The sequence below is a fragment of the Zunongwangia endophytica genome, assembly GCF_030409505.1.
Lineage (GTDB): Bacteria > Bacteroidota > Bacteroidia > Flavobacteriales > Flavobacteriaceae > Zunongwangia > Zunongwangia endophytica.
In genome coordinates this window covers 3675001-3732671 of the sequence record NZ_JAUFPZ010000002.1, presented here as the reverse complement: position 1 = coordinate 3732671, position 57671 = coordinate 3675001, and the positions used below count along the sequence as shown (strand labels likewise).

The following is a 57671-nucleotide window of genomic DNA, read 5'->3' as shown; positions in this document are numbered from 1 at the left end:
ACAAAAGCTAAGGGGTAACCAATAACTCCCGGTGTGAATTGAAAATTTTCCTTGCTGCTCAATCTCAATTAATTTTATAGCATACTACAAAAAAATAACCAATTCAACTTCGTGGATATTTTGTCATTCTAATTTTTACATTTGCATTATGAGCGAACCATTAGCAGAAAGACTTCGACCAAAGACATTAGGACAATATTTGAGTCAGACACACCTTATTGGCGAAAAAGGAGCTTTAAAACAACAAATACAAAGAGGGATAATCCCATCGATGATTTTTTGGGGCCCTCCTGGCGTTGGTAAAACTACATTAGCCAATATCATCGCTAATGAATCCGATCGTCCATTCTTCACCCTAAGTGCTATAAGTAGTGGTGTAAAAGATGTACGCGAAGTTATTCAGAAAGCTAAGAAAAGTGATGGTTTATTTACGACAAAAAGTCCGATACTTTTTATAGATGAAATTCATCGCTTCAGTAAATCTCAACAAGATTCGCTTCTTGGTGCCGTAGAAAAAGGCTGGGTTACTTTAATCGGTGCGACTACAGAAAACCCAAGTTTTGAAGTTATTTCAGCATTACTTTCCAGATGTCAGGTTTACGTACTAAAGCCTTTCTCTAAAGAAGATCTTATTGCATTGCTCAACAGAGCGATGAAAGAAGACAAAATAATAGCTTCAAAAAATATAAAGCTGAAAGAGACGGAAGCGCTGCTTAGGTTAAGTGGCGGTGATGCGAGAAAGTTGCTTAATATATTCGAGCTTTTAGTTAATTCTAGCGACGAAGGATCTGAGATTACTAATGATTTAGTGTTTGAAAAAGTACAGCAAAACACGGTGCTTTACGACAAAACTGGTGAGCAACATTACGACATCATTTCAGCATTTATAAAATCCATTAGGGGTAGCGATCCAAACGGAGCCGTTTATTGGTTAGCCAGAATGATTGAAGGTGGTGAAGATGTAAAATTTATTGCCAGAAGATTACTAATTCTGGCGAGCGAAGATATAGGAAATGCGAATCCAACAGCACTAGTAATCGCAAATAACACCTTCCAGGCAGTAACTACTATTGGTTATCCAGAAGCTCGAATAATCTTAAGCCAGTGCGTAACCTATTTAGCGACTTCGCCAAAAAGCAATGCCTCATATCAAGCTATTAACCAAGCATTGAGTTTAGTAAAGCAAACCGGAAATCTTTCTGTCCCGCTTAATATTCGCAACGCACCAACTAAATTAATGAAAGATTTAGGCTACGGTGAAAATTACAAATACGCACACAACTATGAAGGCAACTTTGTAAAAGCAGAATTTCTACCAGACGAGGTAAGAAATACTATTCTTTATGAACCTGGCAACAATCCCAGAGAAAACTCTCAACGTGAATTTCTTCGGAAAAGATGGTCTGGAAAATACAATTATTAATTCTGAAGTTTGTAAACGGTTTTGACAGTTTTATTGCTTTGGCGATCAAAAATTTCTACGACTAGGCTTCCGTTCTCTGCGAAATAGGCGATTCCCTGTTTAGTTAGAGAATTGTAAATAAAATTATCTGAACCTTCTGATTTTATAAGCATCGCAAAAGGCTCTGCCATTCCTTTCTGATAGAAACCAAATCCAGATTCGTTATTTTTAAGATGATAAATAGAATTATCATTTACATAAAACTTTTCTGAAGAGGTTGAAACAACAGGATCTTCAAGATCCATTTCGTTTTCTTCAGCCACTTCTACTTCTTTCTCCACAGTATTAGAAGCTTCAGACTTTGCCACAGTTGTTGTTTGTTTTGTAACTTCTTTTTTAGGAGCTTTCTCCACTATTGGATCGTCACTATAGGTGTAATCCAAATCTTCTAAAGATGTAAATGCATCCCTCAATGCTTCGTGATAGGCAGCTTTATAATTTTTCTCTCTACTTCTCCCCTCTTCCGACTCATAAACCACATTTCCGTAGCAATCTTTTAACTGAAGTAGCATTTTGGTCACAAATAAGCCTGAATTATTATGAACATCTGCTTCTAGAGCCAAACAATTATTAGACTGAAGTTCGGTTGGCTTTTCTGCGGCTTTCATCACAGTCGAAAATCCATATTTTTCCAACAAAAACTTCGTAAGTGCATTAAGCTGATATTGGTTGTTTTCCTTTAAGAATTCAAATTTCTCAGGAACAATCACATATTTATAATCATCTACGCTTTTTTGACCATAGATTACTGCTGTAAATAATATTGCAAATAAAACGGAAAGCTTTTTCATTATATTTTAATTTAATTCTCAGTTCAAAAATAAAAAAGTAACACTAATGTTCTTGTTATAAAAACTGATTAATCTTTTTTAAATTGTTTAATCCTATAACATCCTTGTAAACCGACTTATTATAATAATCAAAATAAATCGTCTGCAATCCAAATTCTGATGCTCCTACAATATCTGCTTCATAATTATCGCCTATCATTACCGATTTTGCAGGTAAAGCATTGGCTTTTTTAAGTGACATCTCGAAAATGGTAGGATGAGGCTTTTTTACCCCGGCTTCTTCAGAAGTAGTAACGGTATCAAAATAGTTTAAAATATTCGCATTCTTCATTTTTTTACGCTGAACTTCTTCAAATCCATTTGTGATAATATGAAGCGTATATTTTTCAGAAAGATAATCCAAAGCTGCTATTCCGCCTTCCAAAAGATGATTATATTCAGAAAGATAAAGGATATAATCATTGGAAAGTTTATCAATTGCTTCATCGGATACCTGATAAGATAAAGTTGCAAACGAGTCTTTTAATCTCCCGTAACGCAATTTCTCTTTAGAAACTAAGTTTTTGCGATAGTTCTCCCAATACTCAAAATTTATAGGTATATAAACTTCCAAAAATCGGGGAAGTTCTATCTCAATGTTATTCAGCTTAAATATATATTCGAAAGTGAGTGCTGAATTTTTATCAAAATCCCATAGGGTATGGTCTAAATCAAAAAACACATGCTCTATATTATTCAATTTCATGAATTTGTTTTAGTAATGAAAAATACCTGTTACTATTATAGTATTCTGAAAAATCTTCGTTTTTAAAAATCGTTCTAAAGGTTCCGCCTACGCTTTTCACCCTTTCATGAATTTTACCAATTTCTTTTTTTAATTCTTCGGAAGAAAACTTCTTTCCTACATTAGAATTGAAGATATAAGGATGAATTTGAAGCGGACTCGTGATCTCCATATTGATATCGTAAAATAAAAATGAAGAACACGTACCGGCTCTAAAACCTAAATCGTCTGGATATCCCATTGAATAATCATTCTCGAATTCTAATTCGGCTAACGTATTAAAATGATCGGGAATACCTAAATCGTAATTAGCGTTAAGAATATTTTCTAAAGGATAATGAATTATATTTTCGAGACGAAATTTTTCTACCCTCAAGGTTTTTAAAGTCTGAGAAGAATAATGTCCCAATAAAAGGCCAACTTTGGCATAATCTGAAACATATTTTATATTAGAGCGATAGGGAATTCTATTGTAATTAATGTTTCTGTCGTAAAGCGTAAAATCGGCAACCTTAAACATGAAGATGGTAGTTAACGAATGCTCTTTAATTAAACGAACAAGGTCATCAAACACATCGTAAGGATCTTTCTTTAGTTTCATCCATGATTTTACCCGATCTATAAATCTGTGGAAGTGCAGTTTCACAAGATCGTTCCCCCAGCCTACTACACTCCTGATAATTCCTTTATTATTGAATACAAAACCATGCTCTATTGCAAAAATAGTTTCTGCTCTAAAGTTGGTTGTATTGAAAACCATTTCTGGAAATTTCTCTTTTAGAACTTCTTTAAATTTGTATGCCCAAATATCTACAACCGGCGTTTTTAAAAAGCTTTCTTTATACGCCAAACTTTCAGAAACAGGAAATCGGCCCGCTTCGTCTTTTACGTGAGGGAGATATTCTTCGTATCGCGTGAGCAGATAAAAAGAAGCCGCAAAAATATCGAAGGGTAAATTGCTATTATCGCTTACTGGAAAAAAACAAACGGTATTTCCCCAAGGCTGTACTTTAATTTCCAGTTCCTCGAAACCATGTTCGAGTAAAATATCTGTATTCTGAATAAAAAATTCGTTACCAAGTGGTTGCTTTCCGTAGGACATCTTGAAGCCATCGTGTGCCACAAACTCCTCTATTTTGGAGGTGAACTTGATCTCTATCCCTAGCATGTTTGTACAAATATGCTTAAAAATATAGATGATTCTTGGAGTAACTTTTTGCGTGTAGACCAGTAGCATTAAGGGAAAATTTATAGAATCGCTTCGTCCGCAAAGCTAAAATAGGACATTTCAGTTACAATTAAGTGATCGAGTACTTTTATATCCAGACTTTCTGAAGCTGTCTTTAGTTTTTGCGTTAAGTTCTTATCGGCTGTACTAGGTTTTAGTGTTCCCGAGGGATGATTATGCGCTAAAATTATGGCGACCGCACCAAGTTCTAATGCTTTCTTCAAAGTAAGTCTAACATCTACTAAAGTACCGGTAATCCCGCCTTTACTTAATTGTAATTTATCAATCACTTTATTGGAATTATTTAAATAAATAATCCAAAATTCTTCATGAGGAAGTTCTCCAATAATAGGTTGCATCAGCTCGAAAACAGATCGACTAGAAGTGATCTTTACTCTTTCTAAAGCATTTTCTAAACGTCTTCTTCGACCAAGTTCTAAAGCGGCGATGATCGTAATTGCTTTAGCTTCGCCGATCCCATTGAATTTACAAAGCTGCCCGACAGACAGCTTCCCTAATTCACTAAGATTATTTTGAGTAGCCGCCAGAATACGCTTACTAAGCTCTACCGCGGTTTCCTTTCGGTTACCAGATCCTATTAAAATGGCGATTAATTCTGAATCACTTAAACTCAGCTTTCCTTTTCTAAGTAATTTTTCTCTTGGCCTATCATCTATTGCCCAGTTTTTGATACTAAAACGCTCTGTTTGATCTTCCATAGCGTTAAAATACAATACATTAGAAAATAAAGTAAGATTTTAACCAATTTTATAATTCGGTTACAAGCTGCTCCAAATCAATCCCTCCATAATTTCCACTACTCATAAAAAGTAATGCTGAATTATCGAAATTTGATTTTTTTAGATGATTTTTTAATTCCGAAGTTTCTGTAATTACTTCTAAATCATCTCGATCGAAAGCAGACTTTATAGCTTCAGTAGAAATAGGTGCTAATTTTTTATGCGCAACGGCTTCAGAAGAATAAAAAACAATAGCTTCATCTACCGCATCTAGAGATTTTTTATATTCAGTAATAAAATTTTCATTTAAGCTACTAAACGTATGCAATTCCAAACATGCCACTATAGTTTTATCTAAAAACTGATCTTTTACAGCATTCACACTAGCGGTCACTTTCGAAGGACTGTGCGCAAAATCTTTAAAAGCTACAAAATTTCCAGTTTCTTTAATTTTCTGAAGTCTTTTAGAAGCTCCTTTAAAACTAGCAATTGCTTCATAAAAATCTTCTTCATCTATACCCATGTGTTGGCAGATCCATTTTGCACCGGCAAGATTATTTAAATTGTGTTTACCAAAAATTTCTAATGGCATATCACCTTCTGGAGTAACCAAAACCGTTTCTCCATCTTCAATAAAATACTCGGGGGTTTTATACGCGTGCTTTCTTATAGGATTGGTGCTATTCTCCACGATGGTTTTCAAATCTGCATCCTCTTCGTTGTAAACCAGGATTCCACCATTTACAATCTTATCTACGAAAATACTAAACTGCTCCAAGTAATTCTCGTAAGTAGGAAATACGTTAATATGATCCCACGCAATACCGCTTAGTAAAGCAATATTGGGCTCGTATAAATGAAATTTTGGTCGGCGATCGATTGGTGAAGATAAGTACTCATCACCTTCGATAACTATAAAATCATTTTGATCATTCAGTTTAATCGTATTGTCCAGGCCGTCTAATTGAGCTCCTACCAAGTAATCTACTTCTCGATCGTGATAATGCATCACATGCAAGATCATACTCGTGATTGTGGTCTTACCGTGAGAACCACCAATTACTACGCGCGTTTTTGTTTTAGATTGTTCAAAAATAAACTCTGGGTAAGAATAAATTTTAACGCCTAATTCTTTAGCTTGTAGTAGCTCAGGATTATCTTCTCTAGCATGCATCCCTAAAACTACTGCATCTAAGTCTTTTGTAATTTTCTGCGGAAACCAACCAAACTTATCTGGAAGTAAACCATTTTGCTGAAGTGAAGATTTTGAAGGTTCAAATATAGCATCGTCACTACCTGAAATCTGAAATCCTTTATTATGAAGTGCTATAGCCAAAGCATGCATTGCACTACCTCCTATAGCTATAAAATGAATGTTCATCGAATCTATTTTCAGCAAATGTAATTATTGCTTTTTTAAACACGAAGTTCTACTTCACATATCCTGAATATCTTCTTTTAATTCTAAAGCTAATTTCGATTTACTATCATTTTTTAAAGATTTATTGATATAATAGAGCGCAGTAGACTTATCGTCTCTTTTTTCGGAAATCTGAGCAAGCTTTAAGTAAGCTTCCGCAGGTGTTTTTAGATCCAAATAATTAAATCCTTCTATATAGTTCTTCATCAAAAAATCTACTTCAGTTACCGGAACACCATAACGAAGTCCATCCTGAGCAAATTCAAAATAGAGATAATTACGTAATACCAAGGAAGGTTGAGCTTTCAATTTAGCAATACCATCTTTTATATATCTTTTGGCTTTTTGATTTTCATCCTTATAATTACAGACTGAAGCCATAGCTATGTAATAATCAAGCTTACTGAGATTTTTTAAACTTTTAGCATTTGCTAATCCTTTTTCTAAACTACCACCCAGAACAGCAGGAAGTTGTAAATATAATTCGGACAAAGCTCTCTTAGTTTCTACGTGATTGGGATCTAAAGATGCCGCTTTTTCGAAATGCTCTTTCACTTTGGGAATTAGAAAAGCAGCTTGAAATTTATTGATTTCGATAGCTTTCATGCCCATCGCTCCGCCAGCTTTAAAATGATATAGGGCAGAATTAGGTTTGCGTTCAATTAAACTTTCATAATATCCAATAGCATTATTCCATTCTTTAAGATGACTGGATATATCGCCTAAATAGAGTTTCCCTGCCTCAGTAAATTTGAAATTTTGATTAACATAAGTTCTTGCTTTTCCCAATTCATAATTTTGTATAAAATTTTCAGTTATTTTTATTTCGTGACTAGATTGCGCATCGGTTTTACAACTAAAAAGTACACAAAAAATGATTTTAAAAAGAGTTTTTACCTGCAAACGTTAATTTTTTTAAGATTATGCATTAGTATTTTAAGATTTCTTTGCAAATAGTTTTAACAGTTTTTCCTTATTAAGGGGAAAAATACTAATAATTCCTAAATATGGGCATTATTTCCATCTGCATGTTAAAAATTATTACAATATTTGCGCTATAAATATTTTATTTTTTAATTATAATTATTCGAATTTAACACCTAGCCTATGCAAAATTTTACTTTGAGGATTAGGGGAACTAAATTGTTCCTATTATCCTTTGTATTATTTATGGGAGGTTTGTCGATGCATGGCCAGCAAGCTGGTTGTCCAACAGCGGCAAATACCGACCAAAATCAGACTTTCTGTTACCTACAAACTGTAGGAGAAATAGAAACTGATGGAACTACAGTTTACAGAACTCAAGATTCTGAGAATCCTATTCCTAGTAATGAACTACTGGAAAATGGAGCAACTTACTTTGTAGGCAATGCCGATGGAGATTGCACTTCAAGAATAGCTGTTACAACAACAGTTAACTCAGCTCCCGCTCCAGTTTCTGGATACGGAACTACCTTTTCACCTACTCTTGGATCTTCAGCAGATTCTTTTGATGTGGATGATTTAATTTCGACTTTGGTAGACGACAACCCAGGAATGACTTTGGTTGTATTCGCAGATCAATATGATACCAATTCACTTCCAGGGAACACTACTTTAATTGCTGAAAATTCATATTGGGTAGGACAGACAGGTAATGTATGTCCTTCTGAAAGATTGGCTATTAGATACGATCCTATAATCGCAGAAGCTCCAACAGGAGATGCTCAGCAAACTTTTTGCCCGGAGGCAACAGTTGCAGATCTAGTAGCCAATGGCACTAGCGCAAATACTCAGGCAATTCGTTGGTACAGCACTGCGACTTCTAATCCTGCCTTGGATGATGACGTAATATTGGTAGATGGAGAAACTTATTATGCTACTCAGGTTATTAACAACGTGGGGTCTCCTTTACCTCCAACAGAGAGTGAAGATAGATTTGAAGTTACCGTAACTGTTATAGAGCCTGTTAATGCTGGTGATGACAATACCGCTGCATTATGTTCTATTGAAGCTGCTCTTGACTTATCAACTCTTATTTCTGTTGATGCTGATACAGATGGGACTTTCACACTAAATGGAACAGATCTTAATGGTCAATTTGATCCGTCAAATTATGCTGATGGAGATTATACTGTTATTTACTCCGTTGAAGATGAATGTACTTCTGACGAAGCTACCTTCACAATAACAGTAACTGAGCAACCAGACGCTCCAGTAATTGCTGATGTAGAATTTTGTGAAACAGATAATGCTACTGTAGCCGATCTAGGTACAGATGCAAATGTTTCTATTTATGATGATGCAGCTTTAACTACAGAACTTACTCCTTCAACTGTCCTACAAGATGGAACTTATTTCGCAGTTGCTAATGACGGATCTTGTACTTCTGAAACTACTGACTTCGAGGTTACAATTTCTGAGCAGCCAGATGCTCCTATCATTGCAAGCCAAACATTCTGTGAAAATGACAATGCTACAGTTGCTGATTTAGGAACTGATGCTACCGTTGCTGTATACGATGATGCAGCTTTAACAACCGAACTTGAGCCTACTACTCCACTAGCTACGGGAACCTATTATGCTGTTGCCACAAATGGTTCTTGTGTATCAGACGACACAGAATTTGACGTAACTATAACACCAGCAGCAACACCTGAAGCTGGAGATGACAATTCTTTCGATGTTTGTATTAATGATACTATCGAACTTACTGATTACCTAAGTAGTGATGCTATTACTACAGGTACTTTTGCAGGAAACGGCGTTTCTGGAACACAATTCTCTGTGTCTACAGCGGGTGATTATACTATTACTTATACTGTAAATAGCACTAACAGTTGTATTACTAGTGGATCTGATTCGGCTACTTTTACAATTACTGTAAATACGCCTGCTGATGCAAACGCTGGTGAGGATATGGATTTCGATGCTTGTGTTAATGAGTCTATCGATCTTGTAGCTTATCTTTCTGACGATGCCATCACTTCTGGGGAGTTCACTGGAGATGGAGTAACTGACGGAATGTTCATGGCTACTACTGCTGGAAACTACACTGTAACTTATACTATAGATGAAGATGATTCTTGTGTAAATGCAGGTACTTCTGATTCAGCTACCTTTACAATTACTGTAAATACGCCTGCTGATGCAAATGCTGGTGAGGATATGGATTTCGATGCTTGTGTTAATGAGTCTATCGATCTTGTAGCTTACCTTTCTGACGATGCCATCACTTCTGGGGAGTTCACTGGAGATGGAGTAACTGATGGAATGTTCATGGCTACTACTGCTGGAAACTACACTGTAACTTATACTATAGATGAAGATGATTCTTGTGTAAATGCAGGTACTTCTGATTCGGCTACTTTTACAATTACTGTAAATACGCCTGCTGATGCAAACGCTGGTGAGGATATGGATTTCGATGCTTGTGTTAATGAGTCTATCGATCTTGTAGCTTATCTTTCTGACGATGCCATCACTTCTGGGGAGTTCACTGGAGATGGAGTAACTGACGGAATGTTCATGGCTACTACTGCTGGAAACTACACTGTAACTTATACTATAGATGAAGATGATTCTTGTGTAAATGCAGGTACTTCTGATTCAGCTACCTTTACAATTACTGTAAATACGCCTGCTGATGCAAATGCTGGTGAGGATATGGATTTCGATGCTTGTGTTAATGAGTCTATCGATCTTGTAGCTTACCTTTCTGACGATGCCATCACTTCTGGGGAGTTCACTGGAGATGGAGTAACTGATGGAATGTTCATGGCTACTACTGCTGGAAACTACACTGTAACTTATACTATAGATGAAGATGATTCTTGTGTAAATGCAGGTACTTCTGATTCGGCTACTTTTACAATTACTGTAAATACGCTTGCTGATGCAAACGCTGGTGAGGATATAGAGTTTACATCTTGTGTAGACCAGACAATTGACTTATTTACTTACTTAAGTGAAGATGCGCTTACTTCTGGTGACTTCACTGGAGATGGAGTAACTGACGGAATGTTTACAGCAACAGAAGCTGGTGCTTACACAGTAACTTATACGGTTGATGAAGGTGATCCTTGTGTGAATACTGGTACTTCTGATTCAGCTAGTTTTACTATCAATGTGTTTAGCACAGACAGTATTGGTGAAATTCAAGACCAAACTTTTTGTTCAAACGTAGAAACTGATCTTTACAGTATTTTAGAAGACGGTGTAAATAACACAGGTACTTTTGAGGGATATGCAAATGGTTTATTCAACGAAACAACACCTGGTGACTACGAAATAACCTATTCATTAGATGAGACTGCCCCATGTGTTGATGGTCCACTTTCTACCACTTTTACGGTTACGGTTTTAGAAACAGTGACTGCAGGTGAGAATATGACTGTGGTTGTTTGTGCAAATGATGAAACCATTATTTTAGCAGACTATTTAAGCGCAGATGCTACGAACGGTGGTAATTTCACAAATGAAAACAACGCTACAGTTACGGAATTTGATCCAAGCGCAGCAGGTGACTTCATATTTACTTACACAGTAACAACTATTAATGAATGTGGTAATGAAAATGCTACTCTAACGATAACAGTAAATGAACTTCCGGATGCGCCTAGTGTAACAGATCTAAGCTTTTGTGCTATTGATGGTGCTACCGTAGCTGATTTGGCTGTTACTGGAAATGGTGTTACTTATTACTCAGAAGCTGAAGCTGAAGATGAGGATATGTTAGATGCTACTGATGTACTAACTTCTGGAACATATTATGCCACTCAAATGAATGCTTCTGGATGTGAATCTGAAACTGCTGCCATAAATGTAACAGTGAATGATCCAGAAACTCCAGTAATAGATGATAGTGATTTCCAAATTTGTGAATTTGACGAAAGAACTATCTCCTATCTTACTGATGGAATTACAAGCGGAGGGGAAATTACATGGTACGATTCTGAAGAAGGTGGACAAGCTTTAAGCGAAGGTTTACTTTTAGAGGATGGAATGACTTATTATGCTAGTACATTCGATAGTGCAACAGGTTGTGAAAGTGCAATCAGAAGAGCTTACACAGTAAACTTTACTGATTGTGAACTAATCTTCCAAGAAGGTATATCTCCAAATGGTGATGGTATGAACGACACTTTTGATATACAATATCTTGCAGATGAATATCCAAACTACGTAATTGAAATCTACAACAGATGGGGTAATATGGTGTACAAAGGAAATACCAGTACGCCAAACTGGGATGGTACATCTACAGAATCTTCAGTCGGAGATAATGTACTACCTGTAGGAGTATACTTCTATGTGATTGAATTCAATGACGGTGCAACTCCTGCTAAACAAGGAAGAGTATACTTAAGCAGATAATTAGGATAAACTAGAAAGAAATGAAAAATACAATCACAAAATATCTAATATTTATAGGCATTATCCTTTTCTCCGCAAAAGGAATGTCTCAGCAGGATCCTGTGTTCACACAATACATGTATAACATGAGCGTTGTGAACCCGGCATATGCTACAGATGACCCAGGGATGTTAAACCTTGGTGGAATCTACAGAGCTCAGTGGGTAAATGTTGACGGTGCACCTCGCACCGCCAACTTCTTCGCTCACACTCCGATAAGCGAAAGAATTGAGGTTGGTTTAACCGTAGTTCACGACGAAATTGGAGATTGGGTAAAAGAGAATAATATTACAGCAGATTTCGCTTATGTATTACCATTAAGCAACAACAGTAAATTATCTCTTGGTGCAAAAGCTGGTATAACTACTTTCGATTCTAATACAAGCGGAATTATACTTCCAGATCCTAATGATCCAGCTTTCAATAGCTACAATGAAACCTTTCCAGTATTCGGTGCTGGTGCATTTTGGTTTAGCGACAACTACTATTTAGGTGTATCTGCCCCAAACCTTTTCACTGCGAAGCATATCGAAAACGAACAAGGAATTCAGGGAATTGGAGAAGAAGAAATTCACTACTTTTTAACAGGGGGATATGTATTTGACCTTAGTCCAAGTGTAAAACTAAAACCTGCATTTATGGCTAGAGGTGTAAAAAACTCTCCATTATCTGTAGATGTAACTGCAAATGTTCTTTTATACAATCGTTTAGAAGCTGGTCTTGGTTATAGATTTGATGAGTCAGTAACTGGATTGGTTAACTTTAAGATCACTCCTCAACTTCGTGTAGGTTATGCGTATGATTATACCACAACGAATTTTGGAAACTACAACGACGGTACTCATGAAATCATGGTATTGTTTGATATAGATTTATTCGGTTTAAACAAAGGATACGACAAGTCTCCTAGATTCTTCTAAAAAAGATTAATATGAAAAACATTTATAGTACATTATTAATATTTCTTGTAAGCATCACAGCTTTCGGACAAAGGTCTGAAATCAGGAAAGCCGACAAGCTTTTCGCTCAGCGTGCTTACATAGATGCTGCTTCGACGTACGAAGGAGTATCAGAAAAGGACCAGGAAGTTCTTCAAAATCTTGGAGATGCTTATTTCTACACGAATCAGATGCAAAACGCAGCTGGAGTGTATTCAACTTTATTCGAAAGACATGAGGAAACTGTAGCACCTGAATACGAATTCAGGTACGCACACTCACTTCGTGCTACTAATAAAAATGATGAAGCAGATAAGTATTTCGCATCTTACTATGGTAAAGATGTAGACATGCAAGAGTTTGAAGAAAGCATTGTAGATTCGAGTAATCTATACATCTACGAACCTCAAATGGTAGCTGCAGATAACGCTGCATCTTCAGATTTTGGAATCTCTTATTTTGGAGAAGATAAAATCGCATTTGCTTCAACAAGAAATACAGCTCGCCCTATTTATCCATGGAACAAAAAACCTGCATTAGATTTATATACAGGTGATATTTCTGAAGAAGGTGAGATTAGCAACGTAGTACTTTTCTCTGATGCTATTAATACAGATGAGCACGAAAGCTCTGCAGTAGTTAGTGAAGATGGAACAGTAATGTATTTTGACAGAACTAATGAAAAGCGTTTTAAAACTGAAGAAGGTCTTAGAGTTGCTAACATTAGAATTTACAGAGCTGAATTAGTTGATGAACAATGGACAAATATTGAAGCACTTCCTTTTACAAGTGAAGAGTTCTCTACAGAGCATCCAGCTTTAAGCCCTGATGGTTCTACACTTTATTTTGCTAGTGATATGCCAGGAGGACAAGGAGGTTTTGACCTTTATAAAGTTTCTGTAAATGATGACGGAACTTATGGAACTCCAGAAAATCTTGGTGCTGGAATTAACACAGAGCACAGAGAGCAGTTTCCATTCGTTAGTGAAGACAATGTTCTTTATTTCGCATCAGATGGCCATATGGGATTTGGAAACTTGGATGTTTACAAATCTGAAGGTGATTTCACTGAAGCTGAAAACTTAGGAAGCTCTATAAATAGTGCCTACGATGATTTCGCTTTTATTATCAAAGAAGGTGAAAAGAAAGGATTTTTGACATCTAACAGAGGTGGTAACGACAACTTATATTCTTTCACAAAAACTAAGTATGTTAAGAAAACCAGACAAATTGATATTCCTCACGAAAATAAAATTTACTTCGAATTCGATAAATCTGAAGTTACTGCTGAATATCAAGAAGTGTTAGATAAAGTTATCGATATCCTTAAAGATAGTAAGGCTACAAATATTAGAATCGCTTCTCATGCAGATGCAAGAGGTTCTGATGAGTATAACCTTAAGCTTTCACAACGTAGAGCTGATGCTACTAAAGAATATTTAGTTGGCAACGGTATTTCTTCTGAAAATATCACTACAAAAGGTTACGGAGAATCGCAACCAGTAAATGATTGTACTGAAGCAAAAGGATGTACAGAAGAAGAATATGCTAAAAACCGTAGAAGTGTAATCACGTTTACTACTATGGAAGTTGTTGAAGACTAATTAACAAAACTTCATAAAACTTAAAAGCTCCGGTATTACCGGAGCTTTTTTTATTTCTACTATTTTGCTATTTCAACTAAATCGAATCTTTACACCTCAATCGTTCTATTGCATATCAACCCGACCTAGGGTCGAATTGTAAACTTATACTACAGATCAGGTTGAAGTTTATCTTAAATCGTAACAATACACTTCTGCAATAACATATCTATCCAATCAAGATATCTAGATATCGCTTTTTAAGAGCTCTAGGAAATCCGCTCTAAATACAATAATCGTTATAGTTTAGAGATGAATATTGATAACAATAATATGAGAAAAATCTTCACTGTAAAAGTTCAAAGCAGTCTGGCAAAAAGCATAAAAGATTAGATTTAATTTATAGGAGGATATCCTTCCAGAGCCTTAGCTATAACTTTGTCGAATAGAGCTTGGCGTTGATCTGGATTTGCATTTTTATTGAATTTCACTTCTACCTCAGCCTTCCAAATTAGAGCATCTTTCTCCACATCAATAAAGTCAATAATAAAGCGTAAATAGTCTTTTGGACCGCCGAGAGGAATACCTCCAGAAACTCCTACTCCTACGTTTCCGCCGCCGCTTCCAATACCAACACCTAGAGTATTCGAGTTTTGCTCCTGAAATTGTTCTGTATACAAATTCACATACATATCAGGATTCTTTTCCACGAGCGCTAAATTCTTCTCGCGCATAAAATGATCGATGCTATTGATGATTCTTTTTTCATCTAACTGACTCATCCCCGTCTGAAAATCCGGGAACAATTGATAGCTTTTGTAAAGATCAAAATTAGTTTGAGCATCGTAATCGTAAACCGTCCTAGGGGTGTTACAGGATGCTACTAGTAAACTGAATAAAATGAGTTTAAATATTAATTTCATATCGAATAATTTCTGACGTATTTAAAATTAATCAAAAATCATCCCACTTCATTGTTTGCAAATCAGTTAGCAAAAGAAGTTCAAAATAAAGAATATGAAAAAATGAAGTTAGTTTTTATGCTCTGGATCTTTGTTAAGCATTTCCCACAATTTATCTTTAAGCTCAGTTAGTCCTTGTTGTGCTACAGAGGATATAAAATGATAAGGTACAGGAAGATTTTCATCTAATTCAGCCTTTAACTCCGTTTTCAATTCCTCGTCCAGCATATCTGTCTTAGACACCACTACTAATCGATCTTTATCCAACATTTCAGGATTATAACGTCGAAGTTCGTCTAATAAAATTTCGTATTCCTTCGCTACGTCTTCAGCATCTGCTGGCACTAAAAATAGTAGGGTCGAATTTCGTTCAATATGTCTTAAAAATCGATAGCCAAGCCCTTTTCCTTCCGCAGCACCTTCAATAATACCAGGAATATCCGCAACAACAAAAGATTTGAAATCACGATACTTTACAATCCCAAGATTGGGTTTTAGTGTAGTAAATTCATAATCGGCAATTTTAGGTTTTGCCGAGGTAATTACCGATAGTAAAGTAGATTTTCCTGCGTTAGGAAAACCTACTAAACCTACATCGGCTAATACTTTAAGCTCTAAAGTAATATCTAATTCTTTACCATCGATACCCGGTTGCGAATATCGTGGTGTTTGATTTGTAGAAGATCTAAAATGCCAGTTACCCCGGCCTCCCATTCCACCTTCAGCAATAATAATTTCCTGACCATCTTCCGTAACCTCATCAATGATTTCCTGAGTATCGGTATCACGAATTACAGTTCCTAAAGGTACATCTACAATCTCATCCTGACCATCGGCACCAGAACTTCGTTGCTTACCTCCGTTACCACCGTGTTCAGCTCTTACATGTCTTCTAAAGCTAAATTCGACTAATGTCCAAAGGTTTTTATTACCACGCAAGATCACATGGCCACCACGACCACCATCACCGCCATCGGGACCTCCCTTAGCTACATACTTTTCACGATGCAAATGTGAAGATCCAGATCCTCCTTTTCCTGAAGATACATGTAGCTTTACGTAGTCTATAAAATTGCCTTCTCTCATTATCTAATTTCGAATTATAATTTATCGATTACGTTGCTGATTCTCTCTGTAATTTCTTCTACAGAACCTACTCCATCAACACCGTAATATTTATCTTGTTTCTTGTAATACTCTTTTAAAATGGCAGTTTCGTCATAATACACTGTAATTCTGTTACGAATTACCGCTTCATCTGCATCATCTTTTCTACCAGAGGTTTTACCTCTTTCCAACAAACGCTTCACCAAAACCTCATCTTCTACTTCTAAAGCAATCATTGCTTTTACCTCTGTTCCTTTACCGCTTAGAGAGCTGGCCAAAGCATCGGCTTGATTCTCGGTTCTTGGAAAACCATCAAATATAAAACCTTTTGCATTTGGATTGTTTTCCACCTCAGCATTAAGCATATTGATAGTAACCTCATCTGGCACTAGCTGACCTTTATCAATAAAAGACTTTGCAGTTAAACCAAGTTCTGTTTGATTCTTGATGTTGTATCTAAAAACATCGCCTGTAGAAATATGTACTAACTGATATTTCTCTTTTAAAATATCTGCCTGAGTTCCTTTGCCCGCTCCGGGAGGGCCAAAGAGTACCAAATTTGTCATGTTATGTTATTTTATTTACGATTTACGTTTGTATACTGCTGTAAGGTTTCTTCCTAAACCATCATAGTCTAAACCATAGCCTACAATAAATTCATTAGGGATTTCAATTCCTGCGTAATCAATTTTTATACTTCCACGATACATAGAAGGTTTATAAAATAATGTCGCTACTTTATAGTCACTAACATTTTTTTCTTTCAAAATTTTATCCAGCTCTTGTAACGTACCGCCGGTATCTACGATATCCTCTAAGATGACCACTTTTTTACCAGCAAGCGATTTATTAAGTCCTATAAGTGTTCTTACATCTCCGGTGGATTCTGTACCCTCGTAAGATCCTAACTTCACAAACTGAATATCACACTCTCTTTTGAACTTTTTCATCACTTCGGAAGTAAACATGAAAGAGCCATTTAGCACACTTAGAAAAACAGGACGCTCATTTTCATAATCTGCGTTTAGCCTTTCTGTGATTTTTGCTATTGCTGTATCAATTTCTTCCTCACTTACATAGGGTTCAAAAACAATATCGTGTATTTTTACCAAAACCTGATTTTTTTAAGGAAGCAAAGATACGGAATCTCATTTACAACACTCCCCCAATTTCTGCAAGAATAAATGGTACAATCAACCTTAAAAATTTATTTTTGCACAAACAGCACGAAATATGATTAATTACTTTTCTTCAGATTTTAAACTTGGTATCCTGGGTGGTGGGCAATTAGGTAAAATGATGCTTTACGACACGCGTAAATACGATATCCAAACCTATGTTTTAGATCCAAATAGTGAAGCACCTTCCAGAATTGCCTGTGATCATTTTGAGCAAGGCGATTTAATGGATTTTGATACGGTTGTTAACTTCGGAAGAAAAGTAGATATACTAACGTTTGAGATTGAAGGAGTAAATATTGAAGCCCTAAAAAAACTAGAGGCTGAAGGTATCAAAACGTATCCAAGTGCTGCTACGCTAGAAAAAATTCAGAATAAAGCTATTCAAAAAGAATTTTATACTGAAAAAAATATACCAACAGCTCCATTTAAAAGGTATCAAAAAATAGCAAATCTTATCGCAGATGTCGAATCTGGCGCCAGATCTTTACCGTTTGTTTGGAAAAGTGCGACGGGTGGTTACGACGGAAAAGGAGTATCTGTAATTAAGGAAGCTGAAGATTTACAGAAACTGCCAAATGCTGAATGTATTGCTGAAGAAATGATCCCGTTTAAAAATGAGCTTGCCGTGATCGTTGCCAGAACACCGAGTGGTGAAGTAAAAACCTATCCGGTGGTAGAAATGGAATTTCATCCCACTGCCAACCAGGTAGAATATGTAATTTGTCCGGCTAGAATAGAAAACCATGTTGCGGAAAAAGCTAGAGCGATTGCAAAACAAGTTTCTGAAGCTTTTGAACATGTAGGCCTTTTAGCAATAGAAATGTTTCAAACCGAAAACGACGATATTTTAGTAAACGAAGTTGCGCCAAGACCTCACAATAGCGGGCATTATAGTATCGAAGCTAGTTATACCAATCAGTTTGAACAACATATTCGCGCTATTCTAGATTTACCTTTAGGAAATACCGATAGTAAAGTTGGTGGAATTATGGTGAATCTTGTTGGAGATAAAGATTATGAAGGTGAAGTTGTTTATAAGAATATCGATACCATTATGAAAATGGATGGCGTAACACCTCATATCTACGGAAAAAAGATTACTCGCCCTTTCAGAAAGATGGGACATGTTACTATTGTAAACAAAGATATCAATGAAGCACGTAATATTGCGGAACGAGTTAAAGGAGAAATTAAAGTAATTAGCAGAAGTTAGAAGTTAGAAGTTAGAAGTTAGAAGTTAGAAGTTAGAAGTTAGAAGTTAGAAAGCTTGCTATATCGGATTTAATCAAAAAATTTCTAGCGATTATTTATTAATAAAGCATAAAAAACTGATAGCTAAAAGTATAAAAACACATATTATGAGCAAAGTAGGAATTATAATGGGAAGTACTAGCGATCTGCCGGTAATGCAGGAAGCAGTAGATATTTTACAAGGATTTGATATTGAAGTTGAAGTCGATATCGTTTCTGCGCATCGAACTCCTGAAAAATTATTCGACTACGGAAAAAATGCTCATACTCGCGGCATCAACGTGATTATTGCTGGTGCTGGTGGTGCAGCGCATCTCCCGGGAATGATTGCTTCACTTTCTCCCCTACCCGTTATCGGAGTTCCTGTAAAATCTAGAAATTCTATCGATGGTTGGGACTCTGTACTTTCTATTTTACAAATGCCCGGCGGCGTACCTGTCGCTACTGTTGCTCTCGATGGCGCAAAAAACGCCGGTATTTTAGCTGCACAAATTATTGGCGCTGCCGATAAATGTGTTCAGGATAAAGTATTGGTGTACAAAGAAGGTCTAAAAGAAAAAGTGATTAAAGGCGCTGAAGAAGTTAAGAAGAAGTAACCTCTAGATCGCTGCGCTATTAGCAGTTAGAATTAAGCATTGAGATCGCTGTGCTTTTAGATTCTAGAACATAGACAATAGATCATGGAAGCAAAATTCAAGATTAATAATACTTATTTTGACTTTCAAATGCTGAATTTTGAATTAATAATTACTTCCTGATTTCGAAAGAAGCGCAGTGTAATTGAATTTTAAAAAATTGTTTCTTGCGAATATCCTCTGATGACTGGATAAATCCATCAACTCGTGGCTCAACGTCATGCTGAACTTGATTCAGCATCTCATAAAGGTTTTATTCTGTGTCAGACACGGAATAAAACCTTTTTTATTCAGCAAAAATCTCATTAATGCTCATTGATCACTGTTTATTGATTATTGCCAACTGAAACCCTGCCAATTCGTCCGAACAAAAACTTCAAATTCGTTAATTCTGGCAATCAATCTTAAAAACCTGAAATTAGGTAACTAATCTCGGTTATGGCTTAGGCTTTGTACTTCATTAATTCGAAAAAATTGAATGTATATGAATACAGATAATCCATTATTAAAGGATTTTAATTATGCTCCTTTTTCAAAAATTAAAACGGAACATTTTAAGCCTGCAATAACCGAAGCCATACAACTAGCAAAGTCAGAGATCGAAGTAATTGCTTCAGCAGCAACTGAACCAACTTTCGAAAATACTATAGAGGAATTAGAATTTTCAGGAGAAAAGTTAGATCGAGTTACTAGCATTTTCTTCAATCTTAATTCTGCAGAAACCAATGCAAAAATTCAGAAAATCGCTCAAGAAGTCTCTCCTTTATTATCCGAATTCAGTAATGATATTATTCTGAATGAAGATTTATTTAAACGTGTAAAAGCGGTTTACGAGCAAAAAGATGCGCTTGACTTAACTACGGAACAAAAAACGCTTTTAGATAAAAAATACAAGTCTTTTTCTAGAAACGGAGCCAATCTTCCGAAGGAAAAGCAAGAAGAATTACGCGAAATCGATAAGCAACTTGCTGCCTTAAGTTTAAATTTTGGTGAAAATGTTTTAGCTGAAACCAATAAATTTGAACTCCAGATCACCCAAGAAAAAGATCTTGATGGCCTACCGGAAAGTTTTAAAGAAGAAGCAAAAACAGTAGCTGAGTCTAGAGAGAAAAAAGGTTGGATTTTCACTTTAGATTATCCAAGTTACATTCCGTTTATGAAGTATGCGAAAAATCGTGAGCTCCGTAAAAAAATGGCTATAGCTTTTGGTGCTAAAGGATTTAATGGTGATGAATTAGACAATCAAGAAAATGTTCTAAAAATCGCCAAACTTAGATATCAGCGAGCACAACTTTTAGGTTTTGAAACTCATGCGCATTTTGTATTGCAAGAACGAATGGCAGAAACTCCTGAAAAGGTAGATAGTTTCTTGAATGAACTTCTTGAAAAAGCTAAACCTGCTGCAGAAAAAGAATTTCAACAATTAGAAGATTTCGCGAAAGAATTAGATGGTATCGACCATCTAGAGAAGTGGGATTCGGCTTACTATAGTGAAAAATTGAAGCAGAAATTGTTCAATTTGGATGATGAAAAGCTAAAACCATATTTCAAACTAGAAAATGTAATCGACGGAGTTTTCACCATAGCGAGTAAATTATACGGACTTCAGTTCAACGAAACTCAGGAAGTAGAGAAATATCATCCTGATGTAAAAACGTATAATGTTACCGATGAAAATGGGAAAAATATTGCATTATTTTATGCCGATTTTCACCCAAGACCGGGAAAACGTGGTGGCGCATGGATGACAGAGTACAAATCGCAATTTGTAAAGAATGAAAAAGAAGAACGCCCGCATGTTTCTATCGTTTGTAATTTCACAAAACCAACAAAATCGGAACCTTCATTATTAACTTTTAATGAAGTAACGACTCTTTTCCACGAATTTGGGCATGCCCTTCACGGTATGTTAGCAAATACAATTTATCCAAGTTTATCGGGACCTAACGTATATTGGGATTTTGTGGAATTACCTAGCCAAGTTTTAGAAAATTGGTGTTACGAAAAAGAAGCGCTACAACTTTTTGCAAAGCATTATAAAACCGGAGAAGCTATTCCGATGGAATTGGTTGAAAAAATAAAAGAATCTTCTAGCTTTCAAGAAGGAATGCAAACCGTTCGTCAATTAAGCTTCGGAATGTTAGATTTAAGCTGGCATGCTATAGACCCTTCTACTGTTGAAGATGTAAAAGCGCACGAAAAACAAGCTTTTGAAGCTACAAAACTCTATCCTGATGTTCCGGAAAATTGTATGAGTACCGCATTTTCTCATATTTTCCAGGGAGGATATTCAGCAGGATATTATTCTTATAAATGGGCAGAAGTTCTAGATGCCGATGCTTTTGAATATTTTAAAGAACAAGGAATTTTCAGTAAGGAAGTTGCCGATAAGTTCAAAAACAATATTCTGTCTATGGGCGGCACCGAACATCCTATGACGCTTTATAAACGTTTCAGAGGAGAAGAACCAAAACCCGATGCTCTACTTAAAAGAGCAGGATTAATTGAAAAGTAGAAGGTAAAAAAATCGTCATTCTGAACTTGATCCAGAATCTCATCCAGTTAAAAACGTGATGGGACCCTGAATCAAGTTCAGGGTGACGACTACTTCAGATCCAAAACATTTTTCAAAGCATATAAACCATTCTTCAGTATAAATAAGTTTTCTTACTTTTACCTGATAATCTCACGACAAAAAAATGTCAACGCATAGCATAGATCCAACTAAATGGGTAGATAAATACTCAGATTATCTCTTCAATTATACAATTGTAAGGGTAAACGATCGTGAGGTTGCTAACGATCTTATTTCTGAAACTTTTCTTGCCGGTCTCAAATCGATGGAAAATTTTAAGGGTGAAGCCAGCGAACGAACCTGGTTAATCTCTATCCTTAAACGTAAAATTATCGATCATTACCGCAGAAGTAATTCTAAGAAAGGACAGGCAGAAGTTCATATTAATTATCGTGACGGTGAAAATGATGGTGACTGGCTGGAAGAGCAGGTTGCCGATCAATTTGATAAAACTGCCGAGGACGAAATGGAAAATACAGAACTGGGAATGGCAATTCTGGACTGTTTAGAAAAAATTAATGCTAAGCATGCAACCATTTTTAAAATGAAAACTATAGATGGTATAGATACCGATGTAATTTGTAAAGAATTCGATATCACTCCGTCTAATCTTTGGGTAATAATCCACAGAGCCAGAACAGCTTTAGCAGCTTGTCTGGAAAAAAACTGGTTTTAACTATGCAAGAAGAAAAGAAATATATTGATTGCGATAAGGCCGAATGCTGCTGTGATAAAGGTCAGTATAAAGAAGCTGACTTGATAGAAAAAATGCAGCTTTTAGAGCATTTATCAGAATGTCCTCGTTGTAGAGAATATAGCGAGCGTAATACGCGTTTAACTAAACTTATCGAGAAAGCAAAATTAGAGTGCTGCTCGCCAGACGAGAAAGAATGCTGGCGTAAAGCTATCGAAGAAGAGCTTAGAAAATCTCACCTAGAATAACCAAAATAAGCACCCAAAATATTGGCGCAGCTTCTACCCAAAAAGAAGAATAAAATTTGTTTTGTTTTGTTCTCGAGGCCAACAACATTAAGATAACCAAAACTGCGAATATTGCCAATCCCGGCAAACTATGTTCAACAGCATTAGTTTTAAAAAGTTCTAAACCTACCGCTAAAAAAAGCAAAACACCTCCAAAGATTTTCGTGTTCTTTACTCCCAATAGCTGCGGAATGGTTTTTAGTGATGCATGATCATATCTTAAATCTCTAATTTCAAAAGGAAGCATCAAAACTACATGTATTAATATTCGTTGAATTATAGCTATAATTTTATCCTGAAGTGAAATCTCATAATGATGTAATAAGGGTAACAAAACTCCGGTTCCGGTAGCTGTAATTGCTATTACAAACACTTTAATACCGGCGATATTCCTTAAATTTTGATGTCCTTTTAAAACAGGTGTTGCGTAAAGCAAGGTTAACATTCCCAGTATAGTCGAAACGAAAAGTGTTTTGTAATCTTGTTTCAGTGTATACCACAATAAGGCTATAAAACAGAAAAACGAAAACACCTGTATAATCTTTAAATTCTCAGCAAGACTGGAATGATGCAAACCGGCAACACTGGCGTATTTTACAAAATTATAGCTGGTAACCGTTCCGAAGAAAATAAACCAGAGCAGGTTTTGATCTACCGCAATTCCGAACTCTAAAAAAGTGACCAGTGTAAAACAAACCACAGCAATCCCGGTGTGGATACTGGAATTTAAATAAAGATTAAAAAGATATTTTAGCGACTTCACCCGGCTAAAATAGGCAATTCTAATTTCAATTTATTTTTACGAAAAATGAACGTCAAAATTTTAAGCTATACTTCTTTATCAGACGTTAAAAAATCTTTAAAACTGTGTCGCCTAATCTTTAAAGATTTACGATGAAATTGTGTAATTTCGCGCCATCAAAACACAACTACAATATTGATGAGAACAGATTCTTTTGCCCTTCGACACATTGGTCCTAAAGAAGAAAATCTTAAAGAGATGCTACAGACTATCGGCGTTGATAGTTTGGAGCAGCTTATCTACGAAACAATCCCAGATGATATTCGTTTAAAACAGCCCCTAAATTTACCAAAAGCGCTTAGTGAGAATCAATACGCCGAGCATATTGGAAAGTTAGCTGCTAAAAATAAGGTTTTCAAATCTTACATTGGCCTAGGTTACCACCAGGGAATTATGCCTGCGGTAATACAACGTAATGTTTTAGAAAATCCGGGTTGGTATACGGCTTATACGCCTTATCAAGCTGAGATTGCTCAAGGAAGATTGGAAGCTTTGCTAAATTTCCAAACCATGGTAAGCGATCTTACCGGAATGGAAATCGCCAATGCCTCGCTTTTAGACGAATCTACTGCAGCGGCAGAAGCTATGGCTTTACTATTTGCAGTTAGAGATCGTAAGCAAAAAAAGGATAATGTAAATAAGTTCTTTATTTCTGAACAGGTTTTACCACAAACCATCTCATTAATTAAAACCCGTGCAGAATTTTTAGGTATTGAAATCGTACTTGGCAACCACGCCGAATTCGATTATTCTTCTGAATTTTTTGGGGCTTTAATTCAATATCCTGGAAAGCACGGACAAATTTTCGATTATGCAGATTTTGTAAATAACTGTAATGAAAATTCGATAAAAGTAGCTGTAGCTGCAGATATTTTAAGCTTAGTAAAATTACAAGCTCCTGGAGAATTGGGAGTAGATGTAGTTGTAGGAACAACACAACGTTTTGGAATTCCATTAGGTTACGGTGGGCCTCACGCTGCTTATTTTGCAACTAAAGAGGCTTACAAAAGAAACCTTCCTGGGCGTATTATTGGTGTAACTAAAGATGCCGATGGTAATCGTGCGCTAAGAATGGCGTTACAAACCAGAGAGCAACATATAAAACGTGATCGTGCAACCTCTAACATTTGTACTGCACAGGTTTTACTTGCAGTAATGGCAGGAATGTACGCAGTTTATCACGGTCCAAAAGGATTACAATATATTGCTGATACCGTTCATTATTCAACAACAAACTTAGCTTCACAATTAGAGAGTTTAGGATACGAGCAGGTAAATTCAGCATACTTTGATACACTTCAGATAAAAGCAGATGCTGAAAAAATAAAAGCTGCTGCGGAAGCTAAAGAATATAACTTCTATTACCCTAATGCTGAAACTGTAGTTATTTCGTTAAATGAAACTACTACTACAGAAGATGTAAATGCGGTAGTTTCCATTTTTGCTGAAGTAGCCAGTAAAGAAACTGAAGCGCTTTCAGAATTAAAAGAAATCAGCGCAATACCAGAATCGGTTTCTAGAAAAACAGATTTCTTAACTCACGACGTTTTTAACGCATACCATTCAGAAACTGAATTGATGCGTTATATCAAAAAATTAGAGCGTAAAGATCTTTCACTAAATCATTCGATGATCTCTTTGGGTTCTTGTACCATGAAGCTAAATGCAGCTTCAGAAATGCTTCCGCTTAGTAATCCGCAATGGGGAAATATTCATCCATTTGCTCCGGTAGAACAAGCTGAAGGTTATCAAATCATTCTTAAAGAACTGGAAGATCAGTTAACCGAGATTACTGGTTTTTCTGCTACTTCTTTGCAACCAAATTCTGGTGCACAAGGGGAATATGCAGGATTAATGGTGATTAGAGCGTATCATGAAGCTGAAGGCCAGGGACATCGTGATGTTTGTCTAATTCCTTCTTCTGCACACGGAACCAATCCAGCTTCTGCAGTAATGGCGGGAATGAAAGTAGTAGTGACCAAAGCTACCGAAAATGGAAATATAGATGTTGATGATCTAAGAGAAAAAGCTATTGAGCATAAAGATAATCTTGCAGCTTTAATGGTAACTTACCCATCTACTCACGGTGTATTCGAATCGGCTATTAAAGAAATTACTCAGATTATCCACGATAATGGCGGGCAGGTTTATATGGATGGTGCCAATATGAATGCTCAGGTTGGTTTGACCAATCCTGGAAATATCGGTGCTGATGTTTGTCACTTAAACCTTCATAAAACCTTTGCGATTCCACATGGTGGCGGTGGTCCAGGTGTTGGTCCTATTTGTGTTGCAAAACAACTAGTGCCGTTTTTACCAGGAAATCCAGTAATTAAAACTGGCGGAGAACAAGCCATTGGCCCAATTTCTTCAGCTCCTTGGGGATCTTCTTTAGTGTGTTTAATTTCTTATGCATATATCAAAATGCTTGGAAGCGGCGGACTTCAGAAAGCTACCGAACATGCGATCTTAAACGCAAATTATATTAAAGAACGTCTTTCAGATCATTATAAAACGTTATACTCTGGAGAAAGAGGACGTGCAGCTCACGAAATGATTATAGACTGTAGACCATTTAAAGACAATGGCATCGAAGTTACAGATATTGCTAAGCGTCTAATCGATTATGGATTCCATGCGCCTACAGTATCGTTTCCTGTGGCAGGAACGGTAATGATCGAGCCTACAGAAAGTGAAAGTAAAGCTGAGTTGGATCGTTTTTGTGATGCGTTGATCTCTATTAGAAAAGAAATTGAAGAATTAAGTGCAGACGACACTAACAACGTGTTGAAAAATGCACCTCATACTATTAAAATGCTTACTTCAAGCGAATGGAGTTTCCCTTATAGCAGAGAAAAAGCAGCTTTTCCACTAGAATATATTGCAGACAATAAGTTTTGGCCTACCGTTCGCCGAGTAGACGAAGCTTTTGGAGACAGAAACCTTATGTGTACCTGTCCTCCGATAGAGGAATATATGGAAGCTTAATCTGATAACACTTATTTTTAAGAGGCTATCAAAATTGATAGCCTTTTTTTATAGATTTCAGAATAACCAATTAACATTTTGTTAGGATTGCGAACAATAATTCTTATATTTCATTACTAATTCAAATTGACGGATGAACATCAAGATCACTGGAACGGGAAGTTATATCCCAAATGTAATTACTAAAAATGCCGATTTTCATCTGCATGAATTCAAAAATCTGGACGGTAGTGACTTTCCTCACTCCAACGAGGAGACTATAGAAAAATTTAAAGCAATCACCGGTATTGAAGAACGTCGCTATATCGATGATTCTCTTAACACCTCAGATATTGCTTTTTTGGCAGCGCAAAAAGCAATAGCATCTTCTAACGTAGATATTGAAACGCTAGATTACATTATTGTTGCTACCAATTATGGTGATGTTAGTAAAGGATCTATACAAAGCGACACGGTGCCAAGTATGGCTACACGTGTAAAAGCTAAGTTACGCATCAAGAATCCAAAATGTGTATGTTATGATGTTCTTTTTGGATGCCCTGGCTGGATTGAAGGAATGATACAGGCACAAGCTTTTATTAAGTGCGGTATGGCCAAAAAATGCCTAGTTATAGGAGCCGAATCACTTTCTAGAGTTGTAGATCAACACGACAGAGACAGCATGATATTTTCTGATGGTGCTGGTGCCGCTATTTTAGAAGCAAGCGAAGAAACCGGCGGTATTTTAGCGCACGAAACAGCTACGCATTCTTTAAGTGAATCTAAATATATTTATTTTGGAAAATCGAACAATCAGGAAACTGATTCTGATACGCGTTTTATTAAAATGAATGGTCGCAAAATTTACGAATTTGCGTTGATCAATGTTCCGAATGCGATGAAGTCTTGCCTAGAGCAAAGCGGAAAAGGAATTGATGATCTTAAAAAAGTATTTATCCATCAGGCGAATGAAAAAATGGATGAAGCTATTATCAAACGTTTTTATAAATTGTTTGGCAAAAAAATCCCAGAAGGCGTGATGCCGATGTCTATTAAAGAATTGGGAAATAGCAGTGTTGCAACAGTGCCAACATTATTAGATTTGGTAGTGAACAAAAAGATTGAAAATCAGGAATTGCAAAAAGGTGATATTATTTTGCTGGCCAGTGTTGGTGCCGGTATGAATATTAATGCAATAGTATACGAATATTAAAATGTACGAGAATACCTATCCCGGTAAACGATTTCAAAAAACACTAGAATTTTTAAACAAACATGTTAAAGCACCTTCTAATATTTTAGATCTGGGAATTCAAAACCCTTTTTCTGAAATTATGCTGAAGGAAGGATACGAGATCACCAATACAACTGGTGAAGATTTAGATGAGAAATTTGATATTGTAAAGCAAGATTTCGAAGTCGTTACTGCCTTTGAAATTTTTGAACATTTATTGAATCCTTATACGATTCTAAAAAATATTGAAGCCGATAAATTAGTGACTACCGTGCCGTTAAAATTATGGTTTTCTGAAGCATATCGTAGTAAAACCGATATGCGTGATCGCCACTATCATGAATTTGAAGACTGGCAATTCGATTGGCTATTAGAGAAAACGGGATGGAAAATCAAAGATCGCTTACAATGGACTAATCCTGTGAACAAGGTTGGAATTCGGCCGATTTTTAGACGATTTACTCCGCGTTATTATGCAGTTTATGCGGAACGAAAATAGAACAATTTAAAGTTATTGTATCGTTAATCGTTAGTTGTGTGTCATTTTTGAAGAGTCTGGATTCAATAACGCAACCATTTCACTTTTTTTGTATCTCTCTAGTACAGAATTATATAAACTGAAACTATGAAAAAAGTATTATTCTCCATTTGTATATTACTCCTTGGCGCCTGTGAATACAGGGATGATGATATCTCTAATGAAACAACTTCCTCAGATATTACAGCTATAATGGAAGAAGGAATTATTATTGACACAATCAACTTAGACTATGCAACTATTTATCAAATCCCTGATAATTTCCCTGTAATTAAACCAAACTCAATAACTGACTTTATAAATAAAAATGAGATTTTAGTTTATTTTGATTTCATATCTAACAGTCGTGAAACTTTAATAGAGTATTATAGAAAAATAGATGCCGAAAATGCAAAAGATGGTTTCATTATAGACCGCCAATTACTATATTATGACAGACTTGAAAGTGTTACCGTAGAGGTAAAAAAGAATGACGATCAATTTTATACAATTAATAACGACTCTGATGTCATAAAATTTATTTTGACTCCAGAAATCAATAGTCAACATACTTTTGCAAAGTATGAATTGACAATAGAAGAATTTGTATCGAGATGTAAAGAATCATTTCCAGAATACATTGTTCTATCTTTTGATAGTAAAGAGACTGAAGTAGACACTTATATTTTTAGAACAACATTTAAATTTAATAATAACAAAGAGTTTACTTTAACTACAAATCAAATCGAGTATTAATCAAAATTTCACTAAGGATACAAACCCTCATAGACTACTAGTAAATACCCGGAAACAAACCCATGAGGCATTTGTATGATATCATTCTCATTTTGAGATATCTTTTTCGAAAAAACTTCGATTTATAAAATTTATTCTGAAATTATAGAATATCGTAAGTTTACGCTAAACTTTAGCTTTTGAAAATTTACATCGCCATACCGGCACACAACGAAGCAGATTTTATTGGATTAACCCTTCAGTCTTTGGTTAGCCAAACTTTTCTACCAAGTAAAATTGTTGTCGTAAACGACCAAAGCACCGATGACACTCCAAAAATTGTTCAGGATTTTATCGAAAAGCATCCTTTTATTCAGCTAAAAAATACCACCTCTTCTGAGGCGCATCAACCGGGAAGCAAAGTGATCAATGCTTTTAATGCTGGTTTAGCAGAATTAGATGAAAACTATGATCTGATCTGTAAGTTCGATGCTGATTTGATTTTTCCTGAAAATTACTTAGAAACTATCGTTGAAATTTTCAAAAAAGATTCAAAAATCGGAATGGCCGCCGGACATTGTACGATCGAAAAAAATGGCGACTGGATTATCGAAAATCTTACCGATAAAGATCACATTCGGGGTGCTTTAAAATGTTATCGCAAAGAATGCTTTACAGCTATTGGAGGATTAAAACCTGCGATGGGCTGGGATACGGTAGATGAGCTTTTAGCCCAGTTTCACGATTGGAAGATCGAAACTACTGAAAAACTGCACGTAAAACACTTAAAACCTACCGGAGCTAATTATAACACCAAAGCTTCTCGCTACAAACAGGGAAAAGCATTTTATAGATTAGGATATGGATTTTTAATTACAGGAATTGCTTCAGCCAAATTAGCTTTTATGAAAAAAGACTACGGTCTATTTCCGTCGTATTTAAAAGGCTATTTTCAGGCAAAAAAAGCAAATGAACCTTTATTAGTTTCCAAAGAAGAAGGAAAATTTATTAGAGACTTACGCTGGAAAAAAATGAAGGGCAAAATTATTAAATAACAACATTTATTTTTTGACTACAGAATTGAATAAACCATCTTAGGTAAAGCCCATAAGTCATAGTCCGGAAACGAATTTTCAATTTCAAGGCAAGCCATCGAATATCAAACCGTTTGGCGGTGCCAATAAAAAAAGCTCCTGAATTTATCTAAACTCAGGAGCTTTTTAGTTATTTCAGTTTATTTTATTCTGAAGCTTTATCCAACATTATCGCTAATGGTTTACCACTTGTAGCATTAGGATATTCTATTCCTAAAATTGCTGCCATGGTTGGCGCAATATCCACAATCTCTGAACGCTCGTAAGTTTCCCCTTTTGGTACGCCTGCTCCAAAAAACAGCAATGGGGTGTGCGTATCATAGTTAAAAACACTACCATGGGTAGAACCTTTACCGTAACCACTTCCCGGATGCGTTACTATAATTACATCTCCACTTCTTTTTTGGTTGAATCCGTTTTGAACAACATAACCTAATCCATTAGAAAAGTTGTTGCCCTGTAACTCACTTCGAGTATACACTTTATAAACACCTGGCTGCTGAATTAAAAAATGTTCGATTTTCGTTTCTACCTCAGCTGGATTCAAATCATTATCTGCTATGTATTTGTAATCAAAAAATATCTGATTGTTTGATACATTTTTGATAAGTCCGTCGCCAAATTTTTCCGTAGAAAAAGCAGAAAAGTCTTCTTCCAATTTATCATAATCTAAATCTCCGGTTGGGATTCTATTCTTATCAAGAAAACCACCAACATGACCACCACCATGATCTGCAGTAAGGAAAATAGTATATTCTCCTTCTCCAACATTTTCATCTAAATAACTTAAAAGATCAGATAGATTTTTATCTAATCTTAGGTAAGTATCCTCTACTTCTTTAGAGTTTGCGCCAAAGTTATGCCCTACCTTATCGGTACTAGAAAAACTAAGGGTTAAAATATCGGTATCTTCATCTTTACCTAAATCTTCTCCTTTAATTGCTGCAAGTGCAAAATCCAAAGTGATATCATCACCATATGGTGTTTGAGGAATCAGGCTATATTTACCATTTTTCTTACTTAATTTTTTAAGATCATAGGGAAAAGTAGCTTTATCCTTTCCTTTAAAACCGTTTTCAAAATCATTATCATCTTCCCCACTTTCTGTGTAGGTTTCAATGTCGTAAAGTGTATTCCATTCTTTTAGGTAAGAATCTGCTTTTCCAGATTTATTGAAATCCTCAACCCATTCAGGTAATTCTTCCATGTAATACGTGCTTGTGATAAATTTCCCATCGTTACCACCAGAGTACCAATAAGCACCATTTGCTGTATGTCCCGCCGGAAGAATAGAACCACGATCTTTAATAGATACTCCGATTGTTTTTCCTCTAAACTGCGTGTTGAGTCTGTTTTGATCTGATAGCGTCGTCGCTTCGATACGATGCGGAGACATTTTACCTGCATCGGTTTTAGTGCCAACAGATTCTACATCATCGTCCTGTGCGCAATACACCATTTCTCCCGCAAACTTATCATACCAGTTATTGCCGATAATCCCATGATTCATTGGGCTAGTTCCTGTCCAAACAGAGGTATGTCCCGGACCGGTGTAAGTTGGCGCGTAATTGAAATGATTATTTCTAAAGTTAAAACCTTCCTTTATTAAGCGTTTAAAACCGCCCTCTTCATATTTATTCCAAAACTTATTCAGGTAGTCATATCGCATCTGATCGACTACGATTCCTACTACCAATTTTGGTTTTTTATTTTTGAATTCTGATTGCTGTGCTTTTGTAGAGAAAGCAAAAAGCAACATAAATGTTGCCAGGTATATTCGTTTCATAATAACTATTTTGAAGAATGCTTCAAAAGTAAGAAACTTATAAATTTAAAGATTAATTCTACGTTAAATACTTTCGAAGTAAAATTTAGTATTTTAGCTTTACAAAAATTGTTTAATGACCTACCTGCACTCCATTGGCGAATACTTTATCATGCTGAAAGGTATATTTGCCAGAATGACCAAAAGATCGGTCTTAAAGGATCTTATATTTAAGGAAATCGATGAACTTATCATTGGTTCGATGGGTATTGTATGTTTTCTCTCTTTTTTTATAGGAGCAGTTGTTGCAATCCAAACGGCACTAAACCTCAACAACCCATTAATTCCTAAAAGCCTCGTAGCCTATGCAGCGCGACAATCGGTGATTTTAGAATTTGCTCCTACTTTTATTTCCATAATTATGGCAGGTAAAGTGGGCTCTTTTATAACATCAAGTATCGGATCTATGCGGGTAACCGAACAAATTGATGCTTTAGAGGTTATGGGAATCAACTCTAAAAACTACCTGATTTTCCCTAAAATTGTAGCGATGATGACGTATCCTTTTGTTATCGCTATCTCTATGTTTTTAGGAATACTAGGCGCTTATGTTGCTGCAGTATTTGGAGGATTTGTATCTCCCGAACAATTCATTACAGGATTACAGGATGATTTTACTACATTCCATCTTATATATGCATTCATAAAAACATTTCTGTTTGCAATTATTCTTTCTACTGTTCCCGCATATCACGGGTATTACATGAAAGGAGGAGCCTTAGAGGTTGGTCATGCAAGTACCACTGCATTTGTTTGGACCAGTGTGGTACTTATTGTTACCAACTATGTTGTTACTCAATTATTACTTAGTTAATTATGATAGAGGTAAAAGGTTTACATAAAGCTTTCAATGGCGAAGAGGTTTTAAAAGGTATTGATTTTGTTTTCGAACGCGGAAAAACCAACTTAATAATTGGCCAATCTGGATCTGGAAAAAGTGTTTTTTTAAAAAACATGCTCGGTCTTTTTACTCCTGAACAAGGCGTAATTGAATACGATGGCAAACCCTATAGTGAATTTTCTGATGAAGAAAGAAGAGAACTTCGGAAAGAAATAGGGATGGTTTTTCAGGGAGGAGCACTTTTTGACTCTATGACAGTTAAAGAAAATGTTATGTTTCCGCTGAAAATGTTCACCAAGATGAAGAAAGCGAAGATGGAAGAACGCGTTAGTCTTGTTTTAGAACGCGTAAATCTTGTTGGTGCAGATGATAAATTCCCTTCGGAAATTAGTGGTGGTATGCAAAAACGTGTTTCTATAGCACGCGCTATTGTAAATCAGCCAAAATATTTATTTTGTGATGAACCTAACTCGGGATTGGATCCAACAACCGCTACGGTTATTGACAATTTAATTCAGAAAATCACACATGAGTATGACATAACCACAATTATCATTACTCACGATATGAACTCGGTTCTTGAAATTGGAGAAAAAATTGCGTTTTTAAAAGATGGAGTTTTGGCGTGGACTGGTAACAAAGACGAAATTTTCAAGACCACAGACAAGACAGTAACCGATTTTGTGTATTCTTCAGACCTATTTAAAAAAGTAAGAGAAGCGCAACTGCAGGGCTACTAATTAGCAGATTTCACATTTAGCGTGTCCAGTTGTAACCGAACATTTAACCAGTTTTCGAATTTCTTTCTGCTATTTTCTTTTTCAGTAGCGGTAACTTTATCTTTCCAGGTAATTGTAAATGTTGGAATGGTATCGACTTTCTGAAAATCGGTAACAACCTGATTAGAATAGCCAAGGTTCTTGATTTCGCTATAATTCACCTGAGCTTCTTTACTAAGACTTTCAAAATCGAATAAAGAAGTTCGGTATCGTTTTATTTGGTCTTCTAACAATCGAATTTTAGCATCTTTATTTTCGACAACTTCCTGATTTTTCATGTAAAGATCTTCCAAAATACCACTACGAACCTGCGAGGATAATTGATCTAAGTTTCCGCCGTCTTCAGCGTTTTGATGAACAATAAGTTGCGATTCCTTAAGGGCTTCGATTTCGTTCAGCTTTGCGCGCCAAGTGGCTACTGTACCTTCCGGCACTCGCTTACCTATCATATAGATATCAATCCTTCTGTTATCAAAATCGGATTCCTGCTTTAAAACTTCGGCTCCTAAATAACGAATATCGTTACTTACAAAATCTTTCGCTTTCGTCTCGAATAAGGTTTTATTCAAAAGATTGATAAATAGAATAATACTGGGAATCATAACAATCACCGCTACTGCTGAAGCGATTTGAGCGGTTCTTCGACGTCTTTTACTATTGGCATAACGAACTAATGGAAAACCTAAAAGTTTAGCCACCGCAAAAGTAGAAAGCGCTATAAAAACAGCATTTATAGAAAAAAGATAAAATGCGCCACCGGCATTTTGCCATTGTGTATTTGCAAGACTAAAGCCTACGGTACAAAGGGGAGGCATTAAGGCTGTAGCAATCGCTACTCCCATAATTACACTGGCGATAGTTCCTTTTTTGGACTTTCCTACTATGAGCGCCAAACCACCAAAAATAGCTACTAAAACATCCAATATGGTAGGATAAGTTCTAGCTTCTAATTCTGGAGTGATTTCTGTAACCGGAGAAATTTTGAAATATACAAAAGCCGTAAGCACACTCAGCACTACCATTATCCCGAGGTTTTTGAGCGACTTTCTAAGTGTATCTACATCATTTATCGCAACCGACATACCGATTCCTACAATTGGTCCCATAAGTGGTGAAATAAGCATGGCTCCAATAACCACCGCCGTACTGCTTACATTAAGCCCTATGGAGGCCACAAAAATAGAGAAGATTAAAATCCAGGCATTATGGCCTTTAAATGAAATATCTCTCCTTACAGCCTCTAAGGTTGATTCTCGATCACTATCAGTTCTTATATCTAAAAGATCATTTATAAAAACTTTTGTGCTCTGAAAAAAGCCTTTTGCTTTTGCTTGATATTCCTCCTGAATTTCGGCATTCTTGTTTTCGTTTTCCATATAATATAGAAGCAAAAGAAAGCTAAGCTTTAATTAGCTCAACTTCAGCATTGGGTTGAAATAAATAAATTTTACCGCTATTCACTTCCAGACACTCATAACGCTTAATTCTTCTTGGTCCTTTTTTAAAAACCTTTCCGTTATAAATTCTGAATAATGCACCAGCCGGCACTTCAAAAATATAGTTTTTATCGTTTGGTTGATCAAAACTTTTTAATGCGATAGATAATCTTGCATCTGTATCACTACTTGCTGTGGGATTTTTGAAATGTCTGGCAATAAGCGGTAATAGTTTTGAAGGAAAGATTTCAGGATGGATAAATGGCAACATTAAGTTTCTGAAGGTAAGTTTCCATTCTCTCCCGTGCGGTTTAATTCTTCTTCCGTATTTTTCGAAAGCAAGCAAGTGCGCAATCTCATGCACCAATGTAATCAAAAACCGATATTGGTTGAGATTGGCATTAATTGTTATTTGCTGCGTTCCATCTGGCATTCTTCTATAATCACCGTGACGAGTGCGGCGTTCGTTAACCACTTTTAGATGCACGTTATTATCACGAATAAGCATAAAAGCCGGCTCTACCGCATGACTAGGCAAATATCTTGAAAGCACCTGATTCATCAATCCAATTTAAGGCGTACTATTAGAAACCTGAAGCAATTTCCCGTTATAGAATTTACTTCCTGTTAAGCTGAAATTCTTAATATAGGAAGCCATTTCTGCTGCGGAAAGTGGAGCTTCAAGACCAGGAAATGCTTCTGCTAACATTTCGGTTTGCACTGCTCCTAATGCTAAAACATTAAATACAGGTCCAGATTCTTTATACTCTTCAGCTAAAAGTTCAGTTAAAGTTATAATTGCCGCTTTACTTGAAGAATATGCCGACAATCCGGCGAATTTCATACTTCCCTGTACACCACCCATACTGCTTATGCTTACAATGTGCGACGAAGAATCCATAAATGGCATTAACTGCTGCGTTAAGCCAATCAAACCAAAAACATTCACTTCGTAAATCCTTCTAAACTCTTCTAATGCGGTTTCCTGAAATGGTTTATTTAAAAAAGCCCCGGCATTATGAATAAGAATATCGACTTTACCGTTCCATTCATTTTCGACAAAATCTGATGCTTTTTTAAGATCCACTTCAGTACCTAAATCGAATGAAAAAGCACTAACATTATCCAATTCTATTGAAGAAACAGGTTCAGCATTTCTAGATAATGCTAAAATATTAAAGTCCTCTTCAGCAAAAAGTTTAACAAGTTCAAGACCAATACCACGGCTTGTTCCAGTAATTACAACATTCTTCATCCTAATTCATCTTTATCTCCTTTTCCGGAGTATTTAATACTTTATGGATTCCTGGAATAATGGCTTCTACAACATTCGCCATATGTTCCGGATTCATTTCTGAAACCTCATCTTTTACATGATGGTAGTACGAGTAATTTGTAAAATCGAAAGTACAAATAGTTTGTGAAGGCACATTAAACTCAGCATAATAAGGATAATTATCGCTTCTTTTAAACAAATTCATTTGATTAGCCTCTGGTAAAAATCCTAAGGTTTGCTCGCCTGTATATTCATTAAATTTTTCAGCAAGATTACTTTCTTTGAATCCGGTTACATATGCCAGATAATCTTTACCGCTCATAGGAACGCCAATCATTTCCAGATTAATCATGGTGTATAGATCGATTCCTTCTTCTTTAAGTCTTTTTGCACTGTGGTAAGATCCTTTTAAGCCCATTTCTTCTCCACTAAAGAGAATAAATAAAACACTTCGCTTGTTATCTTTAAGTTCTGCAAAGTATTTAGCTAACTCTACCACTGCTGTGGTTCCTGCTGCATTATCGTTAGCTCCGTTAGCGATAGAATCTCCATCAACAGCATTCACTATACCAATATGATCATAATGTGCTCCAATAACTACAAATTCATCTTTAAGTTTAGGATCATTCCCTTCTAAATAACCTACTAAATTAAACGCCTTCACATCTCCTATTGTGAAATTATCTCGAAACGTATCGTAATAAGGTTTTACGCCATTTTCCTTAAATATGGTTGTAATGAAATTTGCTGCTTTTTCTATTCCTTCTGTTCCCGTTTTACGACCCAATAAATCATCTGAAGCTAAGTACTCCAAATTATCTTTCATATCGTTTGCTGAAATTTCTATCTCTGCTGTTCCCTGAGCTTTACAGGAAAATAATCCAGCCATACTAATAGCCAGAATTCCTAAAGTTTTAATTGGTTTTCTCATATTAGCTAAAATAAAAAAATCCCGCGATTAAACGCGGGATTCTTATCTATTCTAATATCCAGATTAGCTTATGCAAGCATAGTCACTGGATTCTCTATAAATGTTTTAAGATCTTGTAAGAATGCTGCGCCAGTTGCACCGTCTACAGTTCTGTGATCACAAGCTAAAGTCAGTTTCATGGTATTACCGACTACAATCTCACCATTCTTAACTACAGGCTTCTCTACGATAGCTCCTACAGAAAGTATAGCTGAATTTGGTTGATTAATGATACTGGTAAATTCAGTAATACCAAACATCCCAAGATTAGACACTGTAAAAGTACTTCCTTCCATTTCTTTTGGCTGAAGCTTCTTATTACGTGCTTTACCTGCAAGGTCACGAACATTGCCTCCTATTTGCGTCATCGACATTTGATCTGCAAATTTAAGGACAGGAACTACAAGACCTTCCTCTACCGCTACAGCAACTCCCATATGTATATGTTTCGCAATTTTCATTGCACCATCTGTCCATTGGCTATTTACTTGCGGATGCTTGCGAAGTGCCATTGCGCTAGCTTTAATTACCAAGTCATTAAAAGATACCTTAGTATCTGGCATGGCATTAATTTGCTTTCTAGACTGCATTGCATTCACCATATCTACTTCTATAGTTAGATAATAGTGAGGAGCAGTAAATTTAGATTCGCCAAGACGTTTTGCAATCGTCTTACGCATTTGAGAATTTTTAATTTCCTCGAAGCTTTCTTCTCCTGCTGGCACGTATGGTGCTGCTACAGAAGTTTCTGCTTCTTTCTTTGTAGTTTCTTCTTTAGCGGCAGGAGCAGCAGATGGCTTGTAAGATTCTATATCTTTTTTAACGATTCTTCCATTCTCTCCAGAACCTTCAACTTTAGAAAGATCAATTCCTTTATCTTCTGCCATTTTTTTAGCTAAAGGAGAAGCGAAAATTCGTCCACTCTCTTCTGAAGATGAATCAGAAGAACTAGCAGAAGTAGCTTCTTCTACGTTTTCTCTAGCTGCAGAAGTTTCTTTATCAGCTTTAGAAGCAGATTTTTTTGGAGCACTATCACCAGTAACATTAGAAACATCGGTTCCTTTAGGACCAATAATCGCTAATAGACTATCCACTGGAGCAGTTTCTCCCTCTCCGATTCCAATTTTAAGAAGCGTACCTTCATAAAAAGATTCAAATTCCATCGTCGCCTTATCGGTTTCGATTTCAGCTAGAATATCTCCTTCAGAAACCTCATCGCCTTCTTTTTTCAACCATGAAGCAACTGTACCTTCTTCCATAGTATCGCTAAGACGTGGCATGTTTACAACTTCTACACCTTCAGGAATTTCACCTGCTTCAGACGAAGCAGTTTCGTCTTCGGTAGTTTCTTCTTCACTTTCCTCAGACTTGTCTTCAGCAGCTTCAGAAGAACCTCCATTTAAAAGACCAGAAATATCTTCTCCTTCTTCCCCTATAATAGCCAAAAGCGTATCTACGGGAGCTGTTTCTCCTTCTTCAATTCCTATATGTAATAATGTGCCTTCGTAGAAAGATTCAAACTCCATCGTCGCCTTATCGGTTTCAATTTCAGCTAGAATATCACCTTCAGCTACTTTATCTCCTTTTTGTTTTAACCACTTCGCCACAACACCTTCTTCCATGGTATCGCTTAGGCGGGGCATGTTAATTACTTCTGCCATAGTTCTTAAAGTTTATGGGGTAAAAATGGATAATCTTCCTGCTCGTATACCACATCGTACATCACACTCTTCTCTGGGAAAGCAGATTCTTCTGCGAATTTTTCGCATTCTTTTACTTTCTCTTTGATCTGCTTATCGATATCCTTAATATCTTCTTCGGTAGCATAATTCTTTTCTAAAAGAATGTTTCTAACCTTTGTAATAGGATCTATCTTTTGGTATTCTGCAACTTCGTCTTTTGTACGATAGTGCTGAGCATCACTCATAGAGTGTCCTCTATAACGATATGTTTTTAACTCTAAAAATGTAGGACCTTCACCTTTTCTGGCACGACTAATTGCTTCATCTAAAGCTTCAGCAACTTTTTCTGGATCCATAGCATCTACCGGAGCACATGGCATCTCGTAGCCGTTACCTAATTTATATATATCTGTACTTCTAGATGTTCTGGCTACAGATGTCCCCATCGCATAACCATTATTCTCTACACAGAAAACCACTGGAAGATTCCAGTTTACGGCCATCGTTAATGTTTCGTGTAACGATCCCTGACGAGTTGCTCCATCACCCATAAATGTTAGGGTAACGGCATCTCTTTTGAAATATTTATCTGCAAATGCAAGCCCGGCACCTAGAGGAATTTGTCCCCCAACAATACCATGACCACCATAAAAACGATGTTCCTTAGAAAAGATATGCATAGAACCTCCCAAACCTTGCGAAGTACCTGTACCCTTACCATAAAGCTCTGCCATTACTCTTTTAGGATCTACTCCCAAACCAATTGGCTGTACGTGATTACGATAAGCAGTAATCATACGATCTTTATCGGTATCCATCGCATGTAAAGCTCCTGCCAGGATAGCCTCTTGCCCGTTATACAAATGTAAAAAACCTCTTACTTTTTGCTGAATATAAACTTGCGCAAGCTTATCTTCAAACTTACGCCAAAACAGCATATCCTCATACCACTTTAGATAGGTGGCTTTTGTTATTTTCTTCATTTACTTAAAAATTTTTATGGCTTTACAGATAGATTTCGTCAAGCGAATAACAAAAATACTATTTATAATAAGAATGGAAAACAGTTTTAGTGCAAAAATCTTTATAGGGCTACAGATTAAGTTTATCGAAAATAAAGGGTAATAATTCTTTTATCGATTTCGCTTTGTAGACTTTTCCTGTTTCCCCCATAAAATAAATTGGAATTCCTGTAGACTGATTTACCTCATACTCTGAAATCGCCTGGCGACACGCCCCACAAGGAGGAATAGGAGAAGTAATTTCTTTACTAAGTGATTTAGCTGTCACTGCAAGGGCCTTCATACTCATTTCAGGAAATTTTGAGCCGGCATAGAAAATTGCAGTACGCTCTGCACATACTCCAGATGGATAGGCTGCATTCTCTTGATTACTACCTGAAACAACTTCGCCGTTCTCCATTAAAATTGCAGCTCCTACTTTGAAATTCGAATAGGGTGCGTAAGCCTTTTCTCTTGCTACTATAGCATCATTCATTAATGCCTGAATGTGATCTGGTAATTCAGATTTTGATTCAAAAACATCTAATTCTGCTGAAAACTTTATTTTTTCCATAGTAAAAATTTCGGGCTACCAAAGTAAACAAAAAAGCACCAAAATAAAATTGGTGCTTTTTTGTTGTCCTCTATTATGTTTTCACTAATTAATATACTCATCTCCAAAGTTGAATGTAAGACCAAATCGCAAAGTTTGATCTAAAGGACTCGGAAAATCTGATGTAGAAAATAGATACGAAATATCTATAATTACAAAATCATTATATTCAAACCCACCTCCAAAAGACACAAATTTTCGATATCCCTTCTCATCACTCTCATTGAAGTAACCGGCTCGCAATTTAATAGCCTCTCTAAATGAATATTCTGTTCCCAGTGCCCAGGTAACTTCTTTAATTTCTTCGCTTAGCCCATTTGGAGCATCCGAAAATGATTTAAAAATACCACCTATAGCACTTACGTTATTATAGACATCATCGTCCTCTCTATTAATAACTCCGTCACCATTAAAATCTTGAGGTGTTGGAACCAGTAATTTATTAAACTCTAAATAAACACCCAATTTGCTATCAGGATTGAAAATAAAATCGAAACCTCCACCAAGTCTTAAATTCGTAGGAATAAAATTTTCCTGCCCAGCATCGTCATATTTCATCTTGGGACCAATATTGCTAATATTCACCCCTAATCTCCAAATTCCGTCAAAGTTTTGAAATACCACTTCTTCACTTTGGTAATACGCTGCTACGTCTACACCAAAACTACCTGCAGCTCCTAGATCCTGACCATCACTTAAACCAAGATCAGATCTAAGATATCTACCTGCAACTGCCATAGAAAAAGTTTCACTAAGCTTTAATGCATAAGACGCATCAAATGTTAGTTCATTTGGGTTTACTAATAAAGGATTTTGTTCTATGGTTTGTCTTGTCTCTATAGTTCCTAAACTAAAAAACCTCAAACTAGCCGCAAAAGCACTACGATCATCAATTTTATGATAATAACTAAGATCCCCTAAAAAGATATCACTCACAATATCTTTTAAATAAGGGGTATAGGAAACTCCTATACCATTCTCTGAGGTTGCAAAGGCAAATTTAGCTGGATTCCATTGTTGGGAAAAGGCATCCGCAGAAGTAGCTACACCCTGATCTCCCATTCCAGCCGCTCTGGCATCTGCAGCTACGAGCAAAAAAGGAACTGCCGTAGTAATTACCCGATCTCTTATTTCCTGAGCGTAAATATGGCTAGAAGTAAAAACTAAACCTAGTAATAAAATTGTTGAAAGTTTTTTCATCGCAGTAAACTAAATGATAAACAAATATATGTCAATATTATTAGAAGCTAAGAAAGCTCTTTTTAAATTTCGATTAAACACTACTATCCTTCGTTAGAAAGAATATAAATCAGGTCGATTGGCGAATCCAATTATTGCTAGATAACTATTCATAATTTTGAGTGCAAACCGTATAAAAAAATATTAATTTTGCGGTTTTAGGCATTTTATTTGTGCATATTTGCGTGAGTATTTAAATATAAAAGATATATGTTTGATCATATATTAAGATTAAAGTATTGGTTTTAGGGCAAATAAACTTGTACTTTTAGCGTTAATTATTATATTGCAAAGCCTAAATTCTACCTAAAGAGAACATGAGAATGAGAAAGAAAACTGCTTTTAGAGCACTTTTTACCATCGCTTTGGGCGTTGGTCTAGTAGGATGTAACAATTCAAAAAATTACAAAAACAGCTCAAGAGCTACCGGATGGGATATTAATTCTAAAGACGGTGGATTTCAATCCAATACAGACTACGACGAACAAGATCCTGCTCCTGGATTAGTCTTTATCGAAGGAGGTACTTTCACAATGGGACAAGTACAGGATGATGTAATGCATGATTGGAATAATACTCCAACTCAGCAACACGTTCAGTCCTTTTATATGGATGAAACTGAAGTTACTAATCGCATGTACCTTGAGTACCTGGATTGGCTAAAGAGAGTATTCCCACCAAGTCAGGAAAACTATAGAAACATTTATTACGGAGCGGTTCCTGATACCTTAGTTTGGAGAAACCGTCTTGGATATAATGAAACGATGGTAAACAACTACCTGAGACATCCTGCCTATGCAGAGTATCCTGTAGTTGGAGTTAGTTGGGTACAAGCTGCCGAATTCAGTAAATGGAGAACTGACCGCGTTAACGAGAGACAACTAGTTGAAACTGGATATATTGCTGAGGAAACCTTATACAATAGTGACGCTGGTTCTACATTTAGTACAGAAACTTACATCAATGCACCAAGCAGAGTTTACGGAGGAAATACCGAAATGACGCAAAGTGGTAAGAAATCCCAGAAATTAGTAGATAATCAATCTACCGACAGCCTTGGCAACACTTCTGGCGGAAAACAATATGTGCAACGTAAAGATGGAATTCTATATCCAGAATATCGTCTTCCCACAGAAGCAGAATGGGAATATGCAGCTTTAGGTTTGGTTGGTATTCGTGATTATAATAACTATCGTGGTAGAAAAAAATATCCATGGGATGGCAGATATACCCGAAGTGGGGATATGAGAAAACAAGGAGATCAATTGGCTAACTTTAAGCAAGGTTCTGGTGATTACGGCGGTATCGCAGGATGGAGTGATGACGGTGCTGATATTACAGCTCCTGTTATGAGCTACGAAGCTAATGATTTTGGCCTTTACGATATGGCTGGAAATGTCGCAGAATGGGTTGCTGATGTTTACCGTCCCATAGTAGATGATGAGTTTAATGACTTCAATTACTATCGTGGAAACATTTATACTGAAAACAGTATCAATGAAGATGGTTCCGTCCAGGTAGTAGGAAGTGACGATATAAAATACGACACCCTTAGTACAGGTAGAGTTGTTGCAAGAAACCTACCAGGTGAAATTCTTCAAAAGCCAATAACTGAAGATGATACTTATATGAGAACTAACTTCTCTAAAAGCGATAACAGAGATTTTAGAGATGGCGATAAAAGTTCTAGTCGTTACTATCAACCTTTTCAGGATATCGACAATTCTTCTAAAAGGATGTATAATTCTCCAGACTACGACAGAGTAGCAACAGGAGACACAACACAGGCTAAACCAAAATACGACAGCAAGGAAAGAACTACCTTAATTAGTGATGATGTAAGAGTTTACAAAGGTGGTTCATGGAGAGACCGCGCTTACTGGTTAGATCCGTCACAAAGAAGATATTTCCCACAAGACATGGCTACCGATTACATCGGTTTTAGAAATGCAATGTCTAAAGTTGGATCAAAATCTATGGATAACATCAAAAGAGCTAAGAATAACTAACAGCTCTGCAGTTTTAAAGAAATATTCACAAAAAAAGCCCTATTCATTTAGGGCTTTTTTTATACCTTAATTTCATGAATATAGCAAAAATACATCGCAGGTTCCTAACAAGTTCAGGAGTTAGCACCGACACTAGAAATATCAAACCTAACAGTCTATTTTTCGCATTAAAAGGCGCAAACTTTAATGGGAATCAATTTGCAGAAGAAGCTTTACTTAAAGGAGCTGAAATTGCTATTGTAGACGAAGAAATATATGCGAGAGAACAGGAGAATTATATTCTCGTTGATGACTGTCTAAAAGCATTACAGGAATTAGCTACTTTTCATAGGCAATTTTTGGGCATTCCAATAATAGCTATTACAGGAAGTAACGGAAAAACAACAACTAAAGAACTACTAAATGCCGTACTTTCTAAAAAATACCATACGGTAGCGACAAGTGGCAACCTGAATAATCATATTGGCGTTCCGCTTACATTGTTGCAGATGGATCAAACTACCGAAGTTGGTATCGTTGAAATGGGAGCCAATCATCAGGGAGAAATTGAATTTCTTACCGAACTTACTTTACCAGACTACGGATATATTACGAATTTCGGTAAAGCTCATTTAGAGGGTTTTGGAAGTATAGAAGGAGTCATTAAAGGTAAAAGCGAGTTATACCAACATCTGATCGATCATAAAAAGTTATTATTTTTGAATTTAGATGATACGATTCAAAAACTACATGATAGTTATTCCCATATTTTCACCTTCGGAACTAGCGACGACGCTGCTGTAACTCTCGATTACAACATTCATGAAAACAAATCTGAATTTGCTTCTTTCAATTTCAACAAAACTAACTTTAAAAGTCAGTTAACAGGGCAATACAATGCTTTTAACGCCGCAGCAGCCTTAACAATAGGCTTATACTTTAAAGTTCCGTTTGAGGATATTGAAAGCGCTATTGCGACTTATACACCAAGCAATAACAGATCCCAGATTCAAAAGACAAAAAACAACACGCTGTTACTTGATGCTTACAATGCGAATCCAACCAGCATGCTTTCGGCATTGAAAAACTTTAAAGAACTACCTACAGAGCTTACCAAAGTAGTAGTCATTGGTGACATGTTAGAATTAGGGCAATACACTACCGAGGAGCACCAATCTATTGCAGATATATGTAAAGATTTAAAGTTTGAAAAGGTATACTTAATTGGAGCTCATTTTAAAGAATCTATAACTCCTACTTCATTTAAGAAGTTTGAAACAACTGAAGCTTTTAAAAGCTTCCTTAGCAAAGAACCAATCTCTAATTCTTATATATTGATCAAAGGGTCACGAGGGATAGCGCTAGAGAAACTAACAGATGTTCTATAATGAAGAAATGACATTAAATAAAAAAAGCTTCCAAAATTGGAAGCTTTTTATTTTTGTGGGCGCGAAGGGATTCGAACCCCTGACCCCTTGGGTGTAAACCAAGTGCTCTGAACCAACTGAGCTACGCGCCCTAATGAATGCTTTAGCTAAAAAAAGCTTCCTTTTACGGAAGCTTTTGAATGGTTGTGGGCGCGAAGGGATTCGAACCCCTGACCCCTTGGGTGTAAACCAAGTGCTCTGAACCAACTGAGCTACGCGCCCCATTCATTATTGCGAGTGCAAATATAGACTAGTTTTTCTTCTGTACAAAGAAAAAAATTAAAAATTTTAAATAATTTCAGCTACTGTAAAATTGCTGCCTCCACAAAAGATCAGGTCTTCTTTCGCAGCCTTTTCTAAAGCAGTGCGATAAGCATCTGAAACACTTCTAAATACCTCACCCTTCAATCCAAATTCCATAGATTTCTGCATTAATTTTTCAGCTTCTAAACCTCGCGGAACATCTGGTTTACAAAAATAATAAATAGCATTATTAGGAAACATTGGTAATATTTCATCTAAATCTTTATCGCTAACCACTCCTAAAACGAAATGCAATTGCTTAAAACTTTCTTGAGATAATTGCTTGAATACATATTGAAGTCCGTCGCTGTTATGTGCGGTATCACAAATTACTTTTGGACGCTGTTCCTGAAGAATATCCCATCTTCCTCTAAGATTCGTGTTTTTTACGACCTGTTTTAGACCGCTGTAAATTTGCTCTTCAGAAAATTTCCAACCTTGCTGAATTAATTGCTGAATTACTGCATAAACTCCTTTAATGTTCTTTTGCTGATAGCTTCCTAATAAGTCAGTTTGGAGATCTGAATCAGCTTTTCTTTCTTCAGCAAAAATAATTACAGCATTTCTCTCTTTCGCTGTTTTTCTGAATACAGGTTCTGTTTCAGGATGTTTTTCTGAAATAACAACAGGAATATTCTCCTTTATTATCCCAGCTTTTTCTCCGGCAATTTCAGGTAAAGTCGTTCCTAAAAATTGCGTGTGATCTTTACCAATATTTGTTATCAAAGAAACTTCAGGAGTAATGATATTAGTTGAATCTAAGCGACCTCCCATTCCTACTTCGATAACCGCAATATCAACTTTTTCTTCAGCAAAATACCAAAATGCCATTCCCACGCTCATCTCGAAAAAAGACAAACGTTCGGCTTCTAAAAAAGACTTATTATTTTTCACAAAATCGATTACCGCTTCTTCGGAAATGTACTTTCCGTTAATTCGAATACGCTCTCGGTAATCTTTTAAATGTGGTGAAGTATATAATCCAACCTTATAACCTGCTTCTTGTAATACCGAAGCTATCATGTGGCTACTTGAACCTTTTCCGTTAGTACCGGCAACATGCACGCTCTTAAAATCTTTCTCTGGATGATTAAGATGCGCTGCTAATTTTAAAGTGTTGGATAAATCTTTTTTGAAAGCTGAACTTCCCACACGTTGATACATGGGTAACTGCTGAAACATCCAATCAACAGTTTCTTGATAAGTCATCAATTATTCAGATAATTTGAAGTTATAAACTATGGTTCCTACCTGACGCGAAGGCGCATCTGCGTCACTATTAAATTTAGTAGCCATTGCTGCTTTTCGTGCTGGTTCTGTTAAACAGGAAGCGTTATTTGTTGTTCCTTTTATTCCGGGAGTTGCGGCAATAACCTGGCCTTGTCGATTTACCTCGATACGAACCACAACAATTCCAGATTCATTACAATCCTGAACGAATTTTTCTTTATTTAAAGCTCGACGACCACCTAATCGATAATTACCGTCACCATCTAATCCTGCTCCATTACCGTAATAGCTTTTCGCATTAGGATCGCCATCAGGAGAACCTTTATCTCCAGCGGCATTATCATTACCTTCTCCCCCACTCGCTTCTCCGCTTCTTTCAGGACCGTTTAAAATACTACTCATCGCATCGGTAGTAGATTTATCTGGCTTAGGATCTGGTTTCTTAGCAGGTTCTTCTTTCTTCGGCTTCACCTTTGGTTTCTCGGTTTCAACAGGCTTTTTAATTTCCTTTTTTTCTTCGATTACTGGAGCTTCTTCTACTTCCTGAGTCACGACCTGATCTTCAACTACAGGTTCTGGTTCTGGAGGCGCAACCTCTGGACTCGTATTTTTAGGTGCAGATTCAATAGGCTTAGTAGGCTGATCGTTTCCTGATCCTACTTCAGAAGTTCCGAAATTTACTGCAATACCACTCTCTGGTGGTGGATCAAGATATGTAAAACCAAAAAAGAACAAAATAGCTAACAATAGCACATGTAGTACTATGGTTATCGTGAATGATTTTTTCTCGTGTTTGGTTTTTAAAAAAGCCATATTATTCCGGTTTAACGGCTAGTACTATTTTATATCTATTTCGATTCGCGATATCCATTACATTTACCGCCTTTTCGATTGGCACACCTTCCTCAGCACGCAAAATAATCGTTGGATTTTCTATTCCAGCTAATTTATTTCTTAAAGTACTTTCTAAGGCTGAATTACTAATTCGCTCATCGTTTATATACACCTGCAGTTCTTTAGTAATACTTACTGAAACATTCTGCTGGTTTGTGGTCTTTCCTTTAGCTTTTGGAAGAATGAGATCCAAAGCTTCTGGAGTAATCACCGGAGAGGTTAGCATAAAGAAGATCAATAACAGAAATACAATATCTGTCATTGAGCTCATACTAAACTCCGGACTTACTTTATTTCTTCCTCTTAAATTCATACTAAGCAGGCTCGTTTAAAATGTCTAAAAAGTCTACCGCAGTAGCTTCCATTTGGTGCACTACTTTATCGGTTTTTACCACCAGGTGGTTGTAACCAATATAGGCGATAATACCAACTATTAGACCGGCAACGGTAGTCGTCATTGCTGTATAAATACCTTCTGCTAACAATCCCATTTGTGCCTGCCCGCTACTTGTTGCCAACTCATGGAAGGCAATTACCATTCCAATCACTGTCCCTAAGAAACCAATCATCGGTGCAGCACCTGCAATAGTAGCAAGAATACTCACGTTTTTCTCCAGTTTATAAACCTCTAAACGACCTGCATTTTCGATAGCTGTATTAATATCTTCTAATGGACTACCAATTCTTGATATTCCTTTCTCGGTTAGTCTAGCTACGGGATTATCTGCTTGAGAACAGCGCATTTTTGCCGACTCGATATTACCGTTAGAAACACTATCTTTAATTTGATGCATAAAGTTTTTATCTACCTGGCTTGCTGATTTTATAGCAAACAACCTTTCAAAATAGATATAAACCGCTGCAAAAAGTAAAATAAAAAGAATTAGGATAATGATCTGCCCAGCAATACCACCACTTAATAACAAATCGAATATAGAAAGTGTTTTTTCTTCTGAAACCGCTGCAGTATCCTGCGCTGTTTGCGCAATGGTATCCTGCTGAATAAAATATAGCATACTAATTGATTAGGGTTTTTTAGGTTAACGTGATAAACGGATTTAAATTGTTGCCCAAATTTAGTAAAATAATCATCAGAATAATTCCTTATCTGCATTCATTAAGAAATTACTAACAGATAAGGAAATGAATATGTTACACTAGTTGTTTAAGAGCAACCTCAAACGCTGTTTTACTAATATTTGTTTTACTGCTATTATTGTTAAAAGTATTTTGAATTGCGTTTTTTATAGTCATTGAAGTATCGTTAAAAATAGCTTCATCTGTCATTTGTACACGACGCTCCATAAAATAGGCAAATACACGAGCCATCCCACAATTAGAAATAAAATCGGGAATTAGACTTACGCGCTCATCAGTAAACTCCATAATAGGACCAAAGAAAATCTCTTTATCAGCAAACGGAACATTGGCTCCGCAAGAAATAACTTCCAGTTTTCGATCTATTAAATTTGAGATTTGATCTTTCGTTACTAATCTAGAAGCTGCACAGGGTGCAAAGATTTCAGCATCAATATTCCATATTTTCTCATTGATTTCTTCAAAAGGAATTAATTCCGAAGCATTCAGCGTATTTCCTTCTTTTTTCAAGAATAAGTCTTTAATATCTTCAAAAGCAAAACCTTCTTCATTAATCAAGCCGCCGGCGCGATCGATAATTCCAACAACTTTTGCTCCCATCTGTGAAAGATAATACGCAGCAGCAGAACCTACATTTCCAAATCCTTGCACGATAGCTTTTTTTCCTTTAATATCACCGCCGTAGATTTCATAATATTGATGTACAGCTTCTGCCACACCAAAACCGGTAATCATATCTGCAACTGTATATTTTCTCGAGATATCTGGCGAATAATCGGTATTTTCCAAAACCTTAATTACACCTTGGCGCAATTGGCCAATTCTATTAATTTTATCAGCTTCAGTTGGTTGAAAATAGCCATTAAAAACACCTTCTTGTGGATGCCAAACTCCGCAATTTTCAGTGATCGGAATTACTTCATGAATTTCATCTACATTTAAATCACCACCAGTTCCGTAATAACTTTTCAATAAAGGAGAAACTGCTTTGTACCAACGCTCCAAAACGCCCTTTTTACGTGGATCTTTAGGATCGAAGTTGATTCCCGATTTAGCGCCACCAATAGCAGGGCCAGAAACCGTAAATTTCACTTCCATCGTTTTTGCTAAAGAAAGTACTTCATTTTTATCCAACCCTTCTCGCATTCTGGTTCCACCTCCAGCTGCGCCACCTCTTAGTGAGTTGATCACCGTCCAGCCTTCAGCTTCGGTTTCAGGATCATTCCAATGAAAAACAATTTCTGGTTCTTTATTCTCGTAAACTTTTAATAATTCTTTCATGTATGTGTGATTTGCGTCAAAGATAATTATTCGTAAAAACTAAACGCGTTTAGGAGCAAATACCTTTCCTGAAGAATGATCTTTTTTAGCGCCGGTAACCGAACTTAAAACATTCACCTTCTCTTCCAATTTAAGCACACCCAACAAGCCAAAAATTAAAGCCTCTTTAAAATCGATAATCTTAGCATTTGGGATTATAAATTCACAATTTGAATATTCTTTAAATTGCTGCACTAAAAAATCATTAAAAGCACCTCCACCGGTCACCAAAACTTTAGATTCTTTATTGTTATTCAAAACTTTCGCCACTTGTTGTGCTACATGGATAGTATAGGTATGCAAAATATCTGGAATAGGTATTTCTTCGGAACTAATTAGCGGTAAAACTTCAGCTTTAACCCACTCGATGCCAAGAGATTTTGGTGGCTTTTCAGAATAATAATTAAGATTGTTTAATTGCTGAAGTAATTTTTCGTGTAATCGTCCCTCTGAAGCAATTTGACCTTTATCATCATAAGCTTTACCCAATTTCTGGGTAAAATAATTGAGTACGGTATTTACAGCACAAATATCGTAGGCTAGCATTTGATCATTTCGCTCTTCAGAGATATTTGCGAAGCCGCCTAAATTTAAACAATATTGGTATTCGTTAAAAAGTAACTGATCACCAATAGGCACCAGCGGTGCTCCCTGCCCTCCTAGCGCAACATCCTGAACTCTAAAATCACAAACCACTTTATTTTGAAGATATTCTGCAATTTCAGGGAGATTTCCAATTTGTAAAGTGTATCCATTTTGTGGTTCATGCTTTATTGTATGCCCATGCGAACAAATAGCATCCAAATTTTCGATATTGTATTCAGCAATAAATTCAAGAATTACATCAGCTAAATATTTGGTGTAGTTTTTATCTAAAATTTGTAATTCCTCTTCATTTAAATCTATTCCTTCATTCAGCTTTTCGCGCCATTCTTCAGCATAGCCTACTGTTTGAGCTTCCAGAATTTCAAAATCATAGTTATTTTCAGCAGAGAAATGGATGTATGCCAAATCGATTCCATCTAAAGAAGTCCCGGACATTACACCAATCACGAAATAGTTATTTTTTCTCATATTCTCAAAAATAAATATTTTTTGTTGAAAAATACACACTAAAAATTTATATTTGGTAAGTATAATTACCTTTTTCTAAATTTATATTCAATGAATTTCGAATTATCCGAAGAACATATAATGATTCGCGATGCTGCTCGCGATTTTGCTAAAAATGAATTGCTTCCCGGCGTTATTGATAGAGATGAAAAACAGGAATTCCCAAAAGAACAGATTAAAAAAATGGGAGAACTTGGTTTTATGGGCATGATGGCCTCCCCAGAATATGGCGGCGGCGGGATGGATACCATTAGTTACGTTTTGGCAATGGAAGAAATTTCTAAAATAGATGCTTCTGCCTCTGTAGTCATGTCTGTAAACAACTCTTTAGTTTGTTGGGGTTTGGATACTTATGCCTCTAAAGAACAAAAGGAGAAATATTTGGCGAAGCTTACAACCGGAGAAAAGCTAGGTGCGTTCTGCTTATCTGAACCCGAAGCTGGCAGTGATGCTACTTCTCAACGTACTTCCGCAATCGATAAAGGAGACTATTACCTACTAAATGGCACCAAAAACTGGATCACCAATGGAGGTACTGCAGATTACTATCTGGTAATTGCACAAACCGATAGAGAAAAAAAACACCGCGGAATAAATGCCTTTATTGTCGAAAAGGGATGGGAAGGTTTTGAAATTGGCCCGAAAGAAAATAAACTAGGGATAAGAGGAAGCGACACGCACTCTCTGAATTTTAATGATGTAAAAGTTCCTAAAGAAAATAGGATAGGCGAAGATGGATTTGGTTTTAAATTCGCCATGAAAACATTATCGGGCGGTAGGATTGGTATTGCTGCACAGGCTTTAGGAATTGCCTCTGGTGCTTTCGAACTAGCTAGAGATTACAGTAAACAACGTAAAGCTTTTGGCACTGAAATTAGTAATCATCAAGCCATTGCCTTCAAACTTGCAGATATGTATACTTCCATAGAAAGTTCGAGACACTTGGTAATGAAAGCTGCCTGGGACAAAGACCAGAAAACAAGTTACGACCTAAGTGGTGCTATGGCAAAATTGAGCGCTTCACAAACAGCAATGGATGTTACCGTAGAAGCAGTACAAATACATGGTGGTAATGGATTCGTAAAAGAATACCATGTAGAACGCTTAATGCGAGATGCAAAGATTACACAGATCTACGAGGGAACTTCAGAAATTCAGAAAATTGTAATCTCTAGAAGTGTGCTCAAAAATTAAGATTTAAAATACATAAAATCAACTCGCTAACCATGGCGAGTTTTTTTATATCAAAATCCATTATTTTCCATTACAGAATTCGGAATTTACACTCCATTTCTTTAAACGATTGATAAAAATTAAGATTTTATTTAGTTTTGGTGAATTTTGTAAGCTCTTTAATGTTATTACTTTCATTTTCTTTACTAATTTAGATATTTTTGTAGTAATAACATAAGGAAGATAGAATATGACACCAAAAGAGCAGGGGCTATACTTGCCTGAATTTGAGAGAGATAATTGCGGCGCGGGATTCATTTGTAACTTAAAAGGTAAGCAAACGAATGATATCATCCATAAAGCTTTGGATATTTTAATTCGATTAGAGCATCGTGGAGCTGTAAGTGCAGATGGAAAAACCGGAGATGGTGCCGGTATATTGATCGAAATTCCGCATAACTTTTTTAAAAAAGTTTGTGATTTTGATCTACCAGAATTTGGTGAGTATGCAGCAGGTATGGTTTTTTTACCAAGATCAGAAAACCAATCAAAGATCTGCAAAGAGATTTTTGAAGAAGAAATCACTAACCAGGGACTTAATATTATTGGATGGAGAGAAGTTCCTGTTGATAAATCCTGTTTAGGTAGTATCGCTACTTTAAGCGAACCTAATGTTCAGCAAATCTTTATCGGAAAAGATGAAGACACTAATGATTTGCATTTTAGAGCTAAACTATTCGCCGCTCGTAAAATTGCCGAACATAAAATATATAGCTCTAATTTAGGCGAAGCCGAATATTTCTACCTTCCTAGTTTATCTACAAAGACAATTATTTACAAAGGCTTATTGATGCCGCAAGACATCAATGTATATTACACAGATCTTAACGATCCAGATCTGGTAACTAAACTTGCTTTAGTTCACCAACGTTTTTCCACGAACACATTCCCTACCTGGGATTTGGCTCAACCATTTAGATACATGTGCCACAACGGAGAGATTAATACGTTAAGAGGAAATCTCAGCCGGATGAAAGCTAGAGAAGAGCTTTTTGAAAGTGAAATTTTTGGTGATGATATCAAAAAAATATTACCAGTAACTTTAGATGGGAAGTCAGATTCTGCATCTATGGATATGGTTTTAGAAATGCTTTTACAAACGGGCCGTTCTCTTCCAGAAGCGATTATGATGATGGTTCCAGAAGCATGGGAAAAGAATCCATCGATGGGCGATAACAAAAAGGCATTTTACGAATATAATGCTTGCATTATGGAACCGTGGGATGGCCCTGCGTCTATTCCATTTACCGATGGGCAATACATTGGCGCGCTGCTAGACCGTAATGGTTTGCGACCATCTCGTTATACGTTAACTAAAGATGGTTATGTAATCATGTCTTCTGAAACAGGAGTTGTTGATGTAAAACCTGAAAATGTTGAATTACACGGTCGTCTTGAACCGGGTAGAATGTTCTTAGTAGACATGGTTGAAGGCCGAATAGTTGGCGATCAGGAAGTGAAAGAACAAATTGTATCTAAGCGACCTTATAGAAAATGGCTAGATGAAAATTTACTGCCATTAGCCGAAGTACCGTATACTGGAAACAAAACCCCAGTAGAACCTGTAGAATTTCAAACAAGACAAAAAGTTTTTGGATATACGTTAGAGGATATCAAAACGATCATAAGCCCAATGGCTACCCAAGGGAAAGAGGCTATTGGATCTATGGGAACAGATATTCCTTTGGCTGTACTTTCAGATAAACCACAATTACTTTTTAATTATTTTAAACAGCTATTTGCTCAGGTAACCAACCCGCCACTGGATGGAATACGTGAAGAAATTGTTACCGATATCAGCTTATCGATAGGTGAAGACAAAAACATTTTTGATATCACCCCAGATCATGCTAAGAAACTTAGAATTCAAAATCCAGTAATCTCGAACGAAGATCTGGATAAAATAAAATATATAGAACACAACGATTTCCGTGCAAAATCAATTTCAATTTTATATGAAGTTGAAAAAGGAATGAACGGCCTTGAAGAAAGACTGGATCAAATTGTTCTGGAAATCAAAAAAGCAGTAGATGAGGATAAAAATATCATTATCCTATCAGATAGAAATGTGAGCGATAAATTAGCTCCTATTCCATCACTTTTGGCTTGTTCTTTTGTTCACCACGAACTTAAAAAACATAAAAGAAGATCTGCTTTTGGAATCGTAATTGAATCTGCGGAACCTAGAGAACCACATCATTTTGCTTTACTATTTGGTTACGGTGCGTGTGCTATTAACCCGTACATGGTAAATGAAATCATCTATAAACTTTCTGAAAATGGAGACATAGATGAAAAGGATCCAGATCTAGCGGTTAAAAACTTCAACAAAGCTATTGGAAAAGGTATCGTAAAGATTATGAATAAGATTGGTATCTCTACCTTACATTCTTATCGTGGTTCACAAATTTTCGAAATTCTTGGTTTAAACAAAAAATTCACAAACAAATACTTTACCAATACACCTTCCAGAATTGAAGGTATTGGGCTTTACGAAATTGAAAGAGAAATTCAGAAAAGACATAAACTTGCTTTTAATCCACCAGAGACTGAAACTGGTTTAGATTTGGAAATTGGCGGTGATTATCGTTGGAGAAGAAATGGCGAGCGCCACATGCTAAATCCTGCTTCTGTAGCAAAACTTCAGCAAGCAGTAAAACAAAACAGTTTCCAAACTTATAAGGAATATTCCAATTTTGTGAATAATCAGACAAAGAATCTGATGACGCTTCGCGGAATGTTTAAATTCAAAAAACTAAATCCAATCCCGGTCGAGGAAGTTGAGCCATGGACAGAAATTGTAAAAAGATTTAAGACAGGTGCAATGTCCTTTGGATCTATTAGTAAGGAAGCCCACGAAAATCTTGCTATTGCGATGAATCGCTTGCAGGGAAAAAGTAACAGTGGGGAAGGTGGTGAAGATGCCAACCGCTTTACTCGTGATTCTAACGGAAACTGGAGAAATAGCGCAATTAAGCAAGTTGCATCCGGAAGATTTGGCGTTTCGATAAATTACTTATCAAACGCTAAGGAAATTCAGATTAAAATGGCACAGGGAGCTAAACCAGGAGAAGGTGGACAATTACCTGGTCCAAAAGTAAATCCTGCTATAGCCAAGACAAGAAATTCCACCGCCTATGTAGGATTAATTTCTCCACCGCCACATCACGATATTTACTCTATCGAAGATTTAGCTCAGTTAATTTTTGATTTAAAAAATGCAAACAGAGAAGCAAGAATCAATGTAAAATTAGTATCTAAAGTTGGCGTCGGAACTATTGCCGCTGGTGTTGCAAAAGCAAAAGCAGATGTGGTTCTAGTCTCTGGGTATGACGGAGGTACAGGAGCTGCTGCTTTAACTTCTTTGAGACATGCCGGTTTACCATGGGAACTTGGAATTGCTGAAGTACAACAAACATTACTTTTAAACAATCTTAGAAGTCGAATTACGGTAGAATGTGATGGACAGTTAAAAACAGGACGTGATGTTGCAATTGCATGCCTTTTAGGAGCCGAAGAATTTGGATTCTCAACTGCACCTCTAGTTGCATCGGGTTGTATTATGATGCGGGCATGCCATTTAAATACTTGTCCTGTAGGGATCGCTACCCAAGATCCCGAATTGAGAAAAAACTTTAAAGGCACCCCTGAAGATGTAATCAATTTTATGTATTTCGTTGCTCAAGAACTACGCGAAATTATGGCTAGTTTAGGCTTCAGAACCTTAAATGAGATGGTAGGCCAAAGTCAGAAATTAGAAATGGATCACGCCATCGAGCATTATAAAGCACAGGGAATAGATTTATCTGGTATTCTTTACAAACCAAATATCGATAAAGATATTCCTTTATACAAAACTCAAAACCAAAATCATGGTTTAGAAAATGTCTTGGATTTTGACATTTTGAGTAAGGCTCACCCGGCGATTTATCGTAAGGAAAAAATGAGCTTAGACTTTGAAATATCCAACATTAACAGAACGACTGGAGCGATATTGAGTAATGAAATTTCAAAAATTCATGGCGAAGGAGGATTACCGAAAAACACGCTAGAGCTTAATTTCAAAGGTTCTGCTGGCCAAAGTTTTGGTGCTTTCGCTACACGTGGTCTTACTATGAATGTTAATGGGAATACCAATGATTACTTCGGAAAAGGACTTAGCGGAGCAACACTAACCGTTCGAGTCCCAGAAGAAGCTACATTTAAATCTGATGAGAATGTTATCATAGGAAATGTGGCGCTATATGGAGCAATTAATGGTGAAGCATATATCAATGGAATTGGAGGAGAACGTTTTTGCGTGAGAAATTCAGGTGCAAAAGCCGTAATTGAAGGAATTGGTGATCATGGTTGTGAATACATGACCGGAGGTCGCGCAGTAATTTTGGGACAGATAGGAAGAAACTTCGCTGCAGGTATGAGCGGTGGAATTGCCTATATCTACAATGCAGATAATAAATTAGATAATAATAATTTTAATATGGAGTCGATCCAGTTAGAAGAGCTAACCGGCGATGATTCTTCAGAATTAAAAGAATTAATACAAAATCATTACTATCATACAGATAGTGAAGTTGCAGGCCAAATTTTAGAAAATTGGGAGGATAATCTTTCTAAATTCATCAAAGTAATGCCAACAGAATTCAAGAAAGCATTACAGCGCATGGAAGATGAAAAAAATAAAGAAGAAAACCTGGAACTTAAAACGGCGTAATTAATGGGAAAGCTAAGAGGATTTTTAGAATACGATAGAAAAGACGAAAATACCGAAGCTGTAGAGCTAAGGGTTAAGAATTACAAAGAATTCACTAAAGATTTAGATACTGAAGAGCTTAATAATCAAGGGGCTCGTTGCATGGACTGTGGAATTCCATTTTGTCACAGTGGTTGTCCTTTAGGGAATCTTATACCAGATTTCAACCATGCAGTTTACGAAAACGACTGGAAAAAAGCATTGCAAATATTGCATGCTACAAATAATTTTCCAGAATTTACTGGGCGATTGTGCCCTGCTCCATGTGA

General features: G+C 36.3%; 48 protein-coding genes and 2 tRNA genes (2 of these 50 only partly in view). 21 read left to right on the top strand and 29 right to left on the bottom strand.

What is annotated here, in order from left to right; genetic code table 11:
- Positions 1-62 carry the 5' portion of a rhomboid family intramembrane serine protease gene (locus QWY91_RS16225; protein WP_290236542.1) on the bottom strand. 679 nt of this gene lie to the left of the window's left edge, so the window shows 62 of its 741 coding nt (coding positions 1-62); the start codon lies at positions 60-62; the stop codon falls past the left edge of the window.
- An 86-nt stretch (positions 63-148) separates the two neighbouring features.
- Between QWY91_RS16225 and QWY91_RS16220 the strand changes: the two genes are divergently transcribed.
- Positions 149-1423 (top strand): replication-associated recombination protein A, encoded by a 1275-nt coding sequence (locus tag QWY91_RS16220; RefSeq protein ID WP_290236541.1) that lies wholly within the window; start codon positions 149-151, stop codon positions 1421-1423.
- Here the strand turns inward: QWY91_RS16220 and QWY91_RS16215 are convergent.
- Genes QWY91_RS16215 through QWY91_RS16190 form a run of 6 tightly spaced genes read right to left on the bottom strand, consistent with a single transcriptional unit; the run spans position 1420 to position 7328 of the window.
- Positions 1420-2253, bottom strand: coding sequence for a hypothetical protein (locus QWY91_RS16215; protein ID WP_290236540.1), 834 nt, complete (start codon positions 2251-2253; stop codon positions 1420-1422). The genes QWY91_RS16220 and QWY91_RS16215 overlap by 4 nt on opposite strands.
- A gap of 55 nt (positions 2254-2308) precedes the next feature.
- Positions 2309-2998 (bottom strand): YjjG family noncanonical pyrimidine nucleotidase, encoded by a 690-nt coding sequence (locus QWY91_RS16210; protein WP_290236539.1) that lies wholly within the window; start codon positions 2996-2998, stop codon positions 2309-2311.
- Positions 2985-4274, bottom strand: a complete 1290-nt coding sequence (locus QWY91_RS16205) for a polysaccharide deacetylase family protein (RefSeq protein WP_290236538.1) — start codon at positions 4272-4274, stop codon at positions 2985-2987. Before QWY91_RS16205 ends, QWY91_RS16210 begins: the two co-directional genes overlap by 14 nt.
- 11 nt (positions 4275-4285) lie before the next feature.
- A complete protein-coding gene (radC, locus tag QWY91_RS16200) occupies positions 4286-4984 on the bottom strand; it encodes a RadC family protein (RefSeq protein WP_290236537.1) in 699 nt (232 codons plus the stop codon).
- A 49-nt stretch (positions 4985-5033) separates the two neighbouring features.
- Entirely contained in the window at positions 5034-6386 is a 1353-nt protein-coding gene (locus QWY91_RS16195; protein WP_290236536.1) for a UDP-N-acetylmuramate--L-alanine ligase, read from the bottom strand.
- 54 nt (positions 6387-6440) lie between these two features.
- The gene (locus QWY91_RS16190; protein ID WP_290236535.1) at positions 6441-7328 is read right to left on the bottom strand and encodes a tetratricopeptide repeat protein; all 888 of its coding nucleotides are present in this window, start codon (positions 7326-7328) and stop codon (positions 6441-6443) included.
- A 204-nt stretch (positions 7329-7532) separates the two neighbouring features.
- On the opposite strand from QWY91_RS16190, the gene QWY91_RS16185 reads away from it, so the two are divergent.
- The 3 genes from QWY91_RS16185 to QWY91_RS16175 are packed head-to-tail and all read left to right on the top strand — an operon-like array spanning position 7533 to position 14361.
- Positions 7533-11780, top strand: coding sequence for a T9SS type B sorting domain-containing protein (locus QWY91_RS16185; RefSeq protein ID WP_290236534.1), 4248 nt, complete (start codon positions 7533-7535; stop codon positions 11778-11780).
- 20 nt (positions 11781-11800) lie between these two features.
- On the top strand, positions 11801-12739 hold the full coding sequence (locus tag QWY91_RS16180) for a PorP/SprF family type IX secretion system membrane protein (protein ID WP_290236533.1): 939 nt from the start codon (positions 11801-11803) through the stop codon (positions 12737-12739).
- Positions 12740-12750: 11 nt separating this feature from the next.
- On the top strand, positions 12751-14361 hold the full coding sequence (locus QWY91_RS16175) for an OmpA family protein (protein ID WP_290236532.1): 1611 nt from the start codon (positions 12751-12753) through the stop codon (positions 14359-14361).
- Positions 14362-14735: 374 nt separating this feature from the next.
- On the opposite strand, the gene QWY91_RS16170 is transcribed toward QWY91_RS16175, so the two are convergent.
- From QWY91_RS16170 to hpt, 4 genes are all read right to left on the bottom strand, one after another.
- Positions 14736-15263, bottom strand: a complete 528-nt coding sequence (locus QWY91_RS16170; protein ID WP_290236531.1) for a DUF4136 domain-containing protein — start codon at positions 15261-15263, stop codon at positions 14736-14738.
- Positions 15264-15371: 108 nt separating this feature from the next.
- On the bottom strand, positions 15372-16388 hold the full coding sequence (obgE, locus tag QWY91_RS16165; RefSeq protein ID WP_290236530.1) for a GTPase ObgE: 1017 nt from the start codon (positions 16386-16388) through the stop codon (positions 15372-15374).
- A 14-nt stretch (positions 16389-16402) separates the two neighbouring features.
- Positions 16403-16975 carry an adenylate kinase gene (locus QWY91_RS16160; protein WP_290236529.1) on the bottom strand — a complete coding sequence of 191 codons (573 nt, stop codon included), beginning with the start codon at positions 16973-16975 and terminating at the stop codon, positions 16403-16405.
- 15 nt (positions 16976-16990) lie between these two features.
- On the bottom strand, positions 16991-17521 hold the full coding sequence (gene hpt / locus QWY91_RS16155; protein WP_290236528.1) for a hypoxanthine phosphoribosyltransferase: 531 nt from the start codon (positions 17519-17521) through the stop codon (positions 16991-16993).
- A gap of 121 nt (positions 17522-17642) precedes the next feature.
- On the opposite strand from hpt, the gene QWY91_RS16150 reads away from it, so the two are divergent.
- The 5 genes from QWY91_RS16150 (at position 17643) to QWY91_RS16130 (ending at position 22993) form a co-directional block, all read left to right on the top strand.
- Positions 17643-18803, top strand: a complete 1161-nt coding sequence (locus QWY91_RS16150; protein WP_290236527.1) for a 5-(carboxyamino)imidazole ribonucleotide synthase — start codon at positions 17643-17645, stop codon at positions 18801-18803.
- Between the two features lie 145 nt (positions 18804-18948).
- The gene (gene purE, locus QWY91_RS16145; protein WP_290236526.1) at positions 18949-19437 is read left to right on the top strand and encodes a 5-(carboxyamino)imidazole ribonucleotide mutase; all 489 of its coding nucleotides are present in this window, start codon (positions 18949-18951) and stop codon (positions 19435-19437) included.
- 523 nt (positions 19438-19960) lie between these two features.
- Complete coding sequence (locus tag QWY91_RS16140; RefSeq protein WP_290236525.1) at positions 19961-21991, top strand: M3 family metallopeptidase; 2031 nt, start codon at positions 19961-19963, stop codon at positions 21989-21991.
- 184 nt (positions 21992-22175) lie between these two features.
- The gene (locus tag QWY91_RS16135) at positions 22176-22727 is read left to right on the top strand and encodes a sigma-70 family RNA polymerase sigma factor (RefSeq protein WP_290236524.1); all 552 of its coding nucleotides are present in this window, start codon (positions 22176-22178) and stop codon (positions 22725-22727) included.
- 2 nt (positions 22728-22729) lie between these two features.
- Entirely contained in the window at positions 22730-22993 is a 264-nt protein-coding gene (locus QWY91_RS16130; protein ID WP_290236523.1) for a hypothetical protein, read from the top strand.
- Here the strand turns inward: QWY91_RS16130 and QWY91_RS16125 are convergent.
- On the bottom strand, positions 22971-23795 hold the full coding sequence (locus QWY91_RS16125) for a UbiA prenyltransferase family protein (protein WP_290236522.1): 825 nt from the start codon (positions 23793-23795) through the stop codon (positions 22971-22973). The two genes, QWY91_RS16130 and QWY91_RS16125, sit on opposite strands and share 23 nt — an antisense overlap.
- A 177-nt stretch (positions 23796-23972) precedes the next feature.
- Between QWY91_RS16125 and gcvP the strand changes: the two genes are divergently transcribed.
- The 5 genes from gcvP (at position 23973) to QWY91_RS16100 (ending at position 30342) form a co-directional block, all read left to right on the top strand.
- Positions 23973-26822: an aminomethyl-transferring glycine dehydrogenase gene (gcvP, locus tag QWY91_RS16120; RefSeq protein WP_290236521.1), complete on the top strand. Its 2850-nt coding sequence runs from the start codon at positions 23973-23975 to the stop codon at positions 26820-26822.
- Positions 26823-26955: 133 nt separating this feature from the next.
- Positions 26956-28014 carry a 3-oxoacyl-ACP synthase III family protein gene (locus tag QWY91_RS16115; protein WP_290236520.1) on the top strand — a complete coding sequence of 353 codons (1059 nt, stop codon included), beginning with the start codon at positions 26956-26958 and terminating at the stop codon, positions 28012-28014.
- A gap of 1 nt (position 28015) precedes the next feature.
- Positions 28016-28534, top strand: coding sequence for a methyltransferase (locus QWY91_RS16110; RefSeq protein WP_290236519.1), 519 nt, complete (start codon positions 28016-28018; stop codon positions 28532-28534).
- A gap of 126 nt (positions 28535-28660) precedes the next feature.
- A complete protein-coding gene (locus QWY91_RS16105; RefSeq protein ID WP_290236518.1) occupies positions 28661-29308 on the top strand; it encodes a hypothetical protein in 648 nt (215 codons plus the stop codon).
- A gap of 179 nt (positions 29309-29487) precedes the next feature.
- Positions 29488-30342 carry a glycosyltransferase family 2 protein gene (locus QWY91_RS16100; protein WP_290236517.1) on the top strand — a complete coding sequence of 285 codons (855 nt, stop codon included), beginning with the start codon at positions 29488-29490 and terminating at the stop codon, positions 30340-30342.
- A 184-nt stretch (positions 30343-30526) separates the two neighbouring features.
- Here the strand turns inward: QWY91_RS16100 and pafA are convergent, their stop codons facing one another.
- Positions 30527-32167 carry an alkaline phosphatase PafA gene (pafA, locus tag QWY91_RS16095; RefSeq protein ID WP_290236516.1) on the bottom strand — a complete coding sequence of 547 codons (1641 nt, stop codon included), beginning with the start codon at positions 32165-32167 and terminating at the stop codon, positions 30527-30529.
- 115 nt (positions 32168-32282) lie between these two features.
- Between pafA and QWY91_RS16090 the strand changes: the two genes are divergently transcribed.
- Positions 32283-33020, top strand: a complete 738-nt coding sequence (locus QWY91_RS16090; protein WP_290236515.1) for an MlaE family ABC transporter permease — start codon at positions 32283-32285, stop codon at positions 33018-33020.
- Positions 33021-33022: 2 nt separating this feature from the next.
- A complete protein-coding gene (locus QWY91_RS16085; RefSeq protein WP_290236514.1) occupies positions 33023-33787 on the top strand; it encodes an ABC transporter ATP-binding protein in 765 nt (254 codons plus the stop codon).
- Here QWY91_RS16085 and QWY91_RS16080 read toward each other — a convergent pair.
- The 8 genes from QWY91_RS16080 to porV form a co-directional block, all read right to left on the bottom strand.
- Positions 33784-35202, bottom strand: coding sequence for a DUF389 domain-containing protein (locus QWY91_RS16080; protein WP_290236513.1), 1419 nt, complete (start codon positions 35200-35202; stop codon positions 33784-33786). The two genes, QWY91_RS16085 and QWY91_RS16080, sit on opposite strands and share 4 nt — an antisense overlap.
- Before the next feature lie 22 nt (positions 35203-35224).
- The gene (locus QWY91_RS16075) at positions 35225-35824 is read right to left on the bottom strand and encodes a SprT-like domain-containing protein (protein ID WP_290236512.1); all 600 of its coding nucleotides are present in this window, start codon (positions 35822-35824) and stop codon (positions 35225-35227) included.
- A gap of 9 nt (positions 35825-35833) precedes the next feature.
- Entirely contained in the window at positions 35834-36517 is a 684-nt protein-coding gene (locus QWY91_RS16070; protein WP_290236511.1) for an SDR family NAD(P)-dependent oxidoreductase, read from the bottom strand.
- Position 36518: 1 nt separating this feature from the next.
- Positions 36519-37469 (bottom strand): M28 family peptidase, encoded by a 951-nt coding sequence (locus QWY91_RS16065; protein WP_290236510.1) that lies wholly within the window; start codon positions 37467-37469, stop codon positions 36519-36521.
- Positions 37470-37537: 68 nt separating this feature from the next.
- Positions 37538-39169 carry a pyruvate dehydrogenase complex dihydrolipoamide acetyltransferase gene (locus tag QWY91_RS16060; protein WP_290236509.1) on the bottom strand — a complete coding sequence of 544 codons (1632 nt, stop codon included), beginning with the start codon at positions 39167-39169 and terminating at the stop codon, positions 37538-37540.
- Positions 39170-39174: 5 nt separating this feature from the next.
- Positions 39175-40173, bottom strand: a complete 999-nt coding sequence (gene pdhA / locus QWY91_RS16055) for a pyruvate dehydrogenase (acetyl-transferring) E1 component subunit alpha (protein WP_290236508.1) — start codon at positions 40171-40173, stop codon at positions 39175-39177.
- A 109-nt stretch (positions 40174-40282) separates the two neighbouring features.
- A complete protein-coding gene (gene cdd / locus QWY91_RS16050) occupies positions 40283-40765 on the bottom strand; it encodes a cytidine deaminase (RefSeq protein WP_290236507.1) in 483 nt (160 codons plus the stop codon).
- An 84-nt stretch (positions 40766-40849) separates the two neighbouring features.
- Positions 40850-42004 carry a type IX secretion system outer membrane channel protein PorV gene (gene porV, locus QWY91_RS16045; protein WP_290236506.1) on the bottom strand — a complete coding sequence of 385 codons (1155 nt, stop codon included), beginning with the start codon at positions 42002-42004 and terminating at the stop codon, positions 40850-40852.
- Between the two features lie 356 nt (positions 42005-42360).
- Here porV and gldJ point away from each other — a divergent pair, with 356 nt between their 5' ends.
- Both gldJ and QWY91_RS16035 read left to right on the top strand, forming a co-directional pair.
- Positions 42361-44052 carry a gliding motility lipoprotein GldJ gene (gldJ, locus tag QWY91_RS16040; protein WP_449361570.1) on the top strand — a complete coding sequence of 564 codons (1692 nt, stop codon included), beginning with the start codon at positions 42361-42363 and terminating at the stop codon, positions 44050-44052.
- Between the two features lie 74 nt (positions 44053-44126).
- Positions 44127-45419, top strand: coding sequence for a UDP-N-acetylmuramoyl-tripeptide--D-alanyl-D-alanine ligase (locus QWY91_RS16035; RefSeq protein WP_290236504.1), 1293 nt, complete (start codon positions 44127-44129; stop codon positions 45417-45419).
- Positions 45420-45475: 56 nt separating this feature from the next.
- On the opposite strand, the gene QWY91_RS16030 is transcribed toward QWY91_RS16035, so the two are convergent.
- The 8 genes from QWY91_RS16030 to QWY91_RS15995 all read right to left on the bottom strand — a co-directional run bounded on the left by QWY91_RS16030 (position 45476) and on the right by QWY91_RS15995 (position 51377).
- Positions 45476-45550, bottom strand: a tRNA-Val gene (locus QWY91_RS16030).
- A gap of 55 nt (positions 45551-45605) precedes the next feature.
- Positions 45606-45680, bottom strand: a tRNA-Val gene (locus QWY91_RS16025).
- 66 nt (positions 45681-45746) lie between these two features.
- Complete coding sequence (locus tag QWY91_RS16020) at positions 45747-46970, bottom strand: bifunctional folylpolyglutamate synthase/dihydrofolate synthase (protein ID WP_290236503.1); 1224 nt, start codon at positions 46968-46970, stop codon at positions 45747-45749.
- A gap of 3 nt (positions 46971-46973) precedes the next feature.
- Positions 46974-47804: an energy transducer TonB gene (locus QWY91_RS16015; RefSeq protein WP_290236502.1), complete on the bottom strand. Its 831-nt coding sequence runs from the start codon at positions 47802-47804 to the stop codon at positions 46974-46976.
- 1 nt (position 47805) lies between these two features.
- Entirely contained in the window at positions 47806-48198 is a 393-nt protein-coding gene (locus QWY91_RS16010; protein ID WP_290236501.1) for an ExbD/TolR family protein, read from the bottom strand.
- Position 48199: 1 nt separating this feature from the next.
- Positions 48200-48901: a MotA/TolQ/ExbB proton channel family protein gene (locus QWY91_RS16005; RefSeq protein WP_290236500.1), complete on the bottom strand. Its 702-nt coding sequence runs from the start codon at positions 48899-48901 to the stop codon at positions 48200-48202.
- A gap of 136 nt (positions 48902-49037) precedes the next feature.
- Positions 49038-50264 carry a Glu/Leu/Phe/Val dehydrogenase dimerization domain-containing protein gene (locus QWY91_RS16000; protein ID WP_290236499.1) on the bottom strand — a complete coding sequence of 409 codons (1227 nt, stop codon included), beginning with the start codon at positions 50262-50264 and terminating at the stop codon, positions 49038-49040.
- Between the two features lie 39 nt (positions 50265-50303).
- The gene (locus QWY91_RS15995; RefSeq protein WP_290236498.1) at positions 50304-51377 is read right to left on the bottom strand and encodes an anhydro-N-acetylmuramic acid kinase; all 1074 of its coding nucleotides are present in this window, start codon (positions 51375-51377) and stop codon (positions 50304-50306) included.
- Positions 51378-51467: 90 nt separating this feature from the next.
- On the opposite strand from QWY91_RS15995, the gene QWY91_RS15990 reads away from it, so the two are divergent.
- The 3 genes from QWY91_RS15990 to QWY91_RS15980 form a co-directional block, all read left to right on the top strand.
- Positions 51468-52610, top strand: a complete 1143-nt coding sequence (locus tag QWY91_RS15990; RefSeq protein WP_290236497.1) for an acyl-CoA dehydrogenase — start codon at positions 51468-51470, stop codon at positions 52608-52610.
- A gap of 229 nt (positions 52611-52839) precedes the next feature.
- Complete coding sequence (gltB, locus tag QWY91_RS15985; protein WP_290236496.1) at positions 52840-57363, top strand: glutamate synthase large subunit; 4524 nt, start codon at positions 52840-52842, stop codon at positions 57361-57363.
- A gap of 3 nt (positions 57364-57366) precedes the next feature.
- Positions 57367-57671: the start of a glutamate synthase subunit beta gene (locus QWY91_RS15980; RefSeq protein WP_290236495.1), read on the top strand. It continues 1159 nt past the right edge of the window; only the first 305 of its 1464 coding nucleotides appear in the window; its start codon is at positions 57367-57369; its stop codon lies off the right edge, out of view.

Coding starts and splice junctions, on each gene's coding strand:
- QWY91_RS16220 (WP_290236541.1), top strand. CDS start 149: ATGAGCGAACCATTAGCAGAAAGACTTCGACCAAAGACATTAGGACAA.
- QWY91_RS16215 (WP_290236540.1), bottom strand. CDS start 2,253: ATGAAAAAGCTTTCCGTTTTATTTGCAATATTATTTACAGCAGTAATC.
- QWY91_RS16210 (WP_290236539.1), bottom strand. CDS start 2,998: ATGAAATTGAATAATATAGAGCATGTGTTTTTTGATTTAGACCATACC.
- QWY91_RS16205 (WP_290236538.1), bottom strand. CDS start 4,274: ATGCTACTGGTCTACACGCAAAAAGTTACTCCAAGAATCATCTATATT.
- radC (WP_290236537.1), bottom strand. CDS start 4,984: ATGGAAGATCAAACAGAGCGTTTTAGTATCAAAAACTGGGCAATAGAT.
- QWY91_RS16195 (WP_290236536.1), bottom strand. CDS start 6,386: ATGAACATTCATTTTATAGCTATAGGAGGTAGTGCAATGCATGCTTTG.
- QWY91_RS16185 (WP_290236534.1), top strand. CDS start 7,533: ATGCAAAATTTTACTTTGAGGATTAGGGGAACTAAATTGTTCCTATTA.
- QWY91_RS16180 (WP_290236533.1), top strand. CDS start 11,801: ATGAAAAATACAATCACAAAATATCTAATATTTATAGGCATTATCCTT.
- QWY91_RS16175 (WP_290236532.1), top strand. CDS start 12,751: ATGAAAAACATTTATAGTACATTATTAATATTTCTTGTAAGCATCACA.
- QWY91_RS16170 (WP_290236531.1), bottom strand. CDS start 15,263: ATGAAATTAATATTTAAACTCATTTTATTCAGTTTACTAGTAGCATCC.
- obgE (WP_290236530.1), bottom strand. CDS start 16,388: ATGAGAGAAGGCAATTTTATAGACTACGTAAAGCTACATGTATCTTCA.
- QWY91_RS16160 (WP_290236529.1), bottom strand. CDS start 16,975: ATGACAAATTTGGTACTCTTTGGCCCTCCCGGAGCGGGCAAAGGAACT.
- QWY91_RS16150 (WP_290236527.1), top strand. CDS start 17,643: ATGATTAATTACTTTTCTTCAGATTTTAAACTTGGTATCCTGGGTGGT.
- purE (WP_290236526.1), top strand. CDS start 18,949: ATGAGCAAAGTAGGAATTATAATGGGAAGTACTAGCGATCTGCCGGTA.
- QWY91_RS16140 (WP_290236525.1), top strand. CDS start 19,961: ATGAATACAGATAATCCATTATTAAAGGATTTTAATTATGCTCCTTTT.
- QWY91_RS16135 (WP_290236524.1), top strand. CDS start 22,176: ATGTCAACGCATAGCATAGATCCAACTAAATGGGTAGATAAATACTCA.
- QWY91_RS16130 (WP_290236523.1), top strand. CDS start 22,730: ATGCAAGAAGAAAAGAAATATATTGATTGCGATAAGGCCGAATGCTGC.
- gcvP (WP_290236521.1), top strand. CDS start 23,973: ATGAGAACAGATTCTTTTGCCCTTCGACACATTGGTCCTAAAGAAGAA.
- QWY91_RS16115 (WP_290236520.1), top strand. CDS start 26,956: ATGAACATCAAGATCACTGGAACGGGAAGTTATATCCCAAATGTAATT.
- QWY91_RS16110 (WP_290236519.1), top strand. CDS start 28,016: ATGTACGAGAATACCTATCCCGGTAAACGATTTCAAAAAACACTAGAA.
- QWY91_RS16105 (WP_290236518.1), top strand. CDS start 28,661: ATGAAAAAAGTATTATTCTCCATTTGTATATTACTCCTTGGCGCCTGT.
- pafA (WP_290236516.1), bottom strand. CDS start 32,167: ATGAAACGAATATACCTGGCAACATTTATGTTGCTTTTTGCTTTCTCT.
- QWY91_RS16090 (WP_290236515.1), top strand. CDS start 32,283: ATGACCTACCTGCACTCCATTGGCGAATACTTTATCATGCTGAAAGGT.
- QWY91_RS16085 (WP_290236514.1), top strand. CDS start 33,023: ATGATAGAGGTAAAAGGTTTACATAAAGCTTTCAATGGCGAAGAGGTT.
- QWY91_RS16080 (WP_290236513.1), bottom strand. CDS start 35,202: ATGGAAAACGAAAACAAGAATGCCGAAATTCAGGAGGAATATCAAGCA.
- QWY91_RS16075 (WP_290236512.1), bottom strand. CDS start 35,824: ATGAATCAGGTGCTTTCAAGATATTTGCCTAGTCATGCGGTAGAGCCG.
- QWY91_RS16070 (WP_290236511.1), bottom strand. CDS start 36,517: ATGAAGAATGTTGTAATTACTGGAACAAGCCGTGGTATTGGTCTTGAA.
- QWY91_RS16065 (WP_290236510.1), bottom strand. CDS start 37,469: ATGAGAAAACCAATTAAAACTTTAGGAATTCTGGCTATTAGTATGGCT.
- QWY91_RS16060 (WP_290236509.1), bottom strand. CDS start 39,169: ATGGCAGAAGTAATTAACATGCCCCGCCTAAGCGATACCATGGAAGAA.
- pdhA (WP_290236508.1), bottom strand. CDS start 40,173: ATGAAGAAAATAACAAAAGCCACCTATCTAAAGTGGTATGAGGATATG.
- cdd (WP_290236507.1), bottom strand. CDS start 40,765: ATGGAAAAAATAAAGTTTTCAGCAGAATTAGATGTTTTTGAATCAAAA.
- porV (WP_290236506.1), bottom strand. CDS start 42,004: ATGAAAAAACTTTCAACAATTTTATTACTAGGTTTAGTTTTTACTTCT.
- gldJ (WP_449361570.1), top strand. CDS start 42,361: ATGAGAATGAGAAAGAAAACTGCTTTTAGAGCACTTTTTACCATCGCT.
- QWY91_RS16035 (WP_290236504.1), top strand. CDS start 44,127: ATGAATATAGCAAAAATACATCGCAGGTTCCTAACAAGTTCAGGAGTT.
- QWY91_RS16020 (WP_290236503.1), bottom strand. CDS start 46,970: ATGACTTATCAAGAAACTGTTGATTGGATGTTTCAGCAGTTACCCATG.
- QWY91_RS16015 (WP_290236502.1), bottom strand. CDS start 47,804: ATGGCTTTTTTAAAAACCAAACACGAGAAAAAATCATTCACGATAACC.
- QWY91_RS16010 (WP_290236501.1), bottom strand. CDS start 48,198: ATGAATTTAAGAGGAAGAAATAAAGTAAGTCCGGAGTTTAGTATGAGC.
- QWY91_RS16005 (WP_290236500.1), bottom strand. CDS start 48,901: ATGCTATATTTTATTCAGCAGGATACCATTGCGCAAACAGCGCAGGAT.
- QWY91_RS16000 (WP_290236499.1), bottom strand. CDS start 50,264: ATGAAAGAATTATTAAAAGTTTACGAGAATAAAGAACCAGAAATTGTT.
- QWY91_RS15995 (WP_290236498.1), bottom strand. CDS start 51,377: ATGAGAAAAAATAACTATTTCGTGATTGGTGTAATGTCCGGGACTTCT.
- QWY91_RS15990 (WP_290236497.1), top strand. CDS start 51,468: ATGAATTTCGAATTATCCGAAGAACATATAATGATTCGCGATGCTGCT.
- gltB (WP_290236496.1), top strand. CDS start 52,840: ATGACACCAAAAGAGCAGGGGCTATACTTGCCTGAATTTGAGAGAGAT.